Below are 57,047 nucleotides of genomic sequence, written 5' to 3'. Positions count from 1 at the left end.
GGGCTTGCGTTTGTAGTATTCCCACAAATTATTAATGAATTACCGATGTCACCGTTATTTGGAGTATTATTTTTCTTATCGTTAACTGTTGCTGGAATTACATCACTCATTTCACTTGCGGAAGTATGCTTTGCGGCTGTATCTGAAAAATTTAGTTTGAGTCGTCAAAAGACGATTGGAATTATGGGAACACTTCTCGTGTTAGTTTCTCTTGTTTTTGCAACACGTGGTGGGCTTATGTTTCTAGATGTTGTTGATTATTTCGCTAATAATTTTGGATTAATTACAATTGCACTAGCTGAAGTGGTTACGATAGGTCTTATCTTGCGCCGTCTACCTATTTACCAAAATCATGCTAACTTTGTATCTGATATAAAATTAGGAACGTTTTGGAGAGTTAGTTTACTCGTTATTACTCCACTCATGTTAGGGTATATGTTAATTGATGGTGTAATCCAAAATATTAAAAAGAACTACGGAGATTATCCGACGGAATTTGTTGTAACATATGGTTGGTCGATAGCGGCAGCATTCCTTCTAGTCGCACTAGTCATTGGTTTGAAAAAATGGAATGCACAAATACATTCAGATTCTGCCCAGCTTGAAAAAGAATGGAAAGATCGAGGTGTTTCATGATGAGTGGATCAGCGATTATGATGATGGTTATTGGTATCGTAGTCATTTGGGGAGGACTTGCATTAAGTATCGCAAATTTATTTAAGAAAAAGGCATAAGCTAAAAACATCTGTACCGAAACGGTACAGATGTTTTTTTATGAAAAAATTGTATTAGAAAAAAATTCAATAACCATACTACAACTACGAGGAAGAGTGAAGGGGTGAATGAAAATTGGAAGGAACGATTTATATTAAAATGCGCAATCGTTTAAAAATTTCTCCTGCGTATGAAATAAAGCTGAGTGATGTCGCTCAACTTGCAGGAGATTCTTTTGTAGTTGAGTCTTTACAAAATGAAATAGTTTACAACGTAACAGCACATGATAAGACGCATGTTGTAATTGATGTTATGAAAGTAATTGAAATTATTCAACAAAAAGCATCTCATGTACAAATTAATTTACTAGGTTCTGGACAAACTCTTGTTGAAATTATATATGAAAAAAAGAAAGTGCCCCCAATTTTCTTTGGGCTTGTATGGTTGTTGTTGTTCATTGGGGCGGCCCTTGCGATCATTTATTTCCATGAGGATGTAAGTATGCAACAAGTACATCAGCGGTTATATTACATGATTACTGGAGAGTTTAAGGAGCAACCACTATTATTTCAAGTTCCCTATTCAGTAGGTCTTGGATTAGGTATGGTTTTATTTTTTAATCATGTATTTCAAAAGCGAATTAATGAAGAGCCGAGTCCGTTAGAAGTTGAGATGTTTCAATATCAACAGTCGCTTGATCAATATGTAATTGTTAATGAAAACAAGGATAACACGAAACAGCTTGCCGATGATTGAATGTGGGTTTGTTATATTAATTGGTTTAGCTGGCGGGATTGCAGTAGGTAGCGGATATGTTGCCTTTTTGGCTGTACTTGGTATAATCCCTCGTTTAGCTCAATTAACGAGAAGTGGAAAGCATATTCAATATTTTGAGTGGGCTGTCATTGCGGGAACTTTAACTGGGGCTTGGTGTAGTTTGAAAAACATTACATTTCAAACATCGCAATATTGGCTTGTAATATTAGGTTTATTTTGTGGTACATTCATTGGAATGCTTGCTGCGGCATTAACGGAAGTATTAAATGTTTTACCTATTTTAGCGAAACGAGTCGGGGTAGAGGGGAAAATTGTTGTTTTACTCGTTGCTCTTGTACTTGGCAAAGTAATAGGCTCATTGTTTCACTGGATTTATTTCGTAAAGTAGGAGGCAATATATAAATGACAAACCGAAAACTGAAAGATGATTACATAAATAAAGTGAAGGAGTACCATCCAAAGCCAAACTATTTACTAAATTGTGTGAAGGCATTTCTTGTAGGTGGGCTCATTTGTACAGTCGGAGAAATATTGATGAAATTTTATATACATTATTTTCACTTTAGTGAACAAGAGGCAGGAAATCCGACAGTTGCAACTCTTGTTTTATTGTCGGCGATTTTAACAGGATGTGGTGTATATGATAAAATCGGTCAATTTGCTGGAGCAGGATCGGCAGTACCAGTTACAGGATTTGCAAATTCTATGGCGAGCGCTGCGCTAGAACATAAGAGTGAGGGGATTGTTCTAGGGATTGCTACAAACATGTTTAAGCTTGCAGGAAGTGTTATCGTGTTTGGCGTTGTTGGAGCATACATTATCGGATTAATAAGATATACTTTTAAAATTTTTATGTCTTAAAGGAGGGGCGAGTATGAGGTTGACAGGAAAACAAACGTGGGTATTTCAAAATGATATTTACGTAAATGCAACGGGTACTGCTGTCGGTCCGAAAGAAGCTGAAGGCCCTCTTGGAAAATATTTTGATATTTCATATAATGACTTGCATTGTGGAGAGGAAAACTGGGAACTTGCTGAACGAAAATTAATGTCAGACTCAATGCAACAAGCAGTGCAAAAAGGGAATATAAAAACATCACAAATTGATTTCTTTTTAGCGGGCGATTTATTAAATCAAACAGTGACAGCGAATTATGTTGCGCGTCAGTGGGGGATTCCTTTTTTAGGAATGTTTAGCGCTTGTGCGACGTCAATGGAAACTTTAGCAGTTGGATCAGCATTTATAGACGGTGGATTTGCGAATCGTGTCTTAGCTACGGTGAGTAGTCATAATGCAACGGCTGAAAGGCAATTTCGTTATCCAACAGAGTATGGGGGACAAAAGCCAGAAACCGCAAATTCAACTGTTACAGGTGCAGGGTCCATATTAATTAGCAAAGAAAAAAGTGCAATTAAAATTACGGCAGCTACGATTGGAAAAGTGCAAGATTTAGGAATTATGAACCCTCTAGATATGGGATCGGCAATGGCACCAGCTGCTGCTCATACAATCCAACAGCATTTTGAAGATTTAGGAAGAAGCGCAGCTGATTATGATTTGATTGTTACTGGTGATTTATCGGCTGTTGGGACACCAATTGCAAAACAACTTTTACTTGAGGAAGGTTATGACCTTGGGCATATATACAATGATTGTGGATTAATGATTTATGATTCAAATCAAGAAGAAGTGTTTGCAGGTGGCAGTGGTTGTGCTTGTTCCGCTGTTGTCACATACGGCCACTTATTACGTGAAATGCAAAAAGGGAATTTACAACGCATTTTTGTCGTTGCAACGGGGGCTTTATTGAGCCCAATGATGATGCAACAAAAGGAAACGATTCCAACAATTGCGCATGGTGTTGTGTTTGAAAGAGTTAAAGGAGAGTGAATTGTGGATTTTGTATATGCATTTCTTGTAGGAGGAGCGATTTGTGTAATTGGACAAGTATTGTTAGATTTTGCAAAGTTAACACCGGCCCATTTAATGGCAAGTTTTGTAGTTGTCGGAGCCATTTTAGACGGATTCGGCTTGTATGATAAGCTTATAAAATTTGCAGGTGCTGGAGCAACAGTCCCTATTACAAGTTTTGGACATTCACTATTACACGGAGCAATGCATGCGGCGGAAAAACATGGGTATTTAGGAATTGGTATCGGCATGTTTAGTTTAACGTCTGCGGGCATTTCCGCAGCTATATTATTTTCATTTTTTGTAGCACTTATATGTAAACCGAAAGGATAAATCAAATGAGACGAAGGGTTGTTTTGGTAACAGATGGAGATGAATATGCAAAGCGGACAATTGAGCTGTTAACAAAGGAATTTGGGGGCAGGTGTATTTCAGCATCGCAAAGTAATCCAACCAAATTGACAGGGAAGAAAGTTGTTGAGCTTATTATGCAAACGCCATATGACCCTGTATTTGTCATGTTTGATGACAGTGGATTTATTGGAGAAGGATCTGGTGAAAAGGCTTTAAAATATGTAGCCACACATAAACAAATTGATGTACTTGGTATTTTAGCGGTAGCATCTAATACACATCATTGGGAATGGGCGCGTGTAGATGTAAGCGTAGATCGGAATGGGAATTTAACAGAATACGGTGTTGATAAATTTGGACTTCCAGATGGTGAAATTGGCAGGATTAGTGGGGATACGATTTATTGTTTAGATGATTTGAATGTTCCAGTCATTGTGGGGGTCGGTGATATTGGCAAGATGTGTGGAAATGATGAATGGGAGCGAGGATCACCTATTACTAGAAAAGCAATTCAATTAATTTTGGAAAGGAGTGGGTTTTATGACGAAGCCTAAAAAAGTGAATATCCCGATTTCGTCTTTTTTAAGTGATAATGAAAATTACTTAAAGCAAACTGTTGGATTGGGTGTCACATATGATGTTGGTATTCGTAAATTTCAAATTTTAAACAAAGAAATTGGTGTGTTATTTGTAAATGGACTTTGTGATACGAATTATATTATCCCTATTTTAGAAGAAGCGGTGGATACAAATGAAATAAGGGATGTAGAAGAAGATACAGTAAAGCTTTTAGAGAATCGTTTAATTCATCAACAAGTAAGTAAAGTAAAAACGATGGATGAAGTAATGCTCCAAGTATTATCAGGGCTTATTGTTATATTTGTGGAAGGTGAAACGGAAGCTTTTGCAATTGATGTTCGTAGTTATCCGGGGCGGACACCGACAGAACCAGATACAGAAAAGGTAGTACGTGGTGCAAGGGATGGTTTTGTTGAAAATATTGTTGTAAATACAGCGTTAATCCGTAGAAGGATCCGCGACCCACGTCTTCGAAATGAAATGGTTCGAGTAGGGGATAGATCACAAACCGATATTTGTATTACATATGTACAAGATGTTGCAAATCCAGATTTAGTGAAGATTATAAAACAAGAATTAAATAATATTGAAGTAGATGGGATTACGATGGCGGATAAAACGGTGGAAGAATTTGTAGTCAAACAAGGTTATAATCCATTCCCGCTTATTCGCTACACAGAAAGGCCAGATGTAGCAGCGAACCATTTGTTAGAAGGACATGTGTTAGTACTTGTTGATACATCACCAAGTGCTATGATCACTCCAACAACATATTTCCACCATTTACAGCATGCAGAAGAATTTAGACAAAATCCAGCTGTAGGTACATTTTTACGTTGGGTACGTTTTTTAGGTGTTATTTTCTCGTTATTTTTATTACCATTTTGGTTAGTATTTGTATTTGATCCAACTCTTTTGCCACCGAATCTTGCTTTTATTGGACCGACTAAGATGACGCATTTACCAATTTTATTACAAGTGTTAATGGCAGAGGTCGGACTTGAGTTTTTAAGAATGGCTGCCATTCACACTCCGACGTCGTTATCGTCTGCGGCGGGGTTAATTTCTGCTATATTAATTGGTCAAATTGCCATTGATGTAGGGTTGTTTGTACCAGAAGTTATTTTATATGTAGCTGTTTCGATGATTGGGGCATATGCAACACCGAGCTATGAATTAGGACTAGGAAATAAGGTTGGGAAATTGTTTGTAATTATTTTAACAGGTCTCTTCCATGAGATAGGGTTTGTAATTGGAATGACGATATTGATTTTATTTTTAACGTCTATAAAAAGTTTACAAACACCGTATTTATGGCCGTTTCTACCATTTGATTGGGGCGCGTTAACGAAAATTTTACTCCGACCAACTATGTCTAGTTTAAAAGTGCGTCCTAGTATTGTGCGACCTCAAAATGTAAGAAGACAAAAATAAACGGGATTATGCTCCCGTTTATTTTTTTATTGAAAATTTATTTTTTTTTTAACAAAAACCAAACATTTTTTGTGTACACTTAGAGTAGATATTGTGTATGAAAGGGGAAGAGGACATGATTAAATTATTTGTAAGTGATTTAGATGACACGCTCGTTTACAATGTGAATGATATGCAAAAAGAAGATGAACGTGCACTTTGTTGGCTAGCTGAAAAAGGGACAAATATTTGTTTTGCCTCTGGCCGCTTTACTCACCGAATTGATGAAGTCGTAAAAAAGTTTTCATTCCCGTATTACACAACAGGTTTAAATGGGGCGACAATGTTACTGCCGGACGGTAAAATATTTCATGAATCAAGTTTTGAAGATAGTGTTGCCCAGGAAATATATCGATATATACATAACAAAGGACTAGCAGATATTGTTTGTGCAAATGAGCAGCGATATACAAAAAGAAAAAATAAAAATCATCATACTTTTGAAGAGTATATGGGGGTACATATTGCTGAAATAGAAGCGTTAGAAGAAGAATTTGGTAAGACTGTACATCCAGCGAAATTATTTGTATTTGGAGAAGAAGAGAAAATTGTAGCATTAGATCAAGAGTTACGAAATACGTTTCACAGTGAAGCGGAAGTTTTTATATCAGGTAAACGTTATGTTGATATTATGCCAAGGGGTGTAAGTAAGGGGAGTGCTTTAAGGCGACTAATGGAACATTTAAAAATTGAAGCAAATGAAGTTGCCTGCATTGGAGATTCTTTTAATGACATTTCAATGTTTGAAGTAACCCCGCATTCATTTACTCTTCATCATGCTCATCTATATGTGAAGAAGAAAGCAAATCATGTTGTTCGTTCGGTTGAAGAAGCTGTTATGAAATTACCGTTACTTGTATAAAAAAGAAGCTCGTCACTGACGAGCTTCTTTTTACTTGAATAAAGATTTAACAAAATCAATGATGCTTGAGAAGAAATCTTTAACTTTATCTAGGAAACTTTGCCCTTCTTCAGACCCTAAAAAGGCAGAAACGTGTTCTTTTGCTTTATTTAACTGACTGCCAACTTGATTCCAATCGATATTAAGATTTTTCATTTTATCAAATAACGCTACTAAGTTATCCAACTGTTCATCCGTTAATGTAATGCCGAGTTGATCAGCAATTTTTTTAATTAATGAACGTAAATCTTCCGTTGTTTTTGGCTGCTCTTTTGCAATCTCTTCTTTAATTTTTGCAACAAGTTGAACTGCTTTTTCTTCACCAATTTTATCACCGAGCTGGGCCGTTTGCACCATTTCTTCATTGGCTACTTTTTTTACTTCCTCAGGAATTGCTTTGTTCGATGTTGTTTCATAGGCCTTCATTAAACCTGTTAAAGCAGCAGTTCCTGAAACTTTAAATGGTGCAGTAATTTGAATCTCTGCATCTTTCACACCTGCTGTAATAAGTGCGTTTGTGTACATTGCATCTGTTATTGAATTAATGTTTTTTGAACGTACAATGAGACCAGATCCTGGCTTTGTGTATGTAATCATAGAAGAGGAAATTGCTCGCGTACCAATTTGTGCTTTTGGAACAATTCCTTCTAGAAATTTATGTTCTTCCGCATTAGACACAGTAATAATTGTAGCATCTTTCGGTGCTTTCATTTCTTTTAACAGATCTTGTTTTTGTTGTTCAGATAAGTTTTCTCCTAGTGTAACAATTGATTCTCCCTCAATGATGTCTGCAAATGAAGCTGTTGGCATCATAAATACCGTTACAGCTAATAGCAGAGCTAGTAATTTCGTTTTCACGAAAAATCGCTCCCTTTCTCTTTCTAAAATTTTCGGGCAACACAGTTATTATAGTATATATTTCTTATTTGTCACCTAGCTTTGTCCACATTTCGAAAAAGAAGTATGTAGATTGTCGGATTCTTTTTTGTTTCTAGTCATGAATGTGGTAATATAGTGCTGAGATACTTGAAAGGAGACATATACATATGAAAACTTTAGGATACATATTAATGGAAAATGGTGAAAAAATCGAATTGGAATTTTTCCCAGAAGAAGCACCGAAAACAGTAGAAAACTTTAAAAAATTAGCAGAGCAAGGATTTTATGATGGTGTGACATTCCACCGCGTTATTCCTGGCTTCGTAAGCCAAGGTGGAGACCCAACAGGAACAGGTGCAGGTGGCCCAGGTTACTCTATCCCATGTGAGACTGATGGAAATCCTCATAGACACCTTGTAGGATCACTTTCTATGGCACATGCTGGCCGTAACACAGGTGGTAGCCAATTCTTTGTTGTTCATGAGCCACAACCGCATTTAGATGGCGTACATACTGTATTTGGTAAAGCGACAAGCGGTATTGAAACAGTATTAAACATGCGTCAAGGCGATGTAATGAAAGAAGTTAAAGTTTGGGAAGAGTAAGTTATGGAAAAAGGGAGCTTTTGCTCTCTTTTTTATTTTTTAAATAGGAATGAGTATTTTCTTTACAGTACATGATACAAACTGTACTGTAATTGTTGCTAAAATATATGACTTATGAGAACAAACTTTTAACAAATTACATAGAATACACTAGATTATATGTTTCAATAAACATTTTTTATTATATTAATTTTGCTAGAATTAAGTTGCTCTATGGTGACTAATAATGAAGCGGTAATGAGTAGCGGATGTTACTTTTAACTATCATATAGCATTGTCTTTTTTTAAAATCTACTTAGAAAGAAATAGTACTGAAACATATATTTGACTTTCTTCTTTTCGCTTTGTATGATTATCAAGTTGTTTTAGGCTCTTCTCACTCTGTTGAAAATATTGTAAAATGAATGTGATATGAAAAGAGTGATTGAGGGGATTCATAGTTTGTAACTTTTGTAAGAAGGGATAAGGGTTATGTTAATTCGTTTTAAAAAAAGTTATGAAAAAATTGCAATGGGGCTTCTTTCGTTTATGCCAACTGAAAAAGATGTGAAAACATTACAATTGACAATGAAAGAGTATGAAGCGAAAGAGGATTGGCAATTGTATTTGTGGAAGCAAAATGAAGATTTTGTTGGAATAATGGGGATTGTAAAAAAAGAGAATCAAGTATTAGAAATTCAGCATTTGAGTGTGAACCCGTCTCATCGTCATATGGGAATTGGGACGATGATGGTTCAAGAGTTAAAGAGCAAATTTCTTGAGTTTACAATTTGCGGAAATGAGCAAACAGCAAGTTTTTGCGAAAAGTGTAAAGGGCTTGAACAAAATATACATTCATGAAAGCAGGGATAAGTAGTTTATTATCTCTGCTTTCTTTTTTGTAATTGTTCTTTGCGTTCAGTGATGACTTCTGTTCGATCACGTAATGTGTGCTTGTGTAGGATATATTCACTAGGAGTAGCGTTCATATCTTTCCACGGAAGGTTTTGTTTCTGACATAACTGCATACATTTCTTTTCAAATGATGTGTCCGATAATGGTAAAAATAACGGTACAAAACTTTCTTTTTTTTGTATAGATTGCACTCTTTCAGTGAGTAAGGGTAGAAGTTGCGCTTGATTGATTCCTAAACGTTGTAAAAGTGCACTGTTTTTTTCTAAAATTGTGATTGCACTTTTCATCATCTTTGTGGCGCCATTCCAGTTAGTGCGTCTTTGGTGGTATAAAGAAACTGCCACTTGAATGAGACCGACTAAGTAATCATCACGATTTCCTCTCGGTTTGGTTTTCCAATACTCTTCCAATATTTCGTGACATTCAAAATAGTCATAGTCTCCGTGAAAATGAATTAAAAATTGTATGTATTCGGTAGGATACATATTTTTCGCCCCTATCTAACGGTTATAAATACAAGTGTATCATAGAAATATGAACAATAAACGACTAGGGGATTTTCCCTAGTCGTTTATTGTTCATGTTAGCAGAAGCAAGCTGCCCCTACAATAATTAGTAAAATAAACAGTACAACAAGTAATGCGAACCCACCGCTAAAACCGCAATCAACGTGACCCATAGTTTTTTGACCTCCTACATTGTTCTTACTACACTGTTATCATATGAAGCTGTGGGCATGATGACATAGGCATAGGTCTATTTTTAATTAAATTTCTTAAAAAGGTTGGATAGAACATGAGTATGCTCTATACTTATGTTGTTATAGAAAAAATGTGGTGGGATGCTTTGTGCAGTATAATTTTAAAGTAGAGGCTTTTGAAGGGCCTTTAGATCTATTGTTACATTTAATACATCGTTATGAAATTGATATATATAATATTCCTGTAGCGGATATTACAGAACAATATTTGTCTTATGTCCATACGATGAAAGAACTACAATTAGATGTTGCAAGTGAGTATTTAGTAATGGCTGCAACGTTATTGCAAATTAAAAGTAAAATGTTGTTGCCGAAACATGAAGAAGATGTACTTGATAATGGTGATGACTTTATTGATGACCCTCGTCAAGAATTGATGGAGAGGTTAATTGAATATAAGAAATATAAGCAAGTTGCTACTGAGTTAAAAGAAAGAGAACAAGAAAGAGCACAGCTATATACACGTCCGCCAATTGATTTTGCATCGTTGCAACAAGAAGAGGAGACAAGCTTACCTCTTGATGTTACGTTATATGATATGCTAGCGGCATTTCAAAAATTAATGCGCCGTAAAAAAGCAAAGAAACCTGTAACAGCACGAGTTACTCGTCAAGAAATACCAATTGAACAACGAATGGCTGATATTCTAAAACAGTTAGAAATAAAAGGTGGCCGTCAAAGTTTTTATGATTTGTTTGCTGATGAAGAACGTGAAATAATGGTTGTAACATTTTTAGCGGTTCTTGAGCTTATGAAAAAACAACAAATTAGCATAGAACAAGAACATAATTTTGATGAAATTTTTGTATCGAGTTCTAATAAATCCGCATAGAGCTTGTATGGGAAATGGGATAGAGAAACAGTTTATCTCATGTTACGTTTTAATGAATCGTTTGGAACAAGAAAAGAAATATTGAACCGAACGCATTGATTGTGATTCGGTTTTTTGATGTGTATTTTTAATGAGAAAATAGGAGGAAGGAGCTCAGACAATGGATAGAAAAGAACAAAAATCAATCATTGAAGGGCTTTTGTTTGTTTCTGGTGATGAAGGGATTTATCCAGAACAAATAGCGAAAGTTCTTGAAATTGAAGTGAATGAAGTAATAGATATTTTAGAAGAAATGCAAAAAGAATATGAAGGTGCACATCGCGGTTTGCAAATTGTACAATATGCAAAAGTATATCGCTTTGCTACAAAGAAAGAACATGCTTCGTACTATCAGAAATTAATAGATATGCCAACAGCTGCCTCACTCTCTCAAGCTGCTCTTGAAACGTTAGCGATCGTTGCATATCGTCAACCGATTACAAGGACAGAAATGGAAGAGATTCGAGGGGTAAAAACGGACAAGGCACTACAAACGTTAGTTTCACACTTACTTATAAAAGAAACTGGCCGAGCAGAAGGTCCAGGGCGTCCTATTTTATATGGAACGACAAAAGAATTTTTGGACACATTTGGATTGAAAACATTAGATGATTTACCGCTACTTTCTGAAGAGAGTGAACAAATGAATGAAGCAGATTTATTCTTCGGTTCTTTACAAGAAATATCAAAATAAAAGCTTAGCATTTTGCTAAGCTTTTTTTGTATATCAATTATATCCCGTGCCATACTAAGTGAAAAAAAGGAGACGAGTTATGAAGGGTATACGAAGTATTTTGTTGTTAATTTCTGTTTTATTATGTTTTTCTTTAAATAGTACCTCGGCTAAAAGATATATGATGTCTATTCATGCTACGTCTCCTTTACATATGCAGCGGCAACATCTTAGTAAAATGCAAGTGAACTTTTTAAAAGTTGGACAAGGTGATGCAACACTTATTGTATTGCCAAATGGACAAACAATGTTAATTGATGGAGGACCTTATGAAGCAGGAGAGGTTATTATTCAAAAACTAATCGAAAAAGGGATAAACCATTTAGATGTTATTGTCAGTACGCATCCTGATATGGATCATATTGGTGGACTAATTCCGATTGTAGAGCAAATGCCGGTCTCACTTATACTAGATAGTGGAAAAACATATAGCTCTTTTACATATCATACGTATCGAAATAATATTAAAAAAAGGGGAATACCTTTTGTTTCGGTAAAGGAAGGACAATATATACCGCTAGATCCACATGTTTCTATACAGGTATTAAACAATGGGAAATCGAAAGATGAAAATAATGAATCCTCAATTGTTTTAAAGGTTCGATATGGAAAGGCTGACTTTTTATTGATGGGCGATGCTGATGTACGGACGGAACATGAGATATTAAAGCAATTTGATGTACATGCAGATATATTAAAAGTTGGGCATCATGGCTCATATACTTCAACAAGTGAAACGTTTATAAAAAAAGTAGAACCACAGTTCGCTATTCTTTCGTATGGGAGTAGCAATCCGTATGGCCATCCTCACCAAAGTGTAGTAAGGAGATTGAAACGGCACGGTATAATGATATATGGAACAAATAAACGCACTGTAGAAGTGAATACAGATGGGGAACATATTATGATAGGGTCTAGTGGATTCATGCCATTATTGAAGTAATTCATACATTAGAGATGGAGACCGTCCCTTTTTGGAAAAAATGAATAACATATATTATAATTACGAGAGACGTAATTATAATATATGTTTCGTTAAACAAAATGGAAATTTCATTAGAATGTATAGACAACTACTCGTGCGTATATTAAGATGGAATTAGGCGAATAAGGTAATAAGAACAAGTAGGAAAGTTCATGGGAAAGGGTCGATGAAAATGAAAACGCAAATTGTCATCAATGCCAAAATTTACACAGGTCAAGAAGTAGTGGAAAACGGATTTATTCGTTACGCAGAAACAATTAAAGAAATTGGTTTGATGGCTCAATATGTACCACAAGAAGATGAAACTGTTATTGATGCTACAGGGAAGATTGTAATTCCAGGTATGATTGATGTTCATATTCATGGTGGATACGATATTGATGCGATGGATGCAAATAGCGATGGATTAGTAACTCTAGGTAAAGAAATGTTAAAAGAAGGGGTTACAACTTACTTCCCGACAACAATGACACAAGCTCCAGAAGCGATAGAAGCGGCACTAAGTGCTGCAAAGGAAGCGAAAGAAAAAGGAGCACATTTCGAATATATTCATTTAGAAGGACCGTATGTTTCAAAAAAACGTGCAGGTGCACAACCACTAGAACATATCGTTCCTGCGAATATTGAACAGTTTAAACAATGGCAGGAAGCAAGCGGTAATTTAATTAAGTTAGTAACATATGCACCAGAGGAAGAAGGAGCATTAGAGTTTGAACAGTATCTTGCTGAAACTGGTGTTGTTGGCACAATGGGGCATACAGATGCAATTGATGCGCAACTAAAAAATAGAAACATTACACATGCAACACATTTGTACAATCAAATGCGTGGATTACATCACCGTGAACCAGGAGTTGTTGGTCATGTGTTATTAAATCCAGATGTAATGGTTGAAGTAATTACAGATGGCATTCATATTCACCCTGATATGGTGAAATTAGCATATAAATTAAAAGGACCGAAAAAAGTAAGTGTCATTACTGACGCAATGCGAGCAAAAGGTCTTGAAGATGGATTATATGAACTTGGCGGACAGCCAGTACATGTAAAAGATGGTAGTGCTCGATTAGAAGATGGAACGTTAGCTGGTAGTATTCTAAAAATGGATCAAGCTTTCCGAAATGTAATTGAATTTACAGGATGTTCAATCGAAGACGCAGTACGTATGACATCAGTTAACCAGGCAGAAGAGTTTGGATTAAATAATAAAGGTGCGTTAGCGGTAGGGAAAGATGCAGACTTTGTTGTGATGACTGAAAATTTACATGTATATGATACCGTTCGTTTAGGAATTCATATGAAGGAAGGGAAGTAATTAAATGAATATTCTTGTTGTAAAAACTCCAGAAGAATTAGCAGAAGCGGGTTATAAATTAATTGAAGAAGTTGTAAAATCAAAAGAAAATCCAACATTAGGAATGGCTACAGGAAGCTCTCCATTAGGTATTTATGCAGAAATGCGAAAAAATAAACTTGATACAAGTCATGCAACCACTGTAAACTTAGATGAGTACGTAAATTTACCACACGAAGATAAAAACAGCTATCACTATTTCATGCAAGAACAGTTGTTTGATTATCTTCCATTTAAACAAACTTATGTACCAAACGGGATGGCAAGTGATTTAGAGGAAGAGTGCACACGTTACGAGAGCATTCTAGCTGCTAACCCAGTTGACCTACAGATTCTTGGAATCGGTGAAAACGGTCACATCGGATTTAACGAGCCAGGAACAGCATTTAATTCTCCAACTAACATTGTTGAATTAACAGAATCTACACGCCAAGCAAACCTTCGTTTCTTCGAAAAAGAAGAAGATGTGCCAACTCATGCGATTACAATGGGAATTGGAAGCATTATGAAAGCAAAACAAATTCTACTTGTTGCTATGGGGCCTAAAAAGGCAGAAGCACTTAAAGAGTTATTGCAAGGTGAATATAGTGAAGCGTGTCCTGCTACAGTTTTACAACGTCATCCGAATGTAACCGTAATCGCTGATCAAGAAGCTCTATCTTTATGCAGTGAGGCGATTGCTGATGAACATCGACAAGTATTCACCATTTCCGATCTATTATCAGATTCAAGAGTGGGTGAAACAGCTAATTGAGGACGGCGAATGGAAGCCGGGAGACAAAATCCCATCTGAGAATGAACTTTGTGATAAGTTCGAAGTGAGTCGTATGACAATCAGACAGGCGATTAATAATTTAGTGGAACAAGGCTATTTATATCGGAAACGTGGAATTGGAACGTTTGTCCAACTTCCGAAAGTGGAACAAAAATTGCAAGGAATGACGGGATTCACAGAAGATATGATTTCTCGCGGGATGAACCCAAGTAGTCAATTACTTAGTTTCCGCCTAGTTCCAGCTACTGCGAAAATAGCAGACCGGTTGAGAATACAGGAGGGGGAGTCGGTTTATGAAGTGAGGCGTATTCGCTTAGCTGATGATGAACCGATTGCTTTTGAGACGACATATTTGTCGCCAGCTCTTGTAAAAGATATTAACGAAGAAATATTGCAACAATCTTTATATGAACATTTAGAGAAAAAACTGGGCTTTAAGCTTGTTAGCGCTACTCAATCAATTGAAGCTTCCATTGCAACGGATAATGAAGCTGAACATCTGCATATTCCTAAAAAGGCGCCTGTGCTTGTAATGCGCCAATGGTCATATTCAGAAGGTGAGATACCGTTAGAGTATGTGAAATGTATTTATCGTGGGGATCGTTATAAATTTATTACAAACATCGCACGTAACAAATAATATATTTCAGTTTGTAAAGTACAGTAAATTTTAAAGTGTTTAACATGTAAAGAAATAAAAATACGACTCATCCTTATAAGGAGTGAGTCGTATTTTTATTATGAGTAATTACGTGGTTAACAGCATCTTTAACCGTATTTACTACATAGTGAGCGTGCTCTTTTACTGCGTCATCTGCTTGAGACATAGCAAAACTGTGAGGAGTTAAAGAGAACATTGGAATATCATTATAAGAATCCCCTATGCAAGCAATTTCCTCTGGTTGTATTTGAAATTCTTTTAATAAAATAGAAATAGCAGAACCTTTACTAATATTAGGTGGCATTACATCTAAACATTGTTCTGCTGAAATGAAGGTGCTAACTTTCCCATGAAATTTTTCATCAATTTTTTTCTGAAGGAGTTGTAAGTTTTCCTTCGTTCCACCGACAGAAATTTTATTTGGAAAAATTGTATCATCAATTTTCTGTAATAGATTAGGTTCTTCAACAGAAGTCATCGTTACTTGTTGTTCAAGTTCATGAATAAACGGTGTTTTTTCTTCAATGTAGTAGTTATGTTCATCACTTACATAACGGAAATAAGGGTCTTCATTTGTCATAGCTAACAAATCTGGAAGAATGCTGGAATCGAAAGTTGCAGATAATAGCTGCTTATTTTCATGTGTATATACAAAAACACCATTTACACTAATGCGATGGAAATTTGTATTAACCGCTCTCATTAAGTCTGCAATTTCATTATCAAGTCTTCCAGAAGCGAAACAAAGAATTACATTTTGTTCAGCTAAGCTGCGCAAAGCGATAACATCTTGTTCGTCGATAAAACCTCCGTGTTGCATCATTGTTCCATCAATATCACTTACAAACATCTTAATCATGTTGCAATCTCCTTTCTATGTACAGTTGCCCTTACATTATACGCATCATATACAAACATGTCTAAAAAATGAATTTTTATTAAATGGTAGATGTTTTACATTGACGACAAAGAAGAATATTCTGTAACATAAAAGCAGGCTATTTAAGTACGAGGGTGGTGTTATATGAGTAATTATCTAGAAATTAAAAAAGTTTTAAATAATAATGTCATCATTGCTAGCCATCCTGAACACGAGGAAGTAGTAGTGATTGGTAAAGGAATTGGATTTGGAAAAAAAGCGAAAGATGTATTGGAGCAAGAACAAATTGAAAAAATGTTTGTTTTAAAAAATGAACGTGATCGAGAACAATACAAACTGTTAGTGCCGCATGTGAGTGAAAAATTAATTGAATTAATGAATGACATTATGTTCTACATTCAAGAAAAGGCAAAATCGCCATTAAATGAACATATTCACATCGCTTTAACAGATCATATTTCTTTTGCAGTTAAGCGGTTAAAACAAGGACTTACAATAGATAATCCTTTTCTGGTTGAAACGAAAATGCTGTATCCAGAAGAATATGAAATTGCTGAAGGTGTTGTAGACCTTTTAAATTCTCGTTTGCAAATTACATTGCCAGAAGGAGAAATTGGTTTTATTGCACTCCATATTTACAGTTCACTTACAAATTCAGATTTATCTTCAGTTAATCAAAACTCCCGTCTCATTGCACAACTTGTATCTTTAATTGAAACAAGCTTACAAATTACATTAGACCAAGAAAGTATTCACTATTTGCGCCTTATTCGTCATTTGCAATATGCTATTGAACGGGTGAAAAAGGGAGAAAAAGTTGAGGAATCACAAAGCTTTGCTGATTTATTAAAGGCAGAATATCCCGTCTGTTATAATTTAGCCTGGAAGCTAGTTAAGGTCATGCAAAAAGAATTGCAATTGCCTGTATATGAAGCTGAAAGTATTTATTTAACAATGCACTTGCAACGATTAGTGAAAGCGGAGCGTGTGTAAAAAGACATATATTTTTGTCTAAAATGAAAACGTTAAAAAAAATCATTGAATCGCTTACAATAGTTATGTATAATAACTATTGCAAAGTTATACAAATTTCGACAAACACATTAAGGTGAGTAACGAAAACGTTTGCCTTAATTATAGTGAACTTATACGTAAACCTATTTTTGACACGTGTTACTGATTCGATCAGGCATGAGTGGAGAAAAGTCAGGAATGTAAGCTAGAGAAAGGGATATACTACCCTTTGTATAGCTATCGTTCTATCTTTTTTTCCTCATGCCTTTTTGGCGTTTGTCGGAAGGTATCAATATAGATAAGAGAGGAAGGGTTTCCATGTTTAAGAAGATCTTTGGTGTTCTTCAAAAAGTCGGGAAAGCGTTAATGCTTCCAGTAGCGATTTTACCGGCAGCAGGTATTTTACTTGGATTTGGTAATGCATTTCAAAATCCACAGTTAACAAATGTTATTCCTGCTTTAAAAGCAGATTGGTTCGTAATGGTTGCAAAAATTATGGAACAATCTGGTGATATTATTTTCGCTAACCTTGCATTATTATTCGCAGTTGGGGTAGCAATTGGTTTAGCGGGTGGAGACGGAGTAGCTGGTTTAGCAGCATTCGTTGGCTACCTAATTATGAACAAAACGATGAGTGTGTTCTTAGAAGTAGATAAGTTAGTAAAAGTAACAAGTTCTGGAGCAGACCCAGTGAAAATTGGATTTGCAGATCCAGCATATGCGAATGTATTAGGAATTCCAACGTTACAAACAGGAGTATTTGGTGGTATTATCGTCGGTATAGTAGCGGCATATTGCTATAATAAATACTTCAATATTGAATTACCTTCATACTTAGGTTTCTTTGCAGGTAAGCGCTTCGTACCGATCGCAACTGCAACATTCTCTTTAGTAGTAGGTATTATCATGTGCTTCATTTGGCCATACATTCAAGGTGGCTTAAATACGTTCTCACATCAAATGATTGATGCGAATAGAACGTTAGCAGCATTTATTTTTGGTTTAATTGAACGTTCATTAATTCCATTTGGATTACATCACATTTTCTATTCACCGTTCTGGTTCGAATTTGGTCAGTATACAAATGCGGCTGGCGAATTAATCCGCGGTGACCAAAAAATCTTTATGGCACAGTTAAAAGATGGTGTAGAATTAACAGCAGGTACATTTACAACTGGTAAGTATCCGTTCATGATGTTCGGTCTTCCAGCAGCAGCTTTAGCAATGTACCATGAAGCACGTCCAGAAAATAAAAAATTAGCAGCTGGTATTTTAGGTTCTGCTGCATTAACATCTTTCTTAACAGGTATTACAGAACCACTTGAATTTTCATTCTTATTCGTAGCACCAGTATTATTCGGAATTCACGCTGTATTTGCTGGTCTATCATTTATGACAATGCAAATTTTAGGTGTTAAAATTGGTATGACATTCTCTGGTGGTTTAATCGACTTTATGTTATTCGGTGTATTACCAGGCCGTACAGCATGGTGGTGGGTAATTATTGTTGGTCTTGTACTAGCAGTTATTTACTACTTCGGATTCCGCTTTGCAATCCGTAAATGGAATTTAAAAACACCTGGTCGTGAAGTAGCAAATGCGAATGACGGCGCAGGAAAAACAGAAGCAGGTGAACTTCCTCGAGAAGTATTAGTTGCACTTGGTGGTAAAGAAAACATTGCTTCTTTAGATGCTTGTATTACTCGTTTACGTGTTCAAGTTAACGAACAAAAGAATGTAAACAAAGACCGCTTAAAAGAACTTGGAGCGGCTGGTGTACTTGAAGTTGGAAATAACATTCAAGCTATTTTCGGACCAAAATCTGACACATTAAAATCACAAATTCATGATATTATGTCAGGTCGTACACCTCATGTTGAAAAAGAAGAGCCTGTAAAGGTAGAAGAAACTCCTCAAAAAGTTGATGAAAATGAAACAATCGTATCACCAATTGAAGGGAAAATCTTACCGATTACAGAAGTACCTGATCAAGTATTCTCAGGAAAAATGATGGGAGACGGATTTGCAATCGAGCCAACAGAAGGAACAGTAGTTTCTCCAGTTAATGGTGAGATCGTCAATGTATTCCCTACAAAGCATGCGATTGGTATTCAATCTGAGGGTGGAAAAGAGATATTAATTCACTTTGGTATTGATACTGTAAAATTAAATGGTGAAGGATTTGAGGCACTTGTAGCGCAAGGCGACAAAGTGAAACAAGGACAACCATTATTAAAAGTAAATCTTGCATTCGTAAAAGAAAATGCACCATCTATTATTACGCCAATTGTATTTACAAATTTACAACAAGGGCAACAAGTCGAATTGAAAAAAGATGGAAATGTTAAGAAGGGCGAAAACGCTATTATTGACATTCAGTAGGAATTTGACGCAAAATGTTTATAATTATAATAGGCGATGTGGTTGACCGAACATCGCCTATTATATACAATAGATGATGTAGTACTCACGTCTATACAACTAAAAAAAACTGTAATTTAAAGGAGATAAATTATCATGGAAAAAATCTTTAAAGTAACTAGCGACTCAGGAATTCATGCACGTCCAGCAACTCTACTTGTAAACACTGCAAGCAAATTTGGTTCTGACATTAACTTAGAGTATAACGGAAAAAACGTTAACTTAAAATCAATCATGGGCGTTATGTCTTTAGGCATTCAACAAAACGCAGAAATTAAAATCACTGCAAATGGTGATGATGCAGCTCAAGCACTAGCAGCTATCGAAGAAACTATGAAAAACGAAGGATTAGGAGAATAATGACTCTTAATATTCAAGGGATCGCTGCATCAAGTGGGATTGCTATTGCAAAGGCTTTCAGACTTGAGAATCCTGAATTTAACATTGAAAAGAAATCAATTACAAACGAAGCTGCTGAAATTGCACGCTTAGACGCTGCGCTTGAGAAAGCCAAAACTGAATTAGAAGCAATTAAGGACCACGCTTTTGCTGAGCTGGGTGCTGATAAAGCTGCGATCTTTGAAGCACATTTATTAGTATTAAATGATCCAGAACTAGTAAACCCGGTAAAAGATAAAGTAAATAGCGAAAAAGTAAATGCTGAATTTGCAATGGATGAAGTTGCATCAATGTTTATTTCTATGTTTGAAAACATGGATAACGAATATATGAAAGAACGTGCTGCGGACATTCGTGACGTAACAAAACGCGTTCTTGCACATTTACTAGGAATTAACTTCTCAAACCCTGGTACAATTTCTGAAGAAGTAATCATTATTGCTGAAGATTTAACACCATCTGATACAGCTCAGTTAAACCGTAAGTATGCAAAAGGTTTCACGACTGATATCGGTGGACGTACATCTCACTCTGCAATTATGGCTCGTTCTATGGAAATTCCTGCAGTTGTTGGTACGAAAGTTGTTATGGAGAAAATCCAAAACGGCGATATCGTAATCATCGATGGTTTAGATGGAGAAGTAATTGTAAACCCATCGGAAGAAACTCTTCGTTCTTTTGAAGAAAAGAAAGCGAAATTTGAAGAGCAAAAAGCAATATGGGCAAAATTAAAAGACCAAGCTACTGTAACAAGCGATGGACATCACGTTGAGCTTGTTGCTAATATCGGAACACCAAATGATGTACAAGGTATTATCGATAATGGCGGAGAAGGCGTTGGTTTATACCGTACAGAATTCTTATACATGGGCCGTGACAATCTTCCAACAGAAGAAGAGCAGTTCGAGGCGTATAAAGCAGTTCTTGAAGGTGTAAAAGAAGGTCAACCTGTCGTTGTTCGTACACTTGACATCGGTGGAGATAAAGAGCTTCCATACTTACATTTACCAAAAGAAATGAACCCATTCTTAGGATACCGTGCAATTCGCTTATGTCTTGATGAACAAGATGTGTTCCGTACACAACTTCGTGCATTACTTCGTGCTAGCGTATACGGTAACTTAAAAATTATGTTCCCAATGATTGCAACTCTTGATGAGTTCCGTCAAGCGAAAGCGATTTTATTAGAAGAGAAAGCAAAGCTTGTAGAAGCGGGTACAACTGTTTCTGATTCTATTGAAGTGGGTATGATGGTTGAAATTCCAGCTTCAGCAGTATTAGCAGATCAATTCGCAAAACAAGTTGATTTCTTCTCTATCGGAACAAACGACTTAATCCAATACACAATGGCTGCAGACCGTATGAACGAACGTGTAGCTTACTTATACCAACCATACAACCCATCTATTTTACGTCTTGTAAAAATGGTTATCGATGCTGCTCATAAAGAGGGCAAATGGGCTGGTATGTGTGGTGAGATGGCGGGAGATTCACTTGCTATCCCATTATTATTAGGATTAGGCTTAGATGAGTTCAGTATGAGTGCAACATCTATCCTTCCTGCAAGAACACAACTAAGCAAGTTGTCAAAAGCAGAAATGGAAACATTAGCGGAAAAAGCATTAATGATGTCAACTGCTGAAGAAGTTGTTGAATTAGTTAAAAGCATATAATCATAAAAAAACCTGAGTCGATTTGAAATCGGTCTCAGGTTTTTTCTATGAGAAAAGTAAATCTTATTTTCTTACTATAGAGGATAAGGAACAGAATTAGATAGCGATTGCAACGATATCAGTTGGGCATACACGTAAAATGCCATTAAAAGTATTACGTTGACGGTTCTTATCATCTTTGTCGTTATCTTTATCATCTTTGTCATTATTATTACGAGCTAAAGCAGAGAAAAGAGCAACACCGTTAGCGAAACCTTCAAAAATTACATTGTTGAAAGATCCAATACCTTTAATGCTTAAAAGAGAAAGCTCTGTTCCAACTGAAATGCTAGCAAGTACGTTACATACAGCTGGTTGTTGTGGCTTAACTACTTCTTTCTCTTTCTCATGATGTCTGCACTCTCTTTCATGATGATGACAGTCTCTAAAGTTATCACAGCATCCAAATGATCCAAACATAATCCTCATCACCCCCTTCACACTTATAATCTATGTAAGTTCGGTAGTTAGTGACTGGACAGAGCGTGGAATTTTTTCTAGGGTATTTTCTCATTTTAAAAGACTAGCTGGGTGTTTAGTACGGAATGATGTTTAAAATAGGGGAAATATCACAAAAAAGTGTAAAGACCACCAAAATGAATGAAATAGGTAGGCTTTACACTTTTTTACTTTTATATAAAACAATGATATATACTGGGAGAGCTAAGAGTAATGGTGCAATGGATCGTGCAGTATGTTTTTCTGCGTCTAATTGGAACGCTTCTTCTTTTGGGAATTGTAACACTGATATGTTTGCAGCATCGCCAATAAAATATAGAAGTAGTACAGTTACTATGTAACTTAAAAGTGCGATAAAGCTTCCGTATGAACTCAATGAAAATCCCTCTCTTGTTATCTATTTGTTATCATTGTATCATAATTGTAACAAAAACACACGGTTATATTTCGATACTTTAACAAATTTCGACACAAAACGTCATATTCGTTTATGGAATTAACTTAAATTGTACTGTTTATCTATCTGTAGATGTCGAATAACACATTGTAATATTACGGATGTGTGACAGAGTATAAAAAAACGAAGGTAATGAAATTACCTTCGTTTTTATTATTTTGCCCATTCACTCACTTGCTCTACGCTCATTCGTGGTGCAGGGTGGCCTTTTAAAGTTGATTCACCAATTGTAATAAGCATAATTGGTACGTATCGAGATGAAACATTGAATTCTTCTGTAAGTGCTTGTGGATTGAAACCACCGATAGCGCAAGTGTCCCAGCCAGTTGCTTTAGCTGCAAGCATAAGTTGCATTGCTGCTAAAGATGCATTTGAAAAAGCAGCATCTCTTGGGAATTGTTCACGAGTATATGCAGATTCAATGTTTTTAGCTAAACGCTCTTTTGCTTCTTCTTTCATAAAGCCTTGTTCAACAATTGGACCATAAACGGGTTCAACATTTTTATAAGCTTCTAAATCACCTAAAACAGCGACTACTGCAGAAGCATCGAGAATTTGTTGTTGGTTATAAGCAATTGGATGTAATCGTTTTTGTACATCTTCTCCTTGGAAAACAAGGAATTTCCAGTGTTGCAGGTTCCAAGCAGAAGGTGCTTGGGCAGCTGCTTTTAAAATTTCATGTAATTCTGTCGATGAAATTTCTTTGTCTGGGTTGAATGCACGTGTAGACGTGCGTTCATATAGAACGTTAAAAAAATTATCGTTTGTCATTATATATCCTCCAAATTACATATCAAATTATTTAAAAATAAATGTAATATCTTCTACTTACATTTTGTAAGTTGTCGAGTTTAAGAATATAATATCTTTATTTTAATTGTCAAGTTTTAAAGAGTAAGCTAGGGCATTCATACAAACGATACAATTCCTATAATCATACACTAAAAAAGGAATTTATAGAGTGAAAAAGCGAAGATTACATTCTCAATTAGCTTGTTACTATGTATTCCTCACGCATTAAAGTTTTTGGGAATAGCTATTTATAAAACGTTTGTGAGGAATTCTGTAGAACAAGATATATGAAGTGAGTGAAGACTAGTGATGAACATACTACATTTTTTATTAGAGAATACGGTTTTCCAAAATGTATTACAAGATCTTAAGTTAAATGTCCTTTATATAGAAAATGGATGCACACATCAACAAACGATTGAAAATATTCATCCCAAATGCATGTTTATAGCAAATAGTTTTGAAGAAGGAGAACTATTGTTTCATAAGACTAAACCGCATATTGTAATTATGTATGTAACAGATTTTTCTCAAATAAAATATATAAAGAATATGTATAATCCACATAGTACATTCATTGTCATTTGGGATCAACAAATAACAAATGAGTTTACAGAGGTGCTTACGTTAGGAATACGTAATATTGTAATAGCCCCAGTAACTCCACAAGTAGTGTTAGAGGAAGTAAATAAAAGTTTGTATCAACTTTCTTTAGTGCGGCAAGTAAGTTTGCAACAAGAACTACTGCAGATGATGTTTGATTTTCACAATGATCTATTATTTATAGTAGAAGATGATGAGATTGTTGATTGTAATACGAATTTTTTAGAGTTTTTTGGATATGAAAATTTGTTTGATTATCGTGAGCAACATTTAGTGTTTGCCGAACATTTTATTAGAGAAAATGGATATTATTCGACGACTCATGATATAACATGGTTAGATGATACATTATCATATGATAGAAGAATTAAGATGTCTAATTATGAAGGAATTGTATCAACTTTTTTATTACGTGCGACGCCGTTACCAGAAGATTTATCGAGATTTATTGTAAAGTGTACAGAGATTACAGAATTAGATGAAATCTATCAAGAACAAGAAAGACTTGCCATGATAGATTCATTGACAGAGATTTATAATCGTTTGAAGTTCCAACAAATATTAGAGGTAGAGTGGGATAATGTAATACGTAAAGATGAAAAAATGGCAATTATATTATTTGATATAGATAATTTTAAAACAGTAAATGACACATATGGTCATGATTTTGGAGACTTAGCATTAATACAGCTTGCAGAACTTATGAAGTCTAAAGTAGAGCAACAACATGTATTTGCAAGATGGGGAGGAGAAGAATTTATTATATTAGTGACAAATACAGTAGAAAAAGAAGCATTTCAAGTTGCAGAATCATTGCGCTTTTTTATTGAAACAAAACAATTCTCTGGAATTTCGAAATTAACAGCGAGTTTTGGAGTAGCGTTATATGAGAAAGGAATTACAAGAGAAGAATTAATGCAGCGAGCGGACATTGCATTATATGAAGCGAAAAAAAATGGGAAAAATCAGGTATGTATATATAGAAAAGAAAAAATGTGATTTTTCGCAACTAATTGTTGCGATTTTTTTTTATTGCCTGATAATAGTAGTAGGGAGACCATATGTAATGAAGTAATTATGGAGGAACAATATGATAAAAAAAATAATAGTAGTTGCTTCACTATGTACTGTCGTTTGCGGCGGAGTATACTATGTTTTCTATGCTCCCAGTGTAATGGAACAAACAGTGTTAACTACTAATGTGGCCCCGGCTATTGGGTCAGAAGTGCAAGATAATATAGAAGAAAAAGAAGAGAGACAAATTGATTATGCTAGTATATCTCAAAAATTAGATCAATATTTAGTAGGAAAGCAATTTAATGGGACAGTTTTGGTGACTGATAAAGAGCGTGTTATATTGAATAAAGGATATGGATATGCTGATGTTCAAAATAAAATAGAAAATACACCTCAAACAAAATATCGTATCGGTTCTATTACGAAAACAGTAGTTGCTACATCTATTTTACAGCTACAAGAACAAGGGAAATTAAACATTCAGGAAAATGTAAATACATATATTCCTTCATTTCCAGCAGATAAAAATATCACTTTATATCATTTATTAACGCATACATCGGGTTTACCGGAAAGCGGCAAAGGAAAAGTGAATGCGGCTTCTCGTATAAACTTAGTAAATTGGATTGGAAGTCAAAAATTAGAGTTTCCACCAGGAGCAGGTTGGAGATATACAGATTATAATTATATGGTGCTTGCTTATATTATAGAAAGCATATCAAAAAAAACGTTAGGAGATTACATAAAAGAAAATATATTTATTAAAGCAGAAATGCACGAATCTGGTATGGGAAATATGGCTCCGGGAGATCAGCATTTTACTAAAGGGTACGTTAAGAAAGATAATGTACTTGAACCTGCACAAAAATTGTCAATGGATTGGTTATACGGTTGCGGTGAGATGTATACGACAGTTGGAGATATGAAGAAATTAGACGAAGCAATTATAAATGGGAAACTTCTTTCTGAACAAAGTATGCAAGCGATGTTTTCACCTTCAGAAGAACGGAAATATGCATTTAGTTTTTATATATACCCAGATTATTTTCATAATCATGGTGTACTATCTGGTTGGAACACTTTCAATAATTTTAATAAAGAAAAAGGGACTTTTGTTATTTTATTTTCAAATGTGAAAAATAGTATGGATGATGATTTTAATAATGAGTTTCGAAAGATGGTAAATGATTTATTAGAACAAAGGGGATGAGAATATGGAAAACAAAATTTTATCAATAGGTTTCATCGGTATTGGTGTAATGGGAAAAAGTATGGTTCGTCATTTAATGCAAGAAGGTCATAAAGTATATGTATATAATAGAACGAAAGCGAAGACAGATTCTTTAGTACAAGATGGTGCAAATTGGTGTGATACACCGAAAGAGTTAGTGAAGCAAGTAGATGTTGTAATGACTATGGTTGGATATCCACATGATGTTGAAGAAGTGTACTTTGGAAGTGAAGGGATTATAGAGAATGCAAATGAAGGCACGATAGCCATTGATTTTACGACATCTACACCAACATTGGCAAAACGTATAAATGAAGTTGGTAAAAGAAAGAATGTATTTACGTTAGATGCCCCAGTATCTGGAGGAGATGTTGGTGCTAAAGAAGCAAGACTTGCAATTATGGTCGGTGGAGAGAAAGACATATATGATAGATGTTTACCGTTATTTGAAAAACTAGGAACAAATATTCAGTTACAAGGACCAGCTGGGAGTGGACAACATACGAAAATGTGCAATCAAATTGCAATTGCATCCAACATGATTGGAGTATGTGAAGCTGTTGCTTACGCGAAAAAGGCTGGACTAAATCCAGATAAAGTATTAGAGAGTATTTCAACAGGTGCAGCAGGTAGTTGGTCATTAAATAATTTAGCTCCTCGAATGTTAAAAGGAGACTTTGAGCCAGGGTTTTACGTAAAGCATTTTATGAAAGATATGAAAATCGCTTTAGATGAGGCTGAAAAATTACAATTACCAGTACCAGGTTTAAGCTTGGCGAAAGAATTGTATGAAGAGTTAATTATGGATGGAGAAGAAAATAGCGGAACACAAGTGTTATATAAAAAGTATATAAGGGGGTAAATGAGATGGATCTCCAAAAGTTTGATGAGATAATTGATGCTGTGCAGCGAGCAACTTGTATACAAATCAATGAAAAACAAAAGGAAGCCTTTAAACAAAAATATGATTTTGAACCAAACTTTGAATATGGAAGAGATGAGAAAGGGCATTATGTCATTCGAACTTCAAAAAAGATGTTAGAAGAAATGGAGTTTTATTTGGCATTAAAATATGATCGTGATGGAGTGGATCTTTATATGCAAGCTGAGATTGACGATATATGCCATGTGTCTGTTAGCTATAGTGAAGATGCGTTACATCTACAAGAATTGTTTCAATTTCTAGAAGAAAATAAATAAAAGTCCTCATTTGAGGACTTTTATTCAGAGTGTTGGGAAACCCTTTAGGGTTCCCAACATTCTGCAATCCTTTTTAATTTTAGTAAATGAAAACAATATAAAATAATAAATTTTAGAAAAACAGCCCTCCACCAGACCTTTTTTGGTTAGGTGAAGGGCTATTTTTTTCATGTTTTGACAAGCTGCGGTGAGGTAAGCTTGCATTTGGACAGACTTCAGCCCTCGAAACCGAGCATATCGATAGCCATGTAGTTCTTTGGCATCCGCAAAGCTTCGCTCTATAGTTGAACAGCGTACTTTATACAGTCTTTTCCCTGTAGCTGTTAGTTTGTTTTTTCTAGCGATATCTTTATATTTTTCCCATATATGATGAGTGATAACTTTTTGTTTTTGTTTTTTTGAAAAGCATACCTCACGTAGCGGACAAACAGCGCAGTCTTCTGGATTTGATTTATATTGACGATATCCTTCGCGATCCGTTGTCGTATATTCTAAAATACATCCCATCGGACAAGCAAATACATTCATTTCTTTTACATATTTAAATTGGCTTTTCGGAACGTCTTTATTTCGCTTTCCAAATCGGCGATACCCCATCACCATAAATATATTCTGTTCTGATAGTTTCTTACAGATATAACCTGTAAAATAGCCTGCATCAAGAGCTACAGCTTCAACTTTGAATCCGAATTTATTAGTTTGAGCTTGTAGACGTGCTAAATACGGCTCGGAATCCGCCATATTTCCAGCCGTTATATAGGTATCTGTAATAATATTATATTTCGCATCAGTCGTACGATGATCTAAGAAATGAAAACCGTTCGGTTTTCCATCCCTCATTAAAAATCCACTATCTGGATCCGTTGTACTGATACGAGTTTTTTTAGTGGGGGTATCACTTTCCTTTCTAGGTCTTAATTCTTTTTTCCATGTACCTCACGATCTTCGATTACCGCAGCTTCTAGTTCATCTATATAGAACTTTGCCTTTTCTTTTTTATATTTATGTACAAATTTATTTTTATTGGCATTCGCCTTAATGTGTGTAGAATCTGTCATCAACGCACGTCCTCCCACCATACGGTGCTCGGTCGCTTGACACACAATCTCATCAAAAATTTCTTCGAAAATATTTGTATGAATGAAACGAGTACGGCGATTCCAACTGATTGTAGAATGATCTGGAATTGTATCTGATAGAGAAAAACCTAGAAACCAACGGTAGGCAATATTCGTTTTGATCTCCTTTTCCAATTGTCGCTCTGAACGAATACCATAAAAATATCCGATAAACATCATCTTAAATAAAACGATAGGGTGAATTGACGGACGACCATTGTTTTCACAGTAATAAGGGCGTAACTTTTCCTCAATAAAATCAAAACTGATTGTCGCTTCAATCGCACGAAGGAAATGGTCTTGCGGAACTAATTCTTCTACAGAAACGGATACACGCTCATCACGATGATTTTTTAAAGCACCCATCATAAAAAATCTCTCCTTTACCTCTTTTTTATCAGTGTTGACACATAAAAAGAGGTTCAGACACATAAACAGGCTGTGGAGAAGACTTTCTCCACAGCCTGAATAAAAGTCCTCATTTGAGGACTTTTATTTATTTAGGTAAATATATTTCATTTTTATAATTATAAGCTAGAAGCTCGACGGCACCGTTCAACCGGGAATGGGATAACTTGCGCCATGTGGTTAGCGCCAAATTGTTTTGAGCGAGCGTGGCGTAATATATAAAATGCGCACAGAATAGCAACAGGAATAGCGCCGTATAAACCAAAAAATAAAGCGCTTACACAAGAGGCGACAAAACCTAAAACACCAACTTCTAACTCTTCCATAATAGCTCCTAAAATAACAGGAATAGCTCCGCATAAAACTCCTAGTATAAGTGCGATAAGTAAACTCATGATTATCCCCCTCTGTTTGCAATATTATTTTCCTTCTTATTAGTTGTAGTATATCATATACAAAACAGAATTTTCAGAAAAAATCCAAAAAAAGTTCAACAAATGTTCAAAAAGGGTTGAGAAATACACTTGAAAAATCGAGTGGATAGATTGTTTCTTGGAAGAAGAGGAAAGATGCTTTGAATAAATAAAAAATCAGGCCTATTTCATTTTTGGAAATAAGCCTGTTCCATAGGAGGATGTATATATGTAGAGTGAATAAAAGGTTGGAAAAGGGGGTCCAAGTCCTTTTATTCAACTAGCTACCTTAATAGATTGGAACCCAGCCTTCAGTTGTAACAAAAATACGAATAGCTACAACTTGACGATCATCCTGCAAAGTAAAATAATGTCTTGCATTTTCAGGAACAGAGATTAGGTCGCCTGGCTCAAGTTCAACGTCAAAGAATTTTCCATCTTTGCCTTCAATAGCAAAGATGCCATGGCCACTGACAATAAAGCGAACTTCATCATCAGTATGATGGTGTTCTTTTTGGAAATTAATTAATAATTCGTCAAGGTTAGGTGTGCTACTTGAAAGTGAAATTACATCATGCGCTTTATAACCTCGGCGTGCTGAAACATCAGCGATTTCTTTTGAAAAAACAGTTAATATTTCAGCTTTGTTATCATCTGTTAACGAATAATTTTCATTTAAATGAGTAGGAAGTTTAGAAATATTCCATTTCTCATATAAAACGCCTTCCTCTTGTAGAAATTTTGATACTTCCACTTCATTCTCAATGCGAGTATTTACTTCATGAATACGAATTTGCGCCATTAGAAACGCCTCCTTGAATTGATAATAGTTTTATATGAAATTGGAATAAAAACTCATAAGCTTCTAATCTTTTCTTTGCATCAAAGCTATCTCGGCCCCATACAGTGATGCCGTGATTTCGAATTAATACTGCTCCCGAATCTCCTTGTATATGTTTTCGGAAGTTCTCCCCAAGTGTTGGGATATGAGCATGGTTTTCGATAATAGGAATGTGAATTGTTGCACCTTCCTCCCAAATATCAAGAGCTTTAATGATTTCTTGATTTTGAAGGGTGACTGTATCGCTATACAAATTTGTGATGACATTGTTATCCGTTGTATGAACATGAAGTACGCACCCGGCATTCGTATTGTTATAAATATGTGTATGCAATATTGTTTCTGCTGAAGGGCGTAATTCAGTCTCTAAAACAGGAACTCCTGCATGATCTACTAATAGAAAATCATCTGGAGTGGTTTTTGTTTTATCTTTACCGCTTGCTGTAATAAGGAAAGTAAGCGGCTCATGACTAACTTTTATAGAAATATTGCCACTTGTTGCTGGAAACCAATTTCGAGTTGTTAATTCTTTTTTAATCTCGCTTAAGTCATACCATTGACGAAACAGTTGTTTCATGATTTCACCTCCAACAAATGTTTTAATTCAGCTTGAACATCGTGAAATGTTTCAAACGGTGTATAAACAATATGATTTTCTTTACACTTTGTAATAAGGAAATCGCGAGCGAATACTTTATCTGCTTGTTTCGCAGCTTGTAAATCAGTAATAGAATCTCCGATTACAATATGGAAATTATTTGTATCACTTAATTTACGGATTAAAGATGATTTACATAATCCACAATGCTTTTGACAGTGATGATCACAAGGGTTAGGCCACTTAACTGTAATGTATTCATTTGAAAAGTCTGTTTCATTACAGTAAATTTGCTCTTTTGGAATGATTCCTTGTAGGAGTGGATAGACGAAGAAATCCATTCCACCTGATACAACGTAAAAAGAAATATTATTTTCATTTACAAATTGTATAAATTCACGAAAGCCACTACGAATTTCGGCAGTTTCTTTTAAAAATTGAATTATATCATCGTGCAAATTAGTAGGTAGCAATTGAAATAATTGGGAAACACCTTCTTGAATAGAAAGCTCTTGTGATAAAATTCTTTGCTTTATTTCTTCTGCTTCTGGTGGTGCGAATTTTTCCATAATCGACATAATGTTATCGTTATTTGTAATCGTACCATCGAAATCACAAAATACTTGAATACTCATAATTTCACCTCATGAGAGGGATTTCCCCATATTTGTAGTGCGCTATGCAAATTTATTTCATCTACTTCATGGAGTGGTTTACCTTGCAAAGTAGCATCAATTGCAGTACGGAAAGCCTTTCCACCACCTTGCGCCCCATACGGATGCCCATGTATACCGCCGCCCGCATTAATAACAACATCTTTACCGAAGTCTCGTAGAATAAAGGGAACGAAACCAGGATGAATGCCAGCAGATGGGACAGAGAAACTTTTCTTGAAAAACGCATCGTCTTCAGTTAGATAGTTTGAAATGTTGAAAGCATCTTCCTTTTCTAACGCAACACTTCCGTATGGAGACGGGAATAAAGAAAAATCAGCACCAGCATAACGTAGTAGCTTTCCAAGTAATAATGGAGATGAGACCCCATATAGCTTGGATGCTGAATAAGCACCACTTACAGCAGGGTGTGCCATAATAGGAACTGGGATTTCATCATCTTCTGCCAGTGATTGTAGTACATCTAGTCCGTAAGCAAATACATTAAATAATAGAATATCAGCACCAGCTTGCACTGCGCGTTTCGCATTTTCTTTTAAGTCGAAAGTTCGTCCTGTTAAATTTACGGCATATAATGTTTTATGGCCGTATGTTTCATATACGGATTGTAAAACTTCTTTTCCAGATACAATTCGCTTCGCAAGTGGTGTTAAGGAGTTCTCGAATAAAATTTCATCATCTTTTACGATATCCACACCACCAATTGCTTGATCGCGTAATTGAGTTTTTAAGTATCCAATATTTCGTCCAATCATTCCTTTGAAAATGCTCATTAAAAGGGGACGGTTATACACTTGTACACGATTTCGAATACCGTCTATACCGAATTTTGGACCAGGGAAGTGCTTTTTTAATTCGTCTGAAAACGTTAAGTCAATTAATTTCACTTCGCCATCAAGTGATAACTTTCCGAATGTAGTTGTTAAAATCGCTGGTAAATCTGGACTGAAATTTAATAATGGGTATTCGATTTTAATAATCCCACGTTTTACTTTTTTGCGTAGATACGAATTGATATGTTCTTGTTCATCTAATTCCTCAATATGAATGACGTTGCCTTTATGTTGTTTTAATTGTTCTTGTAATAAATGTGGCAAATGAGTCCAAGAGCCAATTGTTAAACCGAGTGCAATTTGTTCAGCCTTTTTGTCTAAGTTAAGTGAATCGTCATGGATTAAATACGTCGCTATAATTCCGCTCATTGTTATAACCTCCTAGTTAAATAAAAAAACCTCTCAGCTAAGGAGAGGTTTTTTTACAACCAGCTCCTTATCTGTCAGCGTAATGCTGCGAGAATTAGCACCGTGTCTACAATTGTAGATCGGTTGCCGGGTTTCGTCGGGCTCGTCCCTCCACCTGCTCTTGATAAGAAGTATTTAGAAATGTTTAAATTTTTAAGATAACTGAATTTTGTCAGATATTTTTCATGTTGTCAACGACTTTTTGAAAAAATTTAATTTATCAATTCGATTAATTGCTTCTCGTAATCGTTCTTCTGTATGCAAGAGACCAACGCGGACGTATCCTTCACCGTGTTCACCAAATCCAACACCAGGAGCAACTGCAACGTGTGCTTTTTCTAGCAAAATATCAGAAAATTGCTCAGATGTATATCCTTCTGGTACAGGAAGCCATGCAAAGAAGGATCCGGTTGGGATGTCTACATTCCAACCGATAGAGTGACAAGCTGAAATAAGAGCATTTCTTCGAGATTCGTAACTATTTACAAGATCTACGACGCAAGATTGTGAACTTAATAGCGCTTCGCGGGCAGCGTCTTGAACTGCACCAAAAATACTAACATACATATGATCTTGCAATAGGTTAATTGTTTCGATGACACTTTCATTCCCTACGGCAAAAGCAATACGCCATCCAGCCATATTGAAAGTTTTGGATAATGTGTAAATTTCAATTCCTATATCTTTTGCACCGTCTGCTTGCAAGAAACTAACCGGTTTTTGACCATCAAATCCGATCGCACCGTAAGCAAAATCGTGAACGACTAATATATTATGTTTATTAGCAAAATGAATGGTTTCATCAAAGAAATCTTTTGATGCAGTAGCACCAGTAGGATTGTTTGGATAGTTTAAAAACATTAACTTTGCTTGTTTCGCAATAGCGTCATCAATTTTTGTATAATCTGGTAAAAATTTATTTTCGGCAATAAGCGGCATTGTTTCAAATTGCGCTTTTGCTAAAGCAACTCCGGATAAATAATCTGGATAGCCTGGATCGGGAACGAGAATCGTATCACCAGGATTGGTAAAACACATTGGTAATTCTACTAATCCAGCTTTTCCACCAAACAAAATAGCAACTTCAGTTTTTGGATTTACTACTACATCATATTCACGTTGATAGAATGTTGCCACGGCTTCTTTTAAGCTTTCGTGTCCGCGAAATGGCGGATATTTATGATGAATGGTCTTTTCTGCAGCATGTTGTAAAGCTTTTACGATATGCTGCGGTGTTGGTTGATCTGGATTACCTTGACCTAGATTAATAACATCGTGACCAGCCGCAACGACTTTGTTAACTTTTGCAACAAGTGAAGCGAAAAATTGTGTTGGCAATGATGTTACTATCTCAGAAGGTTGAAATAATTTCATACTTTCCACCTCTTTTGAAAGTTGTTACAATTCTAGTGACAAATGATATAATCTTTCCAGTATTTTGTAAAGAGAAAATTAAGAATGGGGCTGAAAAAATGAAAGTCGCATGTATTCAAATGGATATTGTATTTGGAGATGTAGAAAAAAATATGGAGAACGCTAAAAACAAAATAAGCGAAGCGATGAAGGAAAGACCAGATGTTATCGTCTTACCAGAACTATGGACAACAGGATATGATTTAACGAGGCTTTCTGAAATTGCAGATAGAGATGGATTAGAAACGAAAGAAAGGTTGAAAGAATGGTCGAAGCAATATGGTGTACATATTGTTGGTGGTTCTATAGCAAAGCAAACAGAGCAAGGGGTTACCAATACAATGTATGTCGTAAACAACGAAGGAGATCTAGTCAATGAATATAGTAAAGTACATTTATTTCAGCTTATGGATGAACACAAATATTTAATAGCGGGTAATGAAACAGGTGAATTTAAACTAGATGATATCGAGTGCGCTGGCACAATTTGCTATGATATTCGTTTTCCAGAATGGATGCGCGTTCATACTGCTAAAGGGGCAAAAGTTTTCTTCGTTGTAGCAGAATGGCCATTAGTTCGTTTAGCACATTGGCGTTTGCTATTGCAAGCAAGAGCAGTTGAAAATCAATGTTATGTTGTTGCATGCAATAGGTCAGGAAAGGATCCGAATAATGAGTTTGCAGGTCATTCTCTAATTGTGGATCCTTGGGGTGAAGTCGTGGTAGAGGCAAATAAAGAGGAATCCATTTTATTTGGAGAACTTACATTCGAGAAGATTAAAGAGGTACGTAAAGGAATTCCAGTTTTTGCAGATCGCCGTCCAGAACTATACAAATAAAATATTGACAAGTGATTTTTATTCTTGGTATAGTCTTCAACATAAAGTTAAAAATTCTAAAAAATCATATAACTCTTATCAAGAGCAGGTGGAGGGATTTGGCCCGATGAAGCCCAGCAACCGACCGTAATACCATTGTGAAATGGGGCGTTTATGACGCCAAAAGGCACGGTGCTAATTCCAGCAGAAAGTAAAATTTCTGGCAGATAAGAGGGGAGAAGATAAACTTCAAACCTCTTTCTTAGTGGAAAGAGGTTTTTCTGCGTTAGAAAAACCTCTGAATTTAAAAAGGAGGAAAAGACGATGGGATATTATTCATTAACAGAAGTAACAGCTGTACAATATGCGAAAGAACATGGATATTTTGACAAGAAGGCGAATGTAGTTTGTCATGAAATAGGAGATGGAAATTTAAATTACGTGTTCAAATTAGTTGATGGAGAGAGATCAATTATAATAAAACAAGCACTTCCATATGCGAAAGTAGTTGGTGAGAGCTGGCCGTTGTCTATAAAAAGAGCGACGATTGAAAGCAAGGCATTACAAATTTTCGCGAAGTATGTACCAGATTATGTTCCGGTAGTGTACAGTCATGATGAAGAGTTAGCAGTTACAGTAATAGAAGACTTATCAAGACTAACAATTACAAGAAAAGGATTAATAGATGGAGAAGGATATCCACTTTTATCCCAGCATATCGGTCGTTTTCTAGCACATGTTTTATTTTATACTTCAGATTTCGGTTTACAGTCAGAAGAGAAAAGGGTGCTAGAAGGTACATTTGTAAATCCAGACCTTAGTAAAATTACAGAAGATTTAGTTTTTACGGATCCGTTTGGACATTACGATACGAATGATTATGAGTCAGATTTACAGTCAGTGATTGATGAACTTTGGAGTGACAAAATTTTAAAACTAAAAGTAGCACAATATAAATATAAGTTTTTAACGAGAAAAGAAGCGCTTATTCATGGTGATTTACATACTGGTAGTATTTTTTCATCACCTTCTGAAACGAAAGTGATTGATCCAGAATTTGCAACGTACGGTCCATTTGGCTTTGATATCGGTCAATTTATTGCAAATTTATTATTAAATGCTTTATCGAGAGAAGAAGAAAAGAGAAGTGTACTATTTTTCCATATAGAAAAGACATGGAGTTATTTTGTAGAAACTTTTACGAAGTTATGGATTGGAGAAGGGGTAGAAGCATATACGAAAGAAAAACAATGGTTACCAATTATTTTGCAAAATATCTTTACTGATGCCGTCGGATTTGCCGGATGTGAACTGATTCGTAGAACAATTGGTTTAGCTCATGTAGCGGATTTAGATGAAATAGCAAATAAAGAAAGAAGAATTCAAGCTAAGAAGCAAGCGCTGTACTTAGGAAAAGAACTAATAAAATATGAATCTAAGTGTGCTGATATTCAACTGTTTCGAACATTATTTCAACAGACAGTTTCAGGAGGCATAAAAGCATGAGTACATTTGTAACTGTTCCGAGGTCTGTAAGTTGGAAAGGTGATGCAATTGCGGTATTAAATCAAACAAAGTTGCCGTATAGTACAGAATATAAAACGTTGACGACTATTGAAGAGGTATGGAAAAGTATTGTAATGCTAGAAGTACGCGGAGCACCCGCAATTGGAATTGTAGCAGCATTTGGTTTGGCGCTTGCATCAAAAAAATATAACACGATACATATTGAAGAATTTCAGAAGATATTTAATAGAGATTGTAACTATTTAGGGACATCACGACCGACGGCAGTGAATTTGTTTTGGGCAATTGATCGTATGAGAGAATCTATTCGAGAGACTATTACAATAAAAGAAGCGCAAAAAACATTAGAAGAAGAAGCGCTTCGCATTCAGCAGGAAGATGAAGAGGTATGCCGGAGTATTGGGGAACATGCGTTAACATGCTTTACAGACGGTGATAACATTTTAACAATTTGTAATGCTGGAAGTATTGCAACTGCAAGGTATGGTACTGCATTAGCGCCGTTTTATATCGGGAAAGAAAAAGGTGTACACTTACATGCGTATGCATGTGAAACGAGACCGGTTTTACAAGGTGGCCGTTTAACGACATGGGAGTTAAAGCAAGCGGGTATTGATGTGACGCTTATTACAGATAATACGGCAGCTCATGCAATTCGTACGAAAGAAATTGATGCAATTATCGTAGGGGCAGATCGAATTGTCGCAAATGGAGATACGGCAAATAAAATCGGAACAATGAATTTAGCTATATTAGCAAAGTATTTCGAAATTCCATTTTACGTTGCAGCTCCGTTATCTACGTTTGATATTACGAAACAAACAGGTACCGAAATTGTTATTGAAGAAAGAGATGAAACAGAAGTTACGAAAATTTTTGGCAAACAAGTGGCACCGATTGGTACAGATGTTTATAATCCTGCATTTGACGTAACACCGCATGAATTAATTACAGGTATTATTACTGAGAAAGGTATTATACGTGGAGATTATGAGCGAGAAATTGCATCATTATTTGAAAAACAAGCTAATACATAATAGCTTGTTTTTTATGCCTAAATGTGCCTTTTCCCCTTATTTATATAATGAAAGGAGGAGAGAAGGATGGAAGAGTGGATCGGGATGATAGGTAATGTAGGCTTTCCAATTGTTGTAACATTATATTTACTCCATCGAATTGAAAGTAAATTAGATGGGATAACTGTTGCGATAGAGAAACTGCCACAGCAATTACTAAAGTACGATGATCCTCGTGATAAAAAATAAAGTTTGCTCTTCGTGAGCAAACTTTATTTTTTTATCACGCATTAACTGCCCGTAAAAGCCCGATTGGTGAGGGCTACGAATCAGTGGGGGATGAAGCCCCACTGATTAAAGTTTCACTTTATTGAGCAATATAACCACCATCGATAACGACAGCTTGACCAGTTATGCCTTTTGCTTTTTCACTCGCTAAAAACATAGCATAATCAGCAATTTCTTGTACTTGTAATAAACGTTTTTGTGGTACAAGTGGATAAATGACATCTTCTAAAACATTTTCAAGCGGTACATTTCGTGTAGTAGCTAAGTCTTGTAGTTGATTACGTACAAGAGGGGTATCGACATAACCAGGGCAAAGTGCATTAACAGTAATTCCATGGGTAGCACCTTCTAATGCGGCAACTTTTGTCAGTCCAATTACGCCATGTTTTGCGCTATTGTAGGCAGCTTTTCCGGCGAATCCGACAAGGCCATTAATAGAAGCGACGTTAATAATCCGGCCGTATTTTTGTTTTTTCATAATAGGAAAAGCGTGTTTGATGGCGATAAATGGAGCGATTTGCATAATTTTAATAAGAAGCTCGAATTTCTCAGTTGGAAAATCTTCAATCGGTGAAACATGTTGCATTCCTGCATTGTTAATTAATACGTCTAATGAACCGAAATGACTAACTGTTTGAGAAAGCGCTACTGTAATTTCTTCTTCAGATGTAACGTCACATTGTAAACCGATAGCTTGAAAGCCTTCTTTTTGTAATTGCTCAGCAGCTTCTTTCGCACGATCTTCAAGGCGATCAGTAATAACAACTTTTGCGCCTTCTTTTGCAAAAGCATTCCCCATTTCATAACCAATACCACTCGCAGCACCTGTTAAAAAGACAACTCGATTTGTAACCATGATGAAAAACACTCCTTCATAATAAAAGTTCCCTCATTGCTCTATTTAGAGGGGGAACTACGAAATTCCTGCAAACATTTGGAAAAAATCCGTTAGCTATCTTGTTTTACAAAATAGTCCCTGCTATACTATTTTGTAAAGCAAGATACTTACGCTTATCTATCTTGTAAAACAAGATAGTGGGAGGATTTCAATTATGTCGACAAGTCAAATGCTGAAAGGGATTTTAGAAGGATGCTTACTTGCTATTATTTCTGAAGGTGAAATATACGGTTATGAAATGAGTGAAAAGCTAGCGAAGTATGGTTTTACAATGGCGAGTGAGGGAAGTATTTATCCGTTGTTAATACGGATGCAAAAAGAGGGGCTAATATCAAGTGTAATGAAGGAATCTCCATCTGGTCCAAAAAGGAAGTATTATACGTTAACAGAAAAGGGAGAAGATGAACTGGATGAATTTATGGGTCGCTGGGAAGCGATGCAAAGTAGTGTAGAACGTCTACTTGAAGGGAAGGGAAGAAAATAATGCTATCAAGTGAAGCACAAAAGTTTTTGTTAGATATGAGATTGTTTTTGACCGCAAAGAGTGTGAAAGAAAGCGATATGGAAAGCTTTTTAGAAGATGCAGAGTTGCATTTAATAGAAGGTGAGAGTGACGGGAAAAGTGTAGAAGAAATTTTTGGAAGTTCGCCGAAAGAATATGCTAATGAACTTGTAAAAGTGATGGAAAGAGATAGACAGGAAACGTGGAAGCAAATTGGTTTTACAGTAATGAATATCGTAGCATTTTGGATTATTGCTTCTATTTTAATAGTGAATAACGGAAAGTTACAAATTTCACTTATTCAGTGCATTGGTTATAGTTTCACATTAATGTTAGCTGTGTTAGGCCCTAATTTTTTGCTTCGTAAAATGACCTTTGTAACAAGCTTTACAAAAACGTGGTTTTCTATGTGGTCTTTAGTCATGATCGCTCCAATGTTTTTATTAGGAGTTGTTACGATATTAGATGTAATATATCCTACAAAGATGGTTACATTCACCCAAATGCAAAGTTATATGTTAGCTGGTGGGATCTTTATCATGACAGTAGCTATAAACATGTATTTTGAAGGATGGTTTAAAAACTTATATTTAATTATTCCTCTTTCTATTATGTTAGTATTTCAAGCATTTACATCAGAAGATCTCATGCCAATGTTATTTCAGATTATATGTTTATACGGAAGTTTATTTATTTTAATTTTCGTTGAAATTATGATGAAGACGAATAGAAGAGAAACGGTTAATTAAGGGAGGGGTTATAATGAAGGTTTCTAAAGAAGGAGAAGAGTTTTTAATCGATACGAAAGTATATTTAATAACAAAAGGGATTAAAGAAGAAGATGTGGACGCTTTTCTAGAAGATGCAGAACTTCATTTAATAGAAGGTGAAAAAAAGGGGAAGACGGTAAGTGATATATTTGGTGATTCACCAAAAGAGTATGCAGAAGAATTGGTGAAAGAGATGGAGAAGGATAAAAGCGGGAGTATAAAAAGTATTTTAGGAATGATTATTGGTATTGGTGGATACTGGTTACTTACAAATATTTTATTTGAAAGTCCGAATCATGAATTTACATTAACGAATGTACAATTGATTGGATACCCAATTGTTTTAATGATTACTATTGTGGATATTATTTTTGCTTTTAAGATGTCATCATTTAAAAGCAAAATAAAAGAATTTAGCATTATTTATGTAGCAGCTTTGCTACCAATTTTATTACTAGTATTATTAATGTTTATGAATAAATGGTATGGGACACCTGTATTGCAATTAACTACTATACAAAGTTACATACTAGCTGGAATTGTCTTATTAGTATTGTTAATTGGGGAAGCGTACATACTTGGATGGATTGGAATGCTAGTTGTTATTATACCGCTATTAATTATGTTTGTATTTAAAGAATTAGGAAAGCAAAACCCATATTGGGGAATACTAGAGCCTTTACTTCTGTATGGAAGTTTATATGTATTAATGCGATGGTCTTTAAAAAATGAAGAGCAAAAAACTGTAAACTAGTGTTTTACTGATATTGAGCGAACGGAATATTTTATTGAGAGGGGAACAAATATGCAAAGTATATTTCTAGGTATATTATCTATTATATTTCTAGGTTTAACAATTTTCGGGCTATATACTACCTTTTCGAAAAAAGGTACATGATAACTATTTTGATACTTTATTAGATGACACATCAGGATATATTTTGTTCTTCGGGTTAATAGGAAAAAGGCTGCTCTGGATATGCAAAAAATTATTTCCAAAGAAATATTATATAGGGATTTTTAGAGGGATTACATTTACGTTTAGTTGTCTATTTTTATTTCTAGCAGCCGGGACTTGGTTTGTTGATTAAATAAGTTGTTTTAAACAGTAATAAGATTGTTACTGTTTTTTTCTTTGTAATAAAGAGCTTTGTAAAGAGAGTTCTTTTTGTTCGTTTGTTAATAAGGAATGAATATGGACGTTTTCTGGGCGGGGGACTATAGGGTACATCAGATTTGATGGAGAAGGGTGGTGTTCCGAGCCAGTTGGAGAATGAGGATCTGCATGTGTAAGTTTTCCGTGAACGCGCCTTGTGAATAAAATATGGCCAATTTCGTGAGCGAGCGTATATATATTTTTCATAGGAGCGGCTGAATTTGTTAAAACGATATAACCAGTAAGTTGTTGTTGTTTAGCTAAAGAGTAAGCACAGGCAATTACTGCTGTTTCTTTAAAATAATCACTGCCAATATAACAAATATAAAGATCACATTCTGGAGCTTCATTTACACACGTTTGGAAAAAGGATGCTAATTTTTCCTGACTTTGAATAGAATTTTTATAACTAATTTCACGGTCTGAAAAACGAAAAAGCTCATTTAATACAATTACTTCTTGAATTTGAAATGTAATGGGGTGCCAAATTGATTCTGCGACTGCTAAATCTTTTGCGATACGGTCTTCAGAAATGTTGGCGCCTGGCGTAATGCAAATACATATATTGACGTATGGATCCATAGGGAACACCTCAAATGAAAAAATTCTTCCTATAATATATGTGAGAAAAAGGTGCTATGTATGGATAAACGCCTTGTTTATTACATGAATATATAGACTACAAGTCGAAAAAATTTCATAGTTCTATAACGTAGTATGGTCATCTTTTTGATATAGTAAAGGAAAGGGGGAGAATATATGTATACATTAAAAATCGTTTCAGACAGAGAAGCTCTTTATCAATTTGCGAGTTATGTAAAAGTTGTGCAAGGGGTTGAAGATGTATATGTAGAGGTGGGAGAACCTGTATATGAACATCCATTAATGAAGTTTTACGTACATATTAAGCTGGGGGAAACATATGATCAACATAAAGCGTTACAAGAAATAGCAAGATTAGTAGAATTGGGGCGTTTTACATACGTTCATTATCGTAATGATGAAATTGAAGAAGCTTTTGAAGCTGTAAAATATGAAAGTTTTAAGAAATAAAGTGAAAAAAGGGAGCGAAAGCTTCCTTTTTTTCTTGAAATTTACATCAACAAAATGAGAAAAATTTTGTTATGATAAGGGAGGGTGAGGAAAGGAGAGTTTACATATTGGGGTATATTGAAGAGTTACGTAAAGTCGTTGGTACAAGGCCACTTATTTTAGTAGGATCAGCAATTATTATATTAAATGATAGGCAAGAAGTATTGCTTCAATATCGTTCAGACACATATGATTGGGGTGTACCTGGCGGAGCGATGGAGCTAGGAGAAACGACAGAAGAAACTGCTCGCAGAGAACTATTTGAAGAGACGGGACTAAACGCGAAAATTATGCAATTTATCGGGGTTCTTTCGGGAAAAGAAGTGTACTTCCAATATCCAAATGGAGATGAAATTTTTAATGTCATTCATCTGTATCAGGGGCATCATGTGAGTGGGGAAGTTAAGCTTGATCATGAAGGATTACAGCTTCAATATTTTCCGGTAGATAAGTTACCGAATTTGAATAAAACAACAGAGAAGATTTTACAAAAATTCCTATACGCATTAACAGAATAGAAGGTTAATTCCTTCTATTTTTATTATATTAAATATTTTGATTTTTTAGTATGTTTATAGTATGATAGTTTTAGATATACATCTTATGGAATTTCACCTAAAAACTGACTAGGGTACATAAGAGAGGGGCAAGTACAAAATGCATAATGTTGTCATTACAGCTGCAGTTCGTTCACCAATTGGAACTTTCGGAGGAGCACTAAAAAATATAACACCAGTAGAATTAGCTGTTCCTGTACTTCAGGAAGCTGTAAAACGAGGCGGGGTAGAACCACATGAAGTTGATGAAGTAATTTTAGGTCATTGTATTCAAAGAACTGATGAAGCAAATACGGCGAGAACGGCTGCATTAGCGGCAGGATTTCCTGACACAGTTACGGGCTATACAATCCAACGCCAATGTTCTTCAGGTATGCAAGCAATTATGTCAGCTGCAATGCAAATTCAATTAGGTGTGAGTGATGTTGTTATTGCAGGTGGAGTAGAAGCGATGAGTTCGAGCCCTTATGCATTGAAACAGCACCGCTGGGGACAACGTCTACAGCACGGAGAAATTCGTGATACGGTGTGGGAAGTGCTAGAAGATCCGATTCATCATATTATGATGGGTGAAACAGCGGAAAATTTAGTTGAACAATATGAAATTACAAGAGAGGAACAAGATGAAGTTGCGCTTCGCAGTCATACATTGGCACTACAAGCAATCGAGTCTGGATACTTTGACGATCAAATTGTTCCTATTACAATAAAAGAGCGTAGAAAAGAAATTGTATTTTCTAAGGATGAACATCCGCGTGCAGATATTACAGCGGAAAAATTAGCTGGATTAAAACCAGCTTTCCGTAAAGATGGATCTGTAACGGCAGGGAATGCATCTGGTCTTAATGACGGAAGTGCAGTTCTAGTATTAATGAGTGAAGAAAAAGCGAAAGAAAAAGGCTTACAACCGTTAGCTAGAATTGTTGGCTATTCAGTAGCTGGAGTAGATCCTAAAATTATGGGAATTGGACCAGCACCAGCAATTCGTAAAGGATTAGAAAAAGTAGATTGGTCATTAGAAGATGCAGATTTACTTGAAATTAATGAAGCTTTCGCTGCGCAATACCTAGCTGTAGAGAAAGAATTAGGTTTAGACCGTGAAAAAGTGAATGTAAACGGTAGTGGTGTAGGACTTGGACACCCAATCGGTTGTACAGGAGCTCGTATCACTGTAAGTTTAATTCATGAATTAAAAAGACGTGGATTAGAAAAAGGAATTGCCTCTTTATGCGTCGGTGGCGGTATCGGGGTTGCCTTATTTATAGAAGCATTATAAAAAAGAAGCAGCGTTTGCTGCTTCTTTTTTACGACTCAAATAGATGATGGAATAATCGATCGCGATTTTCAAAGAAAAGTTTCGTCGTTTGATAATGCTCCGTTTCTTCTAAAGATGATTCGTGAATCCCCTCTTGTGTTAAAGAATATATAGTAGATTCAGGATAAGCCATTAATATAGGGGAATGCGTGGCAATAACAAATTGTGAACCTTGTTCAGCTAGTTCGTGCATTCGAATGAGCATGGAAAGTTGTCTCATCGGGGATAAAGCTGCCTCAGGCTCATCTAAAATGTATAAACCTTGTCCTGAAAAACGGTTCATAAATAAGGAGAAAAATGATTCGCCATGTGATTGTTTGTGTAGTGAGATACCACCATATGAGTCAATAACTGGATTTCCGCGTGCTTCTGGATCAGCATCCATTTCATCGATATAAGAAGCGACGTTATAAAATGATTCAGCGCGAAGAAAGAAACCATCGCTTGGTGTATTGAAACTTTTGGAAATTCGAAGATATTCATGTAAAGATGAATGTGAATTATTTGTGCTAAAACGGAAATTCTTCGTTCCACCTTCAGCATTAAAACCTAAAGCAATTGCAATTGCTTCAAGTAGTGTTGATTTACCTGTTCCGTTTTCTCCAATAATGAATGTTACATTTGGATGGAAAAGGAGCGATTGTAATGTTCGAATAGCGGGTAAACAGTAAGGATATGCGGAAAAGCTAGGGATATCTTCTTTTTTTAATGTGACACTTTTTAAAAAGGGTACGTCAATCAATATATAAACCTCAATTCATAACGGATTTTGATTTAAAAAAAGCAAAAAATACAAGTGTAAGACGACTTGCTAATAAAGTGCGCCAAAACCGAGATTTTCCCAGCCGAACGTCATTCTCTGCAATATAAAAATGAAAAGAACGCTTATAAAGCCAACGAGAGCAGGCGTATATTTTATAATTTTTAAGTTCTTCCATAGAAAAAAGAAAAGTGTTAATGACATGAGAACTCCCATTTTATTTTCTGAATATTTCATGAGGATTATAACATGGAAACTATCATATTCCAATGTGAAAATAAACATTGCATGAAGGTCAATTCTCTCGTTATGATAGATGATATTCTATTGGAAATATGAAAAGGAGTTAAAATATGCCGTTTACATTTGCGCATCCAGCAGCTGTTCTCCCTTTTTCTAAAAAGCAGGTTAATTATATTTCAGTAACGGCTCTTATATTAGGTAGTATGGCACCTGACTTTGAATATTTTTTACACTTTAGACCATATGGCGTGATTGGACATACGTGGCTTGGGTTCTTATATTTAAATTTACCTCTTGTCTTTCTATTAGCATACATATATCATTACATTTTAAAAAAGCCGTTTATAACACATTTACCTAAACCATTTGCTGGCTACTATACATATGCAGTAGATGAGAGGTGGGGACTTCATACATGGAAGGATTTCTTTGTATTTTGCTATTCTGCTTTATTTGGTATGCTCACGCATGTTGTTTGGGATGCGTTTACTCATAATACAGGCTACTTCGTTATGGAAATACCATTGTTACAAAGAGAATTACATAGTATTCCGGTGTATAAATATATGCAACATGGGAGTACATGTGTTGGTTTATTATTACTATTACACGTACTATGGAAGTATAAAGATGAAACAGGGAAAGATATTATTATAGCTTCAGAAAAAAGGAAGTATTGGGTTTCGGCAATCATTGTGGCAACTATTATATTTATCGTTCACGCGTTCGTAAATCCCTATTTTCATATTTTCCAAATAGGGGGTATAATAGTATCTGGACTGACAAGTTCGTTTTGTGGACTTCTTATTGTTTCTATAGTTTACAAGACTAGGGACTAATTTATTTTAATGAATGATAGTGTTAGGAGAAATTAAATGATGAAAGCATGGAAAAGTATTTTTGTTTTATGTAGTTTTCTTCTTATGTTAAGTGGTTGCTTCCATCAAGAAGAAAAGAAAGCTGAACCGAAGAAGAAAGAATCTATTCCTGAAACAAAAGAATATGGTGGGCGTGAGCTAAAAAAAATTGGGCAAAAAGTGAAAGAAACAGGATGGGGTACTTTCAAGTTAGAGCAGATACATTCTGTGAATCAAACATTTGAAGTAGCACCAATGAAAATTCATGTACAAGATGTGAAAGTAATCTCTTTATCACAAATGAGTGAAGACGCAAAAAATACATTAAAAGCATATACGGCATTAACTCCTGACGAAGTAAAGCGTAGATTGGGCGATAAGGTAAGTCAAGAAGATGCTGAATTATATGCATCGCTAAGTGGAACAGAGATTAGTGATACGATTCGTTACGTTGAAATTACATATAAGGTGGAAAATAGCGGGAATAAAAACATGCAATTTTTCTCTATGAATGATGTTACGATTAATGATAAGCAACATTTTAAAGTAGCGACTCAAAACTTTTTATATGATGAAGATACGCTCGTTGGTACGAAAAATGTATCAAGAGAAGATTATAAGCCTGGTGAAACAAGAGATGGAATTATCGGTTTAATACTTGATGATGGAAAAGAAAAGGTAAAGGATATTAAATTTACAACGGATGATTTAATGGCAGGAGACACAGAAACACAAGAAACTGTTAAAGAATCACAAAGTTTTAACATTTCACTTTCTGAGTAATATGTTTTTAAAATGATATAAGGAAAAACAGTCAGCATTCTATATATTATGCTGACTGTTTTTTTATTTCTTTTATGTATGAATCTACATTTTGAAAAGGCACTTTAATTTTAAACGCATCTTTTTGTTCATTAAATTGTTTTTCATTATAGGGACCGAAACGTTTATTGTGCTTTACGTCAATAATCCAATAATGTTCACTTTTTTTATTTGCAATTGCTGCGTCAGGGTTATTTGGATCTGACTTTTCCTCTGTTTGTTTTACAATAATGTATTTATCATCCCAAGCGATGTCTGTAATTTTGGCAGGGATGTATTGTGTGGCATATACAGCATCTTGCGTAGGGAACAGTTCAAATGCATTTCCAGAAGTACGTATGAGTTCGTATTCATCGTTAATCGTATAAGATACATGGTTTGTATTTCCTGTACAAGCAGTTAATAGGACGGCGACGAATAGGATTATCCATTTTTTCAATATGGGAACCTCCTTTACAATGCTGTTGTAACACATTGTACAAGAAAAGTAAGAGAAACGCCAGTTTACAATGTTTTTTAGAAGTGGTACGATGTAACGGGTAAAGAAGGATACGAAGGAGTCGACATAAAATGAAGTTGAAGATGCATCGTCCAGCGCTTGTAATGAATCGCATAGGTGCTTCCCTAATTGACATGTTTTTAATCTCGGTTATGTATGGTGCAGTAGTAGCTGTTATGACCGGAAACTATAGTGCTATTTTTAATCGGTTTAATATAAGTTTCCGTGACTATAGATATGATCTCGCAGTAGTTTTCATATTAATGGTTCTATATTTTATTTTGTTACCTTTTATTTGGAACGGTGTTACACTTGGGAAAAAAATAACGAGAACAAAATTGATTTCATTGACGAGTGAAAAATTAACGTTGCAAACATTAACTTTACGATTTTTTGTATTGTTATTACCGAACATGTTGTTACTTGGAATTCCGTTAATATGCAACGTATATATGATGTTGTTCCGCAAAGATAATTGCGGTTTTCATGATTTAATTACAAAGACAAAAGTGATGAATCTAGTATAATAAAAAACCTTTTTATGCTTGTACATAAAAAGGTTTTTTATTATGGAAGGATATTTTTCGAAGTAGAAAGTCCTTTTTCAATAGATTGAAAATTAAGAAAATGGTATAATAAATGAAAATAATATCTTTATATAATGAAGGGGGAAGCTGTAATGACGGGAGGTAGCATAATCTTTTGGGGGATTTTAATTTTCATTGGTCTCGTTTTCGATCAGTGTAATAGTAAGAAAAAAGAAGGAGTAAAAAAGTAATCGCTTACAAATAAAAGAGTAACTTTTCTTGCTTGCAGACTAATCTTATAAAGGAGTATACTGAATGACGGTAAGACTTATAGAAGGGGTAATGAAAATGAAGCTTGCAGGAAAAGTTGCTATCGTAACTGGCGGTGGCATCGGTATTGGACGTAATACAGCTCTTTTGTTGGCTAAACAAGGCGCAAAAGTAATTGTGACGGACATTGATCAAGATAGTGGACAAGCAACAGTGGAGGAAATTACGAATCTAGGCGGAGAAGCCCTTTTTGTATCCTATGATATGGAAAAACAAGGAGATTGGCAACGTGTTATCAGTATTACTTTGAATGCATTCAGTCGCATTGATATGCTTTTTCAAAATGCTGGTTTATATAAAATAGATTCTATTTTTTCTCGCCAACAAGAGAACGATTCCAATGTACTTTGTATTAATGACGTTTGGATAGAGATAAAACAATTAACGTCATCTTTTATGAAACAGCAAGAAGAAGTGGTGCTTAGTGACTTACCGATTTTCGGTATTATTAGCACGAAAGGACAATCATTTCATACAGTAGAAGCCCTAGTATAATAATGAAAACCGCCCTCAATGTATGTGGACGGTTTTTTTGTATGTTATATACAAGAAAATTTTTTTAGCGAATACGTTGTTCGGTTTGGCTATCAAAGAAATGCGCTTTATTTAAATCAAATGCTAATTTAATTTGGTCTCCAGGTGAGAATATATGTCTTGCATCAACACGTGCTGCAAAATCTTGATTTCCAAGTTTCATATATAAAATGGATTCAGCACCTAACAACTCAGCAACTTCAATTTTTGATGTGAAAGTAGTAGATTGTGAAGCCTCTAAAAATAGTAGTTCATCATGAATATCTTCAGGACGAATTCCTAAAACGATTTCCTTATTTACATAACCTTGTTCACGTAATAATTTCATTTTTCCTTCAGATACTTTGATTTTCAATGAATTATCTATAACGAAATCAGTTTCAGTTAATGTACCACGGAAGAAATTCATAGCTGGAGAGCCAATAAATCCGCCAACAAAAATGTTTTCAGGTGTTTCATATACTTCTTTTGGAGTTCCAATTTGTTGAATCTTTCCGTCCTTCATAACAACAAGACGGGAAGCCATTGTCATTGCTTCTGTTTGATCATGTGTTACATAAATTGTCGTTGTTCCAAGGCGATGGTGTAACTTAGAAATTTCTGAGCGCATTGCAACACGGAGTTTTGCATCTAAGTTTGATAATGGTTCATCCATTAAGAAAACTTTCGCGTCTCGAACGATTGCTCTACCTAACGCAACACGTTGGCGTTGTCCACCTGATAACGCTTTTGGTTTTCTATCTAAATATTGTTCAAGCCCTAAAATTCGTGCGGCATCTTTCACACGACGATCGATTTCATCTTTTGGTATTTTTCGAAGCTTTAATCCAAATGCCATATTATCATATACACTCATATGTGGATAAAGAGCATAGTTTTGGAAAACCATTGCGATATCACGATCTTTTGGAGGAACATCATTCATTAGCTTACCATCAATTGAAAATTCTCCTTTTGAAATATCTTCAAGTCCAGCTACCATTCGTAATGTTGTAGATTTTCCGCATCCAGAAGGACCAACAAATACGATAAACTCTTTATCTTGAATGTGTAAATTAAAATCTGTTACAGCGGTTACGTTATTATCATATATTTTATAAATGTTTTCTAATTTCAGTTCTGCCATGGTATTTCCCCCTAGAAAAAATTATGCAAACGTTTTCTTTGAATTTATTATAAACGAATAGATTCAAAAAATAAATAAAAAAATAAAACGTTTTCATTTATTCGAGTGATATGTAGTAGTTTTCATATGTTTTCCTAGAAAAAGAAGGATAAAAATTGTAAGCGCTATTTTAAATTAAGATAGAATCTGTTATCATTCATTAGTGAAAACGTTTGCGCCTTGGGAGAAAGAGAAGAATGAATTACTAATGAAATGGGGTAGCATAATGGAAAAACAATGGTGGAAAGAAAGTGTAGTATATCAAATTTATCCTCGTAGCTTTATGGATAGTAATGGTGATGGTATAGGGGATCTTCGTGGTATTATTTCAAAGCTAGATTACTTAAAAGAATTAGGGATTGATGTAATTTGGTTATCGCCAGTCTATGAATCTCCAAATGATGATAATGGTTATGATATAAGTGATTATTGTAAAATTATGAACGAGTTCGGAACAATGGAAGATTGGGATGAGCTATTACATGAAATGCATGAACGTAATATGAAACTTATGATGGATTTAGTTGTTAATCATACTTCTGATGAACATAATTGGTTTATTGAATCACGTAAATCAACAGATAATAAATATAGAGATTATTATATATGGCGTTCTGGAAAAGAAGGGAAAGAGCCGAATAACTGGGGAGCAGCTTTTAGTGGATCTGCATGGCAATATGATGAAATGACAGATGAGTATTATTTACATCTGTTTTCTAAAAAACAGCCGGATTTAAATTGGGATAATGAACAGGTAAGACAAGATGTTTATGAAATGATGAAGTTTTGGTTAGAAAAAGGAATTGATGGATTCCGCATGGATGTTATCAATTTTATTTCTAAAGAAGAAGGTTTACCGACTGTTGAAACAGAAGAAGAGGGGTATGTTTCAGGTCATAAGCATTTTATGAACGGTCCAAACATTCATAAATATTTGCATGAAATGAATGAAGAAGTATTGTCTCATTATGATATTATGACGGTTGGTGAAATGCCTGGTGTAACGACAGAAGAAGCTAAATTGTATACAGGAGAAGCTAGAAAAGAACTACAAATGGTATTTCAATTTGAACATATGGATTTAGATTCAGGAGAAGGCGGAAAATGGGATGTAAAACCATGTCCACTTCTTACTTTAAAACAGAATTTAACAAAGTGGCAAAAAGCATTAGAGCATACAGGATGGAATAGCCTGTATTGGAATAACCATGATCAGCCGCGCGTTGTATCTCGTTTTGGTAATGATGGGATGTATCGTACTGAATCTGCGAAAATGTTAGCGACGGTGCTTCATATGATGAAAGGAACACCATATATTTATCAAGGAGAAGAAATCGGAATGACTAACGTTCGATTCGAATCAATTGATGAATATCGAGATATTGAAACGCTAAATATGTATAAAGAAAAAGTGATAGACCGTGGTGAAGATAAAGAAAAAGTCATGGAATCTATTTATATAAAAGGTCGTGATAATGCTAGAACTCCGATGCAGTGGGATGATCAGTATCACGCTGGATTTACAACGGGTGAACCTTGGATTACGGTAAACCCTAATTACAAAGAGATTAATGTGAAACAAGCAATCCAAGACGAAGGATCAATTTTTTATTACTATAAGAAATTAATTGAGTTACGCAAAAATAATGAAATAGTTGTGTATGGATCGTATGATTTAATACTAGATAATAGCCCTTCTATTTTTGCTTATGTAAGAACATATGGAGAAGAAAAGCTACTTGTGATTGCAAACTTCACTGCGGATCAATGTGTATTTGAATTGCCTGAGAACATTGTTTATAGTGAATCAGAACTGTTAATACACAATTATGACTCGGAAAATGGATTAATGGAAAACGTTACATTGCGTCCATATGAAGCAATGGTGTATAAATTGAAATAAGAAAAAGCCTTATGTCCGAGCGGCATAAGGCTTTTTCTATTACCATTTTAATATTGAGAATCCGTGCGGTGGAAGTGTAACTTGTAATACACTTGCTTCTGCTGAAAATTCTTCGTTTGTATATATATTGACTATTTTCTTCCTTGTAATATGGATAGGGAGTGAAGCTGTAATTTCATCGTTAGTAGGATTTAAAACGAAAAAGATAGTTTCATCTCCATATGTTTTCGTATAAGAAATGTAATTATGTTCATCATTTGCTTCGATGAATTGGAATGTACCATGTCCTCCAAATGCTTTATATTGTTTTCGTAATGAAAGTAATGTTTGTATATGTGTAAATAATACATGGTCTTGTTCTTTTGTATCCCAAATCATACATTTGCGGCAATCCGGGTCCATGCCGCCATCCATACCGATTTCGTCTCCATAATAAATACAAGGAGAGCCGATGTAAGAAAGATGGAATACATAGAGTAACTTTAACTTATTTTTATCTCCGTTACATGTTGTTAATATTCTTGGTGTATCATGGCTGTCTAATAAATGAAATGCGGCTTCATTTATATTCATAGAGTAGGAATGTAGGGATTCTGTAATTTGTTTCATGAATTCACTTGCTTTAATGGAATTGTTAGCAAAGTAAGAAAGTAGAGCATTTGTAACAGGATAGCTCATGACAGCATCAAATTGATCTCCGTGTAGCCATGGGAGGGCGTCGTGCCAAATTTCTCCTAAAATATATACTTCAGGATTTAACGCCTTTATCTCACTTCGGAATTCTCTCCAAAAGCAGTGGTCAACTTCATTTGCTACATCAAGGCGCCAACCGTCTATATTGAATTCTCTTACCCAATAACGCCCTACTTCAAGTAAATATTCTTTTACATCTGGGTGTGCAGTATTTAATTTAGGCATATACGGTGTAAATGCGAAAGTATCATAATTAGGAAGTGGCTCGGTTATAATTGGGAATTCATGAATGTGGAACCACTCTTTATATGCTGACTTTTCACCATGTTCTAGTACGTCCTGGAATTTATCGAAAAAGTAGCCACTATGATTAAACACAGCATCGAGCATTACTTTTATACCGTGTTTATGACATGCCCCAACAAGTTCTTTGAAAGTTTCTTTCGTCCCGAATTGCGGATCGATTTCCATGTAGTCAATAGTGTCATATTTATGGTTTGAATGAGCTTTAAAAATAGGTGTGAAGTATATTCCGGAAATCCCAAGTTTAACAAGGTAATCAAGGTTTTGAATAATACCAGCAAAATCTCCTCCGAAAAAATTAGTTGGAGTTGGTTCGGTACTTCCCCAAGGGAGGGTGTTTGCTGGATTTAATGTGCTGTCCCCGTTAGCGAATCGTTCTGGGAAGATTTGATACCATACTGTGTCCTTAATCCAAGGTGGTGCCATGAAAACGTCTTTTGTATGAATGAATGGAAAGCAGAAAAAGTTACCGACATCGTCATCTGGAATGTTTGAGAAAAAGCCTCGTTCTGCATAAATAAGAGTTTCTGTCTCAGTTTTTAATTCGAATCCATAACGTAAGCGCTTAAATTTTGGTTCGATTGAAATGGACCAATAATCAAATAATGCAGTAGAACCGGTTTTGTTCATCGGCGTATTTGACGTAATCCATTTTCCATCTGTCCATTCGTAAGGGTCACCATAAATAAGAGTGGCGATTTGAACATCGTTTCTCTTAGTACGTATTCGGATGTGAATTGTTTTTTCATCGTAAGCGTATGCATAATTATCTTTCGGCCTATGGTAAACGGCTTCTTTAAGCATATAGAAAATCCCCCTTTAATATCTCTATACATATTATTCCCTTAAATGTAATAATAAAGCCTGTATTGCAAACGATTGCCTTTCTATTAGCTTTAATATTGCTTATAAGAGTAGTATTCATTTCATATAAAGTCAATGTATAAAGAGCATAATGACATTATTTTTAAAATTAATATTTGCAAAATGAATAAAAGAATGTATAATGATAGACAAATAGCGCAAACGTTTTCATAGATTTGAGATAAGGTTTGCGCTTCTATTAAACTTTCAAATGCAAACGTTTTCAATTAGTAAGGTACATAGACAATTTAGGGAGGTTTTTTGGGATGAAGAAAGCATTATCATTATTAACGGTTTCGGCATTATCAATTGGTATGTTATCTGCATGTGGGCCGAAAGATTCAGGGAAAAAAGAGGAAAGTAAAGCGAAGAAAGACTATGACCTTCTCGTTTGGGAAGATGATAAAAAAGGCGTTGGTTTAGAACCAGCAGTGAAAAGCTTTGAGGAAAAATATAAAGTAAAAGTAAAAGTTGTTGAAATGCAAATGACAGATCAAGTGAAGAAGTTACGTCTTGATGGACCAGCGGGGACTGGACCGGATGTTGTAACATTGCCACACGATCAAATCGGAAATGCAGTAACAGAGGGCTTACTTTCTGAAGTGAAAGCAGATGATGCTGTTAAGAGTAAGTTTACTGATTTATCAATAGAAGCACAGACATATAACGGGAAGCTATATGGCTTACCAAAAGCGATTGAAACACCAGTCTTTATTTACAATAAAAAGTTTATGCAAAAAGCACCAGAAACAATGGACGAATTGTTTAACTTCTCAAAAGATTTTACAAAGGATGGCAAGTACGGATTTTTAACATTAGGAGATAATTTCTACTTTGCTAATGCATTCATGGCAGGTATGGGTGGTTATGTGTTTGGTGAAAAAGATGGAAAACCAAATGCAAGTGATGTTGGGTTAAATAATAGTGGTGCTGTACAAGGTGCTGAATATCTTCAGAAATGGTACAAAGAAAAACTATTCCCGAAAGGTATTATCGGTGAATCTGGTGGACCTGCTGCTGATGGATTATTTAATGAAGGAAAAGCAGCTTCTATCATGAACGGACCATGGGCGTTCCAAGCGATGGAAAAGAACGGAATTGATTATGGTGTTGCTCCAATGCCAAAATTACCAAATGGTCAACCGATGAAAACGTTCGTTGGGGTAAAAGGATGGCATGTAACAAGCTTCTCTAAACAAAATGATTTAGCTACTAAATTCACTGAATGGGTAACGAATGAAGAAAACGCGAAAATTAGATTTGAGAAAACGAAAGAAATTCCGCCAGTAAAATCAGTAATGGAAGATCCGATTATTAAAGATAACGAAGCTGCAAAAGCGGTTGCAACGCAATCAGAAAATGGAATTCCAATGCCAAACATTCCAGAAATGCAAGAAGTATGGAAACCAGCTGGAGATGCCCTTCAATTAGTTGTTACAGATAAAGAGGCGCCAAAAGCAGCTCTTGATAGTGCAGTGAAGCAAATTAAAGGTAATATTGAGGCAAATCATAACAAGAAAAAATAAGGTGAAGTTCGTGCCTCTAATATGAGGGGCACGAATTCTCTCCCTTCCAAGTAGGAAGAAAAAAGGGGGAAGGAATATGCAAACATCTATGGAACCAATGAAAGATATGAACGGTTCAAAACATAGGAAAATGGCAACCATGTTATCAATCATTCCGGGCGTGGGCCAAATGTATAATAAACAATTTGTAAAAGGTCTTATTTTTCTAGTATTAACAGGTTCATTTATTGTAGCCTTTGCTGATTTATTAAATATGGGATTATGGGGGATTGTAACGCTTGGTACAGAAGTTCCACGTGATCATTCTGTCTTTCTATTAGTGGAAGGGATCTTAGCACTTATCGTTATCGGGTTTGGACTCGGAATATATGCATTTAATTTATATGATGCGTATCAAAATGGAAAGAAACGTGATATCGGAACACCTTTAAACTCTGTAAAAGAGCAATACCGTAATTTATTAGATCAAGGCTTTCCGTATTTAATGGTTTCGCCAGGTTTTCTACTACTTATCTTTGTTGTTGTATTTCCAATCATTTTCGTAATTTTAATTGGATTTACGAACTATGATTTATATCATTCTCCTCCAGCTAAATTAGTAGATTGGGTGGGCTTTAAAAACTTTATTGATATTTTCACACTACCGATGTGGAGAGAGACATTTTTAAGTGTATTCTCTTGGACGGTCATTTGGACATTCGTTGCAACGACATTACAAGTTGCACTCGGTATTTTTTTAGCGATTATCGTAAATCAGCCTGGTATTAAAGGGAAGGCAATTATTCGAACAATCTTCATTTTACCGTGGGCTGTTCCAGCATTCGTATCTATTCTTGTTTTCTCTGGTATGTTTAATGAAACATTTGGAGCAATTAACAATCAAGTATTGGCGTTATTCGGAATTGAAAAGATAGCTTGGATGACAGATCCATTTTGGGCGAAGATAGCTTTAATTATGATTCAAACGTGGCTTGGGTTCCCATTCGTCTTTGCAATGACAACAGGTATTTTGCAATCGATTCCAGGAGAATTATATGAAGCGGCTACAGTAGATGGAGCGACAGCTTGGCAACAGTTTCGTAAAATTACATTGCCACTTGTTTTATATGCAACAGCACCAATATTAATTACGCAATATACGTTTAACTTTAATAACTTTAGTATTATCTATCTATTTAACGGCGGAGGTCCTGCTGTAGCTGGACAAGATGCAGGTGGAACAGATATTTTAATTTCATGGATTTATAAGTTGACGATGACTTCAGCGCAGTACGGGAAAGCAGCAGCTCTTACAATGATTTTATCGTTAATCGTTATTACAGTTGCGTTATGGCAATTTAAGAGAACAAAATCATTCCAAGAAGAGGATATGATGTAAATGAATATTAAAAGACAGAAGATGTTACGTCTCTCATTAAGCTATTTCGTTATTTTTGTAATGTGTGCCATAATTTTCTATCCATTATTATGGATTATTGGCTCATCGTTTAATCCGGGTGATAGTTTATCTGGATCAAGTATTATTCCGCAAAATGCAACGTTAGATCATTATCGTAAGTTATTAGATCTAGAGAATAGTAATTACTTACTATGGTATAAAAACACATTAAAAGTAAGTGTTTTAACGATGATTTTCTCAGTGTTAGCAATTAGTTTTACTGCTTATGCATTTTCGAGATACCGTTTTGTTGGAAGAAAAAATGGCTTACTAACATTTTTAATTCTGCAAATGATTCCGAACTTTGCAGCGTTAATCGCTCTATACGTATTAGCGCAGTTAACAGGATTAATTGATACACACCTTGCATTAATTTTAATTTATGTAGGCGGGGCAATCCCTATGAATACATGGCTTATGAAAGGGTATTTTGATACGATTCCGAAAGAATTGGATGAGTCAGCTCGTATGGATGGAGCAGGGCATTTTCGTATTTTTTGGCAAATCATTATGCCGCTTGCAAAGC

The 57,047-nt window shown here is 35.3% G+C and carries 65 protein-coding genes, 2 pseudogenes and 2 riboswitches (2 of these 69 running past the window's edge); of the genes and pseudogenes, 46 read left to right on the top strand and 21 right to left on the bottom strand.

Features of this window, described 5'->3' with window-relative positions; translation table 11 throughout:
• The 10 genes from MHH42_RS20580 to MHH42_RS20535 form a co-directional block, all read left to right on the top strand.
• A protein-coding gene (locus MHH42_RS20580) for a sodium-dependent transporter (RefSeq protein ID WP_000450075.1) crosses the window boundary here: on the top strand, positions 1-636 show its end. The gene continues 891 nt to the left of window position 1, outside the view; only the last 636 of its 1,527 coding nucleotides appear in the window; its start codon lies off the left edge, out of view; the stop codon is at positions 634-636.
• Positions 633-734, top strand: a complete 102-nt coding sequence (locus tag MHH42_RS20575; RefSeq protein ID WP_002093318.1) for a methionine/alanine import family NSS transporter small subunit — start codon at positions 633-635, stop codon at positions 732-734. Before MHH42_RS20580 ends, MHH42_RS20575 begins: the two co-directional genes overlap by 4 nt.
• A 115-nt stretch (positions 735-849) precedes the next feature.
• Entirely contained in the window at positions 850-1,470 is a 621-nt protein-coding gene (locus MHH42_RS20570) for a stage V sporulation protein AA (RefSeq protein ID WP_000399262.1), read from the top strand.
• The gene (gene spoVAB, locus MHH42_RS20565; RefSeq protein WP_000568664.1) at positions 1,463-1,879 is read left to right on the top strand and encodes a stage V sporulation protein SpoVAB; all 417 of its coding nucleotides are present in this window, start codon (positions 1,463-1,465) and stop codon (positions 1,877-1,879) included. The genes MHH42_RS20570 and spoVAB overlap by 8 nt, the downstream gene beginning before the upstream one ends.
• A gap of 14 nt (positions 1,880-1,893) precedes the next feature.
• The gene (gene spoVAC / locus MHH42_RS20560) at positions 1,894-2,352 is read left to right on the top strand and encodes a stage V sporulation protein AC (RefSeq protein ID WP_000184907.1); all 459 of its coding nucleotides are present in this window, start codon (positions 1,894-1,896) and stop codon (positions 2,350-2,352) included.
• Positions 2,353-2,365: 13 nt separating this feature from the next.
• Positions 2,366-3,382 (top strand): stage V sporulation protein AD, encoded by a 1,017-nt coding sequence (gene spoVAD, locus MHH42_RS20555; RefSeq protein ID WP_001241169.1) that lies wholly within the window; start codon positions 2,366-2,368, stop codon positions 3,380-3,382.
• A gap of 3 nt (positions 3,383-3,385) precedes the next feature.
• A complete protein-coding gene (spoVAE, locus tag MHH42_RS20550; RefSeq protein ID WP_000348322.1) occupies positions 3,386-3,736 on the top strand; it encodes a stage V sporulation protein AE in 351 nt (116 codons plus the stop codon).
• Between the two features lie 5 nt (positions 3,737-3,741).
• Entirely contained in the window at positions 3,742-4,311 is a 570-nt protein-coding gene (locus tag MHH42_RS20545) for a stage V sporulation protein AE (protein ID WP_001254416.1), read from the top strand.
• Positions 4,298-5,770, top strand: coding sequence for a spore germination protein SpoVAF (gene spoVAF / locus MHH42_RS20540; protein ID WP_000165603.1), 1,473 nt, complete (start codon positions 4,298-4,300; stop codon positions 5,768-5,770). Before MHH42_RS20545 ends, spoVAF begins: the two co-directional genes overlap by 14 nt.
• A 97-nt stretch (positions 5,771-5,867) precedes the next feature.
• Positions 5,868-6,671, top strand: a complete 804-nt coding sequence (locus MHH42_RS20535) for a Cof-type HAD-IIB family hydrolase (protein ID WP_016109058.1) — start codon at positions 5,868-5,870, stop codon at positions 6,669-6,671.
• Positions 6,672-6,701: 30 nt separating this feature from the next.
• Here MHH42_RS20535 and MHH42_RS20530 read toward each other — a convergent pair whose 3' ends face one another.
• Positions 6,702-7,568 carry a DUF1002 domain-containing protein gene (locus tag MHH42_RS20530; RefSeq protein ID WP_000850510.1) on the bottom strand — a complete coding sequence of 289 codons (867 nt, stop codon included), beginning with the start codon at positions 7,566-7,568 and terminating at the stop codon, positions 6,702-6,704.
• A 188-nt stretch (positions 7,569-7,756) separates the two neighbouring features.
• Here MHH42_RS20530 and MHH42_RS20525 point away from each other — a divergent pair, with 188 nt between their 5' ends.
• Positions 7,757-8,194: a peptidylprolyl isomerase gene (locus tag MHH42_RS20525; protein WP_000853789.1), complete on the top strand. Its 438-nt coding sequence runs from the start codon at positions 7,757-7,759 to the stop codon at positions 8,192-8,194.
• A gap of 471 nt (positions 8,195-8,665) precedes the next feature.
• Entirely contained in the window at positions 8,666-9,034 is a 369-nt protein-coding gene (gene ribT, locus MHH42_RS20520) for a GNAT family N-acetyltransferase RibT (protein ID WP_000908405.1), read from the top strand.
• A gap of 20 nt (positions 9,035-9,054) precedes the next feature.
• Here the strand turns inward: ribT and MHH42_RS20515 are convergent, their stop codons facing one another.
• Complete coding sequence (locus tag MHH42_RS20515) at positions 9,055-9,573, bottom strand: DUF309 domain-containing protein (protein ID WP_340893990.1); 519 nt, start codon at positions 9,571-9,573, stop codon at positions 9,055-9,057.
• A 98-nt stretch (positions 9,574-9,671) separates the two neighbouring features.
• Positions 9,672-9,767, bottom strand: a complete 96-nt coding sequence (locus MHH42_RS20510) for a YjcZ family sporulation protein (protein WP_000510194.1) — start codon at positions 9,765-9,767, stop codon at positions 9,672-9,674.
• 169 nt (positions 9,768-9,936) lie between these two features.
• Here MHH42_RS20510 and scpA point away from each other — a divergent pair, with 169 nt between their 5' ends.
• The 6 genes from scpA (at position 9,937) to phnF (ending at position 15,206) form a co-directional block, all read left to right on the top strand.
• On the top strand, positions 9,937-10,680 hold the full coding sequence (scpA, locus tag MHH42_RS20505; protein ID WP_016109056.1) for a segregation/condensation protein A: 744 nt from the start codon (positions 9,937-9,939) through the stop codon (positions 10,678-10,680).
• A 160-nt stretch (positions 10,681-10,840) separates the two neighbouring features.
• Positions 10,841-11,413: a segregation/condensation protein ScpB gene (scpB, locus tag MHH42_RS20500; RefSeq protein ID WP_016109055.1), complete on the top strand. Its 573-nt coding sequence runs from the start codon at positions 10,841-10,843 to the stop codon at positions 11,411-11,413.
• Between the two features lie 79 nt (positions 11,414-11,492).
• A complete protein-coding gene (locus tag MHH42_RS20495; RefSeq protein ID WP_000676376.1) occupies positions 11,493-12,395 on the top strand; it encodes a ComEC/Rec2 family competence protein in 903 nt (300 codons plus the stop codon).
• Between the two features lie 214 nt (positions 12,396-12,609).
• Positions 12,610-13,752 (top strand): N-acetylglucosamine-6-phosphate deacetylase, encoded by a 1,143-nt coding sequence (gene nagA / locus MHH42_RS20490; protein ID WP_000856952.1) that lies wholly within the window; start codon positions 12,610-12,612, stop codon positions 13,750-13,752.
• Positions 13,753-13,756: 4 nt separating this feature from the next.
• Positions 13,757-14,545 (top strand): glucosamine-6-phosphate deaminase, encoded by a 789-nt coding sequence (gene nagB / locus MHH42_RS20485; RefSeq protein WP_001024199.1) that lies wholly within the window; start codon positions 13,757-13,759, stop codon positions 14,543-14,545.
• The gene (phnF, locus tag MHH42_RS20480) at positions 14,475-15,206 is read left to right on the top strand and encodes a phosphonate metabolism transcriptional regulator PhnF (protein WP_073990542.1); all 732 of its coding nucleotides are present in this window, start codon (positions 14,475-14,477) and stop codon (positions 15,204-15,206) included. Before nagB ends, phnF begins: the two co-directional genes overlap by 71 nt.
• A gap of 73 nt (positions 15,207-15,279) precedes the next feature.
• Here the strand turns inward: phnF and MHH42_RS20475 are convergent, their stop codons facing one another.
• Complete coding sequence (locus MHH42_RS20475) at positions 15,280-16,086, bottom strand: Cof-type HAD-IIB family hydrolase (RefSeq protein WP_070173729.1); 807 nt, start codon at positions 16,084-16,086, stop codon at positions 15,280-15,282.
• A gap of 165 nt (positions 16,087-16,251) precedes the next feature.
• Between MHH42_RS20475 and glcT the strand changes: the two genes are divergently transcribed.
• The 4 genes from glcT to ptsP all read left to right on the top strand — a co-directional run bounded on the left by glcT (position 16,252) and on the right by ptsP (position 21,614).
• The gene (glcT, locus tag MHH42_RS20470; RefSeq protein ID WP_070173728.1) at positions 16,252-17,100 is read left to right on the top strand and encodes a glucose PTS transporter transcription antiterminator GlcT; all 849 of its coding nucleotides are present in this window, start codon (positions 16,252-16,254) and stop codon (positions 17,098-17,100) included.
• Between the two features lie 339 nt (positions 17,101-17,439).
• A complete protein-coding gene (gene ptsG, locus MHH42_RS20465) occupies positions 17,440-19,503 on the top strand; it encodes a PTS glucose transporter subunit IIABC (protein ID WP_070173727.1) in 2,064 nt (687 codons plus the stop codon).
• A gap of 135 nt (positions 19,504-19,638) precedes the next feature.
• Entirely contained in the window at positions 19,639-19,902 is a 264-nt protein-coding gene (gene ptsH / locus MHH42_RS20460) for a phosphocarrier protein HPr (RefSeq protein WP_000411080.1), read from the top strand.
• Positions 19,902-21,614: a phosphoenolpyruvate--protein phosphotransferase gene (ptsP, locus tag MHH42_RS20455; RefSeq protein ID WP_070173726.1), complete on the top strand. Its 1,713-nt coding sequence runs from the start codon at positions 19,902-19,904 to the stop codon at positions 21,612-21,614. Before ptsH ends, ptsP begins: the two co-directional genes overlap by 1 nt.
• 96 nt (positions 21,615-21,710) lie before the next feature.
• Here ptsP and MHH42_RS20450 read toward each other — a convergent pair whose 3' ends face one another.
• From MHH42_RS20450 to MHH42_RS20440, 3 genes are all read right to left on the bottom strand, one after another.
• The gene (locus MHH42_RS20450) at positions 21,711-22,073 is read right to left on the bottom strand and encodes a DUF3915 family protein (protein WP_070173725.1); all 363 of its coding nucleotides are present in this window, start codon (positions 22,071-22,073) and stop codon (positions 21,711-21,713) included.
• A 196-nt stretch (positions 22,074-22,269) separates the two neighbouring features.
• Positions 22,270-22,488, bottom strand: coding sequence for a hypothetical protein (locus tag MHH42_RS20445; protein ID WP_000100489.1), 219 nt, complete (start codon positions 22,486-22,488; stop codon positions 22,270-22,272).
• Between the two features lie 234 nt (positions 22,489-22,722).
• Positions 22,723-23,340 carry a nitroreductase family protein gene (locus tag MHH42_RS20440; RefSeq protein ID WP_000180374.1) on the bottom strand — a complete coding sequence of 206 codons (618 nt, stop codon included), beginning with the start codon at positions 23,338-23,340 and terminating at the stop codon, positions 22,723-22,725.
• Positions 23,341-23,670: 330 nt separating this feature from the next.
• On the opposite strand from MHH42_RS20440, the gene MHH42_RS20435 reads away from it, so the two are divergent.
• The 4 genes from MHH42_RS20435 (at position 23,671) to MHH42_RS20420 (ending at position 27,412) form a co-directional block, all read left to right on the top strand.
• Positions 23,671-24,963, top strand: coding sequence for a GGDEF domain-containing protein (locus MHH42_RS20435; protein WP_070173742.1), 1,293 nt, complete (start codon positions 23,671-23,673; stop codon positions 24,961-24,963).
• 91 nt (positions 24,964-25,054) lie between these two features.
• A complete protein-coding gene (locus tag MHH42_RS20430) occupies positions 25,055-26,191 on the top strand; it encodes a serine hydrolase domain-containing protein (RefSeq protein WP_070173724.1) in 1,137 nt (378 codons plus the stop codon).
• Positions 26,192-26,195: 4 nt separating this feature from the next.
• A complete protein-coding gene (locus MHH42_RS20425; protein ID WP_000428222.1) occupies positions 26,196-27,074 on the top strand; it encodes an NAD(P)-dependent oxidoreductase in 879 nt (292 codons plus the stop codon).
• Positions 27,075-27,079: 5 nt separating this feature from the next.
• The gene (locus MHH42_RS20420; protein ID WP_097837464.1) at positions 27,080-27,412 is read left to right on the top strand and encodes a DUF3909 family protein; all 333 of its coding nucleotides are present in this window, start codon (positions 27,080-27,082) and stop codon (positions 27,410-27,412) included.
• Between the two features lie 24 nt (positions 27,413-27,436).
• On the opposite strand, the gene MHH42_RS20415 is transcribed toward MHH42_RS20420, so the two are convergent.
• From MHH42_RS20415 to MHH42_RS20385, 7 genes are all read right to left on the bottom strand, one after another.
• A protein-coding gene (locus tag MHH42_RS20415) for an IS1182 family transposase (protein ID WP_445286052.1) occupies positions 27,437-28,899 on the bottom strand; the annotation gives its coding sequence in 2 pieces (ribosomal slippage) (positions 27,437-28,338 and positions 28,338-28,899; 1,464 coding nt in all).
• A gap of 158 nt (positions 28,900-29,057) precedes the next feature.
• Positions 29,058-29,333, bottom strand: coding sequence for a hypothetical protein (locus MHH42_RS20410; protein WP_000054649.1), 276 nt, complete (start codon positions 29,331-29,333; stop codon positions 29,058-29,060).
• 307 nt (positions 29,334-29,640) lie between these two features.
• Positions 29,641-30,153, bottom strand: coding sequence for a 1,2-dihydroxy-3-keto-5-methylthiopentene dioxygenase (locus MHH42_RS20405; protein ID WP_000057312.1), 513 nt, complete (start codon positions 30,151-30,153; stop codon positions 29,641-29,643).
• Complete coding sequence (locus MHH42_RS20400) at positions 30,131-30,769, bottom strand: methylthioribulose 1-phosphate dehydratase (protein WP_000811318.1); 639 nt, start codon at positions 30,767-30,769, stop codon at positions 30,131-30,133. Before MHH42_RS20400 ends, MHH42_RS20405 begins: the two co-directional genes overlap by 23 nt.
• A complete protein-coding gene (locus MHH42_RS20395) occupies positions 30,766-31,425 on the bottom strand; it encodes a 2-hydroxy-3-keto-5-methylthiopentenyl-1-phosphate phosphatase (protein WP_097837465.1) in 660 nt (219 codons plus the stop codon). Before MHH42_RS20395 ends, MHH42_RS20400 begins: the two co-directional genes overlap by 4 nt.
• The gene (gene mtnW / locus MHH42_RS20390; RefSeq protein ID WP_097837466.1) at positions 31,422-32,666 is read right to left on the bottom strand and encodes a 2,3-diketo-5-methylthiopentyl-1-phosphate enolase; all 1,245 of its coding nucleotides are present in this window, start codon (positions 32,664-32,666) and stop codon (positions 31,422-31,424) included. The genes MHH42_RS20395 and mtnW overlap by 4 nt, the downstream gene beginning before the upstream one ends.
• A 64-nt stretch (positions 32,667-32,730) precedes the next feature.
• Positions 32,731-32,836, bottom strand: a riboswitch (SAM riboswitch).
• A gap of 52 nt (positions 32,837-32,888) precedes the next feature.
• The gene (locus MHH42_RS20385) at positions 32,889-34,079 is read right to left on the bottom strand and encodes a pyridoxal phosphate-dependent aminotransferase (protein ID WP_000765540.1); all 1,191 of its coding nucleotides are present in this window, start codon (positions 34,077-34,079) and stop codon (positions 32,889-32,891) included.
• 14 nt (positions 34,080-34,093) lie between these two features.
• Here MHH42_RS20385 and MHH42_RS20380 point away from each other — a divergent pair, with 14 nt between their 5' ends.
• From MHH42_RS20380 to MHH42_RS20365, 4 genes are all read left to right on the top strand, one after another.
• Positions 34,094-34,957, top strand: coding sequence for a carbon-nitrogen family hydrolase (locus MHH42_RS20380; protein WP_016109052.1), 864 nt, complete (start codon positions 34,094-34,096; stop codon positions 34,955-34,957).
• 72 nt (positions 34,958-35,029) lie between these two features.
• A riboswitch (SAM riboswitch) is annotated at positions 35,030-35,170 on the top strand.
• 90 nt (positions 35,171-35,260) lie between these two features.
• A complete protein-coding gene (gene mtnK / locus MHH42_RS20375; protein WP_016109051.1) occupies positions 35,261-36,442 on the top strand; it encodes an S-methyl-5-thioribose kinase in 1,182 nt (393 codons plus the stop codon).
• Entirely contained in the window at positions 36,439-37,500 is a 1,062-nt protein-coding gene (gene mtnA, locus MHH42_RS20370; protein WP_097837467.1) for an S-methyl-5-thioribose-1-phosphate isomerase, read from the top strand. Before mtnK ends, mtnA begins: the two co-directional genes overlap by 4 nt.
• A gap of 66 nt (positions 37,501-37,566) precedes the next feature.
• Positions 37,567-37,728, top strand: a complete 162-nt coding sequence (locus tag MHH42_RS20365) for a YvrJ family protein (RefSeq protein ID WP_000393323.1) — start codon at positions 37,567-37,569, stop codon at positions 37,726-37,728.
• A 118-nt stretch (positions 37,729-37,846) separates the two neighbouring features.
• Here the strand turns inward: MHH42_RS20365 and MHH42_RS20360 are convergent, their stop codons facing one another.
• Positions 37,847-38,623, bottom strand: coding sequence for a 3-hydroxybutyrate dehydrogenase (locus MHH42_RS20360; RefSeq protein ID WP_016109050.1), 777 nt, complete (start codon positions 38,621-38,623; stop codon positions 37,847-37,849).
• Positions 38,624-38,819: 196 nt separating this feature from the next.
• Here MHH42_RS20360 and MHH42_RS20355 point away from each other — a divergent pair, with 196 nt between their 5' ends.
• From MHH42_RS20355 to MHH42_RS20340, 4 genes and pseudogenes are all read left to right on the top strand, one after another.
• Complete coding sequence (locus MHH42_RS20355; RefSeq protein ID WP_000107973.1) at positions 38,820-39,149, top strand: PadR family transcriptional regulator; 330 nt, start codon at positions 38,820-38,822, stop codon at positions 39,147-39,149.
• A complete protein-coding gene (locus MHH42_RS20350; protein ID WP_000952880.1) occupies positions 39,149-39,916 on the top strand; it encodes a DUF1129 domain-containing protein in 768 nt (255 codons plus the stop codon). Before MHH42_RS20355 ends, MHH42_RS20350 begins: the two co-directional genes overlap by 1 nt.
• A gap of 13 nt (positions 39,917-39,929) precedes the next feature.
• Positions 39,930-40,691, top strand: a complete 762-nt coding sequence (locus tag MHH42_RS20345; RefSeq protein ID WP_070173723.1) for a DUF1129 domain-containing protein — start codon at positions 39,930-39,932, stop codon at positions 40,689-40,691.
• Positions 40,692-40,742: 51 nt separating this feature from the next.
• Positions 40,743-41,028 (top strand): annotated as a pseudogene (locus MHH42_RS20340) (DNA-binding protein).
• 29 nt (positions 41,029-41,057) lie between these two features.
• Here the strand turns inward: MHH42_RS20340 and MHH42_RS20335 are convergent.
• Positions 41,058-41,675, bottom strand: a complete 618-nt coding sequence (locus tag MHH42_RS20335; RefSeq protein WP_000371630.1) for an ImmA/IrrE family metallo-endopeptidase — start codon at positions 41,673-41,675, stop codon at positions 41,058-41,060.
• Between the two features lie 177 nt (positions 41,676-41,852).
• Between MHH42_RS20335 and MHH42_RS20330 the strand changes: the two genes are divergently transcribed.
• The 3 genes from MHH42_RS20330 (at position 41,853) to MHH42_RS20320 (ending at position 44,018) form a co-directional block, all read left to right on the top strand.
• Complete coding sequence (locus MHH42_RS20330; RefSeq protein ID WP_000288323.1) at positions 41,853-42,146, top strand: DUF3928 family protein; 294 nt, start codon at positions 41,853-41,855, stop codon at positions 42,144-42,146.
• A gap of 107 nt (positions 42,147-42,253) precedes the next feature.
• On the top strand, positions 42,254-42,703 hold the full coding sequence (locus tag MHH42_RS20325) for an NUDIX hydrolase (protein ID WP_000540531.1): 450 nt from the start codon (positions 42,254-42,256) through the stop codon (positions 42,701-42,703).
• Between the two features lie 139 nt (positions 42,704-42,842).
• Positions 42,843-44,018 (top strand): acetyl-CoA C-acetyltransferase, encoded by a 1,176-nt coding sequence (locus MHH42_RS20320; RefSeq protein ID WP_000552062.1) that lies wholly within the window; start codon positions 42,843-42,845, stop codon positions 44,016-44,018.
• 28 nt (positions 44,019-44,046) lie between these two features.
• Here the strand turns inward: MHH42_RS20320 and MHH42_RS20315 are convergent, their stop codons facing one another.
• Entirely contained in the window at positions 44,047-44,799 is a 753-nt protein-coding gene (locus MHH42_RS20315) for an AAA family ATPase (RefSeq protein WP_000567990.1), read from the bottom strand.
• Positions 44,800-44,809: 10 nt separating this feature from the next.
• Positions 44,810-45,054: pseudogene (locus MHH42_RS20310) on the bottom strand (hypothetical protein).
• Positions 45,055-45,170: 116 nt separating this feature from the next.
• On the opposite strand from MHH42_RS20310, the gene MHH42_RS20305 reads away from it, so the two are divergent.
• The gene (locus MHH42_RS20305; protein ID WP_001116887.1) at positions 45,171-45,899 is read left to right on the top strand and encodes a DUF4184 family protein; all 729 of its coding nucleotides are present in this window, start codon (positions 45,171-45,173) and stop codon (positions 45,897-45,899) included.
• Between the two features lie 36 nt (positions 45,900-45,935).
• Positions 45,936-46,700 (top strand): hypothetical protein, encoded by a 765-nt coding sequence (locus tag MHH42_RS20300; protein WP_000973887.1) that lies wholly within the window; start codon positions 45,936-45,938, stop codon positions 46,698-46,700.
• Between the two features lie 46 nt (positions 46,701-46,746).
• Here the strand turns inward: MHH42_RS20300 and MHH42_RS20295 are convergent, their stop codons facing one another.
• Entirely contained in the window at positions 46,747-47,178 is a 432-nt protein-coding gene (locus tag MHH42_RS20295; RefSeq protein ID WP_000758796.1) for a DUF3997 domain-containing protein, read from the bottom strand.
• Between the two features lie 131 nt (positions 47,179-47,309).
• Between MHH42_RS20295 and MHH42_RS20290 the strand changes: the two genes are divergently transcribed.
• The 3 genes from MHH42_RS20290 (at position 47,310) to MHH42_RS20280 (ending at position 48,590) form a co-directional block, all read left to right on the top strand.
• Complete coding sequence (locus MHH42_RS20290) at positions 47,310-47,765, top strand: RDD family protein (RefSeq protein WP_340893976.1); 456 nt, start codon at positions 47,310-47,312, stop codon at positions 47,763-47,765.
• A 152-nt stretch (positions 47,766-47,917) separates the two neighbouring features.
• Positions 47,918-48,016, top strand: coding sequence for a hypothetical protein (locus MHH42_RS20285; RefSeq protein WP_000145635.1), 99 nt, complete (start codon positions 47,918-47,920; stop codon positions 48,014-48,016).
• Positions 48,017-48,080: 64 nt separating this feature from the next.
• On the top strand, positions 48,081-48,590 hold the full coding sequence (locus tag MHH42_RS20280) for an SDR family NAD(P)-dependent oxidoreductase (protein WP_000218407.1): 510 nt from the start codon (positions 48,081-48,083) through the stop codon (positions 48,588-48,590).
• A 64-nt stretch (positions 48,591-48,654) separates the two neighbouring features.
• Here MHH42_RS20280 and MHH42_RS20275 read toward each other — a convergent pair whose 3' ends face one another.
• Positions 48,655-49,755 carry an ABC transporter ATP-binding protein gene (locus MHH42_RS20275; RefSeq protein WP_000818938.1) on the bottom strand — a complete coding sequence of 367 codons (1,101 nt, stop codon included), beginning with the start codon at positions 49,753-49,755 and terminating at the stop codon, positions 48,655-48,657.
• Positions 49,756-50,020: 265 nt separating this feature from the next.
• Here MHH42_RS20275 and malL point away from each other — a divergent pair, with 265 nt between their 5' ends.
• Entirely contained in the window at positions 50,021-51,697 is a 1,677-nt protein-coding gene (malL, locus tag MHH42_RS20270) for an oligo-1,6-glucosidase (protein ID WP_000415210.1), read from the top strand.
• A 39-nt stretch (positions 51,698-51,736) separates the two neighbouring features.
• Here the strand turns inward: malL and MHH42_RS20265 are convergent, their stop codons facing one another.
• Positions 51,737-53,497, bottom strand: a complete 1,761-nt coding sequence (locus MHH42_RS20265; RefSeq protein ID WP_000910469.1) for an alpha-glycosidase — start codon at positions 53,495-53,497, stop codon at positions 51,737-51,739.
• A gap of 326 nt (positions 53,498-53,823) precedes the next feature.
• On the opposite strand from MHH42_RS20265, the gene MHH42_RS20260 reads away from it, so the two are divergent.
• The 3 genes from MHH42_RS20260 to malD form a co-directional block, all read left to right on the top strand.
• Complete coding sequence (locus MHH42_RS20260) at positions 53,824-55,083, top strand: extracellular solute-binding protein (RefSeq protein WP_000709915.1); 1,260 nt, start codon at positions 53,824-53,826, stop codon at positions 55,081-55,083.
• A gap of 76 nt (positions 55,084-55,159) precedes the next feature.
• Entirely contained in the window at positions 55,160-56,461 is a 1,302-nt protein-coding gene (gene malC, locus MHH42_RS20255; protein ID WP_001195001.1) for a maltosaccharide ABC transporter permease MalC, read from the top strand.
• On the top strand, positions 56,462-57,047 hold the 5' portion of the coding sequence (malD, locus tag MHH42_RS20250) for a maltosaccharide ABC transporter permease MalD (protein ID WP_001022595.1). Its footprint extends 257 nt past the window's final position; only the first 586 of its 843 coding nucleotides appear in the window; it begins with the start codon at positions 56,462-56,464; its stop codon lies off the right edge, out of view.

The sequence above is a fragment of the Bacillus sp. FSL L8-0099 genome, assembly GCF_038006385.1.
Classification (GTDB): Bacteria; Bacillota; Bacilli; order Bacillales; family Bacillaceae_G; genus Bacillus_A; species Bacillus_A toyonensis.
Note: the sequence above shows the minus strand (reverse complement) of the source record. Positions and strands in the feature narration are given on the sequence as shown.

Excerpts from the sequence above, each read along its gene's own strand:
- glcT (WP_070173728.1), top strand. The coding sequence starts at position 16,252 with ATGAGTAATTATCTAGAAATTAAAAAAGTTTTAAATAATAATGTCATC.
- MHH42_RS20330 (WP_000288323.1), top strand. The coding sequence starts at position 41,853 with ATGTATACATTAAAAATCGTTTCAGACAGAGAAGCTCTTTATCAATTT.
- MHH42_RS20405 (WP_000057312.1), bottom strand. The coding sequence starts at position 30,153 with ATGGCGCAAATTCGTATTCATGAAGTAAATACTCGCATTGAGAATGAA.
- mtnW (WP_097837466.1), bottom strand. The coding sequence starts at position 32,666 with ATGAGCGGAATTATAGCGACGTATTTAATCCATGACGATTCACTTAAC.
- spoVAF (WP_000165603.1), top strand. The coding sequence starts at position 4,298 with ATGACGAAGCCTAAAAAAGTGAATATCCCGATTTCGTCTTTTTTAAGT.
- ribT (WP_000908405.1), top strand. The coding sequence starts at position 8,666 with ATGTTAATTCGTTTTAAAAAAAGTTATGAAAAAATTGCAATGGGGCTT.
- MHH42_RS20545 (WP_001254416.1), top strand. The coding sequence starts at position 3,742 with ATGAGACGAAGGGTTGTTTTGGTAACAGATGGAGATGAATATGCAAAG.
- MHH42_RS20335 (WP_000371630.1), bottom strand. The coding sequence starts at position 41,675 with ATGGATCCATACGTCAATATATGTATTTGCATTACGCCAGGCGCCAAC.
- MHH42_RS20365 (WP_000393323.1), top strand. The coding sequence starts at position 37,567 with ATGGAAGAGTGGATCGGGATGATAGGTAATGTAGGCTTTCCAATTGTT.
- MHH42_RS20400 (WP_000811318.1), bottom strand. The coding sequence starts at position 30,769 with ATGAAACAACTGTTTCGTCAATGGTATGACTTAAGCGAGATTAAAAAA.
- MHH42_RS20450 (WP_070173725.1), bottom strand. The coding sequence starts at position 22,073 with ATGTTTGGATCATTTGGATGCTGTGATAACTTTAGAGACTGTCATCAT.
- MHH42_RS20435 (WP_070173742.1), top strand. The coding sequence starts at position 23,671 with ATGAACATACTACATTTTTTATTAGAGAATACGGTTTTCCAAAATGTA.
- scpB (WP_016109055.1), top strand. The coding sequence starts at position 10,841 with ATGGATAGAAAAGAACAAAAATCAATCATTGAAGGGCTTTTGTTTGTT.
- MHH42_RS20425 (WP_000428222.1), top strand. The coding sequence starts at position 26,196 with ATGGAAAACAAAATTTTATCAATAGGTTTCATCGGTATTGGTGTAATG.
- ptsP (WP_070173726.1), top strand. The coding sequence starts at position 19,902 with ATGACTCTTAATATTCAAGGGATCGCTGCATCAAGTGGGATTGCTATT.
- spoVAD (WP_001241169.1), top strand. The coding sequence starts at position 2,366 with ATGAGGTTGACAGGAAAACAAACGTGGGTATTTCAAAATGATATTTAC.
- spoVAB (WP_000568664.1), top strand. The coding sequence starts at position 1,463 with ATGATTGAATGTGGGTTTGTTATATTAATTGGTTTAGCTGGCGGGATT.
- mtnA (WP_097837467.1), top strand. The coding sequence starts at position 36,439 with ATGAGTACATTTGTAACTGTTCCGAGGTCTGTAAGTTGGAAAGGTGAT.
- spoVAC (WP_000184907.1), top strand. The coding sequence starts at position 1,894 with ATGACAAACCGAAAACTGAAAGATGATTACATAAATAAAGTGAAGGAG.
- MHH42_RS20495 (WP_000676376.1), top strand. The coding sequence starts at position 11,493 with ATGAAGGGTATACGAAGTATTTTGTTGTTAATTTCTGTTTTATTATGT.
- MHH42_RS20285 (WP_000145635.1), top strand. The coding sequence starts at position 47,918 with ATGACGGGAGGTAGCATAATCTTTTGGGGGATTTTAATTTTCATTGGT.
- MHH42_RS20410 (WP_000054649.1), bottom strand. The coding sequence starts at position 29,333 with ATGAGTTTACTTATCGCACTTATACTAGGAGTTTTATGCGGAGCTATT.
- MHH42_RS20345 (WP_070173723.1), top strand. The coding sequence starts at position 39,930 with ATGAAGGTTTCTAAAGAAGGAGAAGAGTTTTTAATCGATACGAAAGTA.
- ptsG (WP_070173727.1), top strand. The coding sequence starts at position 17,440 with ATGTTTAAGAAGATCTTTGGTGTTCTTCAAAAAGTCGGGAAAGCGTTA.
- MHH42_RS20515 (WP_340893990.1), bottom strand. The coding sequence starts at position 9,573 with ATGTATCCTACCGAATACATACAATTTTTAATTCATTTTCACGGAGAC.
- mtnK (WP_016109051.1), top strand. The coding sequence starts at position 35,261 with ATGGGATATTATTCATTAACAGAAGTAACAGCTGTACAATATGCGAAA.
- MHH42_RS20385 (WP_000765540.1), bottom strand. The coding sequence starts at position 34,079 with ATGAAATTATTTCAACCTTCTGAGATAGTAACATCATTGCCAACACAA.
- ptsH (WP_000411080.1), top strand. The coding sequence starts at position 19,639 with ATGGAAAAAATCTTTAAAGTAACTAGCGACTCAGGAATTCATGCACGT.
- MHH42_RS20510 (WP_000510194.1), bottom strand. The coding sequence starts at position 9,767 with ATGGGTCACGTTGATTGCGGTTTTAGCGGTGGGTTCGCATTACTTGTT.
- MHH42_RS20275 (WP_000818938.1), bottom strand. The coding sequence starts at position 49,755 with ATGGCAGAACTGAAATTAGAAAACATTTATAAAATATATGATAATAAC.
- malL (WP_000415210.1), top strand. The coding sequence starts at position 50,021 with ATGGAAAAACAATGGTGGAAAGAAAGTGTAGTATATCAAATTTATCCT.
- malC (WP_001195001.1), top strand. The coding sequence starts at position 55,160 with ATGCAAACATCTATGGAACCAATGAAAGATATGAACGGTTCAAAACAT.
- MHH42_RS20360 (WP_016109050.1), bottom strand. The coding sequence starts at position 38,623 with ATGGTTACAAATCGAGTTGTCTTTTTAACAGGTGCTGCGAGTGGTATT.
- MHH42_RS20430 (WP_070173724.1), top strand. The coding sequence starts at position 25,055 with ATGATAAAAAAAATAATAGTAGTTGCTTCACTATGTACTGTCGTTTGC.
- MHH42_RS20280 (WP_000218407.1), top strand. The coding sequence starts at position 48,081 with ATGACGGTAAGACTTATAGAAGGGGTAATGAAAATGAAGCTTGCAGGA.
- MHH42_RS20575 (WP_002093318.1), top strand. The coding sequence starts at position 633 with ATGATGAGTGGATCAGCGATTATGATGATGGTTATTGGTATCGTAGTC.
- nagA (WP_000856952.1), top strand. The coding sequence starts at position 12,610 with ATGAAAACGCAAATTGTCATCAATGCCAAAATTTACACAGGTCAAGAA.
- MHH42_RS20320 (WP_000552062.1), top strand. The coding sequence starts at position 42,843 with ATGCATAATGTTGTCATTACAGCTGCAGTTCGTTCACCAATTGGAACT.
- MHH42_RS20475 (WP_070173729.1), bottom strand. The coding sequence starts at position 16,086 with ATGATTAAGATGTTTGTAAGTGATATTGATGGAACAATGATGCAACAC.
- MHH42_RS20350 (WP_000952880.1), top strand. The coding sequence starts at position 39,149 with ATGCTATCAAGTGAAGCACAAAAGTTTTTGTTAGATATGAGATTGTTT.
- MHH42_RS20525 (WP_000853789.1), top strand. The coding sequence starts at position 7,757 with ATGAAAACTTTAGGATACATATTAATGGAAAATGGTGAAAAAATCGAA.
- MHH42_RS20260 (WP_000709915.1), top strand. The coding sequence starts at position 53,824 with ATGAAGAAAGCATTATCATTATTAACGGTTTCGGCATTATCAATTGGT.
- MHH42_RS20290 (WP_340893976.1), top strand. The coding sequence starts at position 47,310 with ATGAAGTTGAAGATGCATCGTCCAGCGCTTGTAATGAATCGCATAGGT.
- MHH42_RS20265 (WP_000910469.1), bottom strand. The coding sequence starts at position 53,497 with ATGCTTAAAGAAGCCGTTTACCATAGGCCGAAAGATAATTATGCATAC.
- MHH42_RS20355 (WP_000107973.1), top strand. The coding sequence starts at position 38,820 with ATGTCGACAAGTCAAATGCTGAAAGGGATTTTAGAAGGATGCTTACTT.
- MHH42_RS20535 (WP_016109058.1), top strand. The coding sequence starts at position 5,868 with ATGAAAGGGGAAGAGGACATGATTAAATTATTTGTAAGTGATTTAGAT.
- MHH42_RS20440 (WP_000180374.1), bottom strand. The coding sequence starts at position 23,340 with ATGACAAACGATAATTTTTTTAACGTTCTATATGAACGCACGTCTACA.
- nagB (WP_001024199.1), top strand. The coding sequence starts at position 13,757 with ATGAATATTCTTGTTGTAAAAACTCCAGAAGAATTAGCAGAAGCGGGT.
- phnF (WP_073990542.1), top strand. The coding sequence starts at position 14,475 with ATGAACATCGACAAGTATTCACCATTTCCGATCTATTATCAGATTCAA.
- MHH42_RS20395 (WP_097837465.1), bottom strand. The coding sequence starts at position 31,425 with ATGAGTATTCAAGTATTTTGTGATTTCGATGGTACGATTACAAATAAC.
- MHH42_RS20420 (WP_097837464.1), top strand. The coding sequence starts at position 27,080 with ATGGATCTCCAAAAGTTTGATGAGATAATTGATGCTGTGCAGCGAGCA.
- MHH42_RS20305 (WP_001116887.1), top strand. The coding sequence starts at position 45,171 with ATGCCGTTTACATTTGCGCATCCAGCAGCTGTTCTCCCTTTTTCTAAA.
- MHH42_RS20300 (WP_000973887.1), top strand. The coding sequence starts at position 45,936 with ATGATGAAAGCATGGAAAAGTATTTTTGTTTTATGTAGTTTTCTTCTT.